The sequence below is a fragment of the Photorhabdus noenieputensis genome (assembly GCF_018448935.1).
Taxonomy (GTDB): Bacteria; Pseudomonadota; Gammaproteobacteria; order Enterobacterales; family Enterobacteriaceae; genus Photorhabdus; species Photorhabdus noenieputensis.
Map to the genome: position 1 here is coordinate 35,490 of NZ_RCWC01000014.1, position 57,671 is coordinate 93,160.

Here is a 57,671-nt window from a genome sequence, read left to right on the forward strand (position 1 = left end):
ATAGGTGAAATTATGAAAGATAACACGATGAGTTTCTCTGTAAACAAGGATCTGGATGTTCATTCAAAAAGCTTTGACGCCTTTATATCATATATGGAAAACAGCAATGATATTTGGGCTATAAAAGACAACGAACATCGATTCATCTATGCCAACGATGCAATGATTTATTACAGCGGTCTTCCTAAAGGTTTTAATATAGAAGGGAGGCTTGATGGTGAGTGTCCAGCACCGTGGTCTGAGTTTGAAAGTATTATACAAGCTAGTTGTGATGTTGTAATGACGAGTCAAAAAAACATCCCAGTATTAAACACCTTGACTTATGGTGGGAAACAAAAAATGATCCAACCATTTATGCTCAATGTTATCCCCCTAATGAAGGATGGGAAATGCATTGGGGTTGTTGGTCACGGTACAAAACTTGAAATTTATTCCATGTATCATTTTGAAAACAACATTCAGCCTGACTCATTAACTTTTGGCAAACCAACTGATTTATTTACTGATAGAGAGTTCGATATAGTATTTTTTGCATTACAATCGCTAAGCGCTAAAGACATAGCGAGAAAATTAGGTATCACCTATAGAACGGTACAAAGCAGGCTACATATCATTTATCAGAAAATAGGAATAAATTCATTAAGCCAGTTAAAAGAATATTGCAGGGGTAAGGGGTATGATAACTATGCTCCTACTCGATTTATTAACTCGAATCCCTATATACCTCTAGTATAACAATGAACCACACCGTTATCGTCATTATTCTATTAGGGTTCTGCTTGGCAGAACCTTAAACCTTGTTTCTCTTACATTCCATCCAGCATATTGCAATTATTCATTAAAAACATAATTAATAATAAAAATTTTACACAATATAGAATATTAGCATATGGAAGATAATTACAGGAAACTGCTCCTCTGTAAAATAATCCGCACCAAATAGGTACCAAAAAACTCATAAATATAATTATCCATTGTGTCGTAAAAGTGATAATCTTACATGGAAGTTATTCCAGTTTTACCGTTTAATCATGATAGGTGAAATTATGAAAGATAACACGATGAGTTTCTCTGTAAACAAAGATCTGGATGTTCATTCAAAAAGCTTTGACGCCTTCATTTCGTATATGGAAAACAGCAACGATTTTTGGGCTATAAAAGACAAGGAACATCGATTCATCTATGCCAATGATACTATGATTTATTACAGCGGTCTTCCTAAAGGTTTTAATATAGAAGGGAGGCTTGATGGTGAGTGTCCAGCACCGTGGTCTGAGTTTGAAAGTATTATACAAGCTAGTTGTGATGTTGTAATGACGAGTCAAAAAAACATCCCAGTATTAAACACCTTGACTTATGGTGGGAAACAAAAAATGATCCAACCATTTCTGACCAATGTTACACCGCTAATGAAGGATGGAGAATGCATTGGGATTGTTGGACACGGCAAAAAACTTGAAATTTACTCCATGTATCATTTTGAAAACAACATTCATCCAGAGTCATTAACTTTTGGCAAACCAACTGATTTATTTACCGACAGAGAGTTCGATATAGTATTTTTTGCGTTGCAATCACTCAGTGCTAAAGATATAGCTAAAAAATTAGGTATCACCTATAGAACGGTACAAAGCAGGCTACATGTCATTTACCAGAAAATAGGGATAAATTCATTAAACCAGTTAAAAGAATATTGCAGGGGTAAAGGATATAATAACTATGCTCCTACCCGATTTATTAACCCTAATCCCTTTATACCTCTGGCATAACAATGCACAGCATTGCTGTCGTTACTATACCATTAGGGTTCTGTCTAAACAGAATCCTATGCGCCGACCAAAACTCGCTTAACAGCACGAAAAAAGTTTTGTGGGATATCTCACATGGAAGTTATCACAGTCTTACAGTTTAATCATGATAGGTGAAATTATGAATGATAAAACTATGAGTTTCTCTGTAAACAAAGATCTGGATATTCATTCAGAAAACTTTGATGCTTTCATATCGTACATGGAAAACAGCAATGATGTTTGGGTTATAAAAGACAAGGAACATCGATTCATCTATGCCAATGATACTATGATTCATTACAGCGGTCTTCCTAAAGGTTTTAATATAGAAGGAAAGCTCGATGGTGAATGTCCAGCACCGTGGTCTGAGTTTGAAGATATTATACAAGCTAATGATAATAATGTAATGACGAGTCAAAAGACCATTCCGGTACTACACACCTTCACTTATGTCGGAAAAGAAAAAATAATCCAACCATTTCTGGTCAATGTTACACCTCTCATGAAGGATGGAGAATGCATTGGGGTTGTGTCGCACGGTAAAAAACTTGAAATTTATTCCATGTATCATTTTGAAAATAACATTCATCCAGAATCATTAACTTTTGGCAAACCAACTGATTTATTTACCGACAGAGAGTTCGATATAGTATTTTTTGCATTGCAATCGCTAAGCGCTAAAGACATAGCTAGAAAATTAGGCATCACCTATAGAACGGTACAAAGCAGGTTACAATTTATTTATCAAAAAATAGGGATAAATTCATTAAGCCAGTTAAAAGAATATTGCAGGGGGAAGGGATATGATAACTATGCTCCTACCCGATTTATTAACCATAATCCCTATATACCTTTAGCATAACAATGTACAGCATCGCTGTCGTTACTATGTCATTAGGGTTCTGCCAAGCAAAACCCTACGTCCCGCTCAAAAAATTTTGGTTTACCCGATTTTGTAATACTACACCTATCTGGCGATCCGTGAAATCAACAGAAATATAAAGAGGAATGTCAGCATAATAAAATATTAAATAATTTATGAGGAAAAAATTAATTATGACAAACATCAAGGCGTGACGTTAACTATTCTATTTTAATCTTATGATCATACCTGAAGCTTTCCAAAAGACACAAGAAAAGCTTCAGGTATTTAATCTCTTCTCATTGAATTTTTTTCGAGAAGTTTATTTTAATTCATTTAGAATATCTGCTTGGCCATATTTCAAAAGGCTCACAATTTAAAGCAATAGCAATAAGTTGTTCACCTTTAGGCCACGGACGGTGCAAAGCATTTGATAAAGTAGATGATGCAAGCCCCGCTTCTCTCGAAACAGCAGCTAACGACGTTCCCCGTTTTTTAAGCCCTGCAATAATATCAGCCGGGTGCCAGTCGTTTTTCACAATCATTCCTCATTCTCCTCTCAGTTTGGTTATTCAAGGTGCTATATTCATACTCTCTTTAGATTAATATTTTTATACCCGTCATCTTTCAAGTTGCCTCTTTGTTGGCTGCACTCACTCACCCCAGTCACATAGTTTTCTATGCTCCCGGGGATTCGCTCCCTTGCCGCCGCGATACATCTTGAAATCCATAGGGTATATATTGTTACAGCTTTTTCCCTGAGTCCGCACTGGTGCGGAATACTAAAAAATAACTGCACTAAGGCGTAAAACCCCGCTAAGTGCAGCCAAATATTCTCCGAATAGGAACATTTATATCTAACAACTAAAAGGTCATAAACGAACGTTAATTGTTAAGAAATGTTCTTTTATGGATACTAGAATGTTTAAAAAGTTTAGTTATTTTGGGAAATGTTGGAAGCGCATTAAATACATTAGCGAACATCCTAAAAAAGCGCTTCAATTACGAGGAATAACATCAATTAATATTTTATGGCCATAGAAAAATTGCTTGCGCAGCAGCAAAGCCAGTCGATAATTATCGACTGGCTGAATGACTGTTAACGCGCTTCATTCTGTGCCGTTAACCTGCCCTTAATGCGACAAAACCACCGTCCTCCCAATATTGCCACCATAAGTTCAAGAGAAGCTATTGCGGCTAAGGTTAGGATAAATAAGGTCTTGCCCGCGCCAACTAATATCCATCCTCCTATCGCAGGAAATCCAAATATCCCCACAAAATAAGCGACAACGAACCAAGTAAGGGCCGCATGACGGTTCTCAAGCGCAGAGTCGTTCACTGCCCATGTTTGAATAACGGGATACACCAATCCATAACCTATCCCCGTTAACATGGCCGCCACAATCTGAAACATAGGGTGAACCGGTATGCCTAACAGAGCCAGAATGCCCATGATTAAGAATAACATCAGCACGATGACTAACGGGATACGGGGCATCGTCGATAAACGGCGGGCTAGCAAAAGCCGCGCTACAACCACAGTCGCTGCATGTACAGCAAAGAATGTACTTGCATTTGCTTGAGTCCCTTCAACCAACGAACTCTGGAACGACATCATTCCGGAGAATACACCGCCTCCCAAACCCACCATTACAATAGGACGGATCGCACTACTGGCAGCAATCTTGGTTATTTTTTTCACCCAAGGTCTCAGTGATAACTCCTGTTGACCATGCGGCTCCTTGATCCCAAAGGTCGCCAGAAGTAGGGAGGCGAGGATGCCAATAACGCCAACAAAGAGAAATGTTATTCGGATGGGCACTCCTGCCTGTTCAACCGCCGCAGCGAGAAGGATGGGACTACCGCAAATCCCAGCCATTTGAAATGCGCTGAAACGAGTAAACCAGTGCCCCCTGTCAGCGTCAGTGACACGCTCCGACAATGCCATAGGCCCACTGATATAAAACATTCCCCAACCGAGTCCAATCAAGAACGCTGCAATACGCGGGATGTAGCTCAGTTCACCACTGAAACCACCGAAAAGAAAATAACCACAAGACATCGCCAGCGCCGCTAGAGCTGCAAGACGTGATGCTTCCAGTTGCCCAGCAAACCATCCAACCAAAGGAACACCAATCAAGGTGCCGACCAAGGCCACGCTAAGGGTCGTCCCAGTGTCAATGTCACTCCCCCCTTGTGACCGAAAATACGCGGAAATAAGAAAGGTGGCACCATATCCCCCCGCAGTGAACAGGGTTCCGAACAAAAGAAAAAGTGCCGACATTGTTCGCATGAGTCAAACTCCATATTAATTATTACAGGACGCCGAATGGCTTTGGTGCCATCGACCTCAGTTTATTCACCGCTTTTTGTAGACGGAGACAAACATACCGTATCTCGTCCTCGTCATTAAATCTGCCCAGTCCGAAACGCACACTGGCTTGAGCCTGAGCATCACTTAGCCCTATTGCCTTTAGTACATGTGACGGCGCTCTGTTAGCGGATGTGCATGCAGACCCAGAGGATAACGCAACCTCGGAAAGCTCCAGCAAAAGCGAGTCAGCATCCACGCCGTTAAAGGAGACATTTAACAGACCAGGAAGGCATTCGGTAAGATGACCGTTTATCCGAACATCAGCCACATTCTCGATAATATACGACCGAAGTAAATCCCTTAAATAACGTAACCTCATCGACTCATCAGGCAAGTTTTTAACAGACAGTTCGACGGCTCGCCCGAAGCCTACGATCCCCGGAACGTTAAGGGTTCCAGAACGTAAACCTCGCTCATGTCCCCCACCAACAATGAGAGGAGCAAGGGTTATATTCTTATTGCGTGAATCGATATAAAGCGCACCGATCCCCTTTGGCCCATATATTTTGTGCGCGGAAAATGAGGCAAGGCTGATATTCATGCGTTGTACATCAAATTTTATTTTGCCGAGCGCTTGAGTGGCGTCTGTATGAAAAGGAATATCACGTTCTTTACAGATCGCGCCTATCTCTTCAATTTTTTGTATTGAACCAATCTCATTGTTAGCAGCCATAATCGAAACGAGATAGGTGTCATCTCTTATTGCACGAGATATTAAGTCTGGGGATACGATGCCATCGCTTTGCGGTGGTAAATAGGTCACCTCCGTTCCCATTGATTCGAGCCTACCGCAACAATCAAGAACAGACTTATGCTCAATTATCGATGTGATGACATGCCCCTTTTTGCCCCGATGTTGAAGGCCCGCGATTGCAAGATTGTTCGACTCGGTAGAGCCAGAAGTGAATATAATATCGGAGTGACTCGTCGCATTTATCGATGTTGATATCACTTTTCTCGCATTATCAACAGCCTCCATCGCTTTCCACCCAAATGCATGGTGATTACTGGAAGCATTTCCATAAGCGCAGGTAAAATAGGGCATCATAGTTTGAAGCACATCAGGATCTAATGGCGTTGTAGCATTGTTATCCAAATATATCGGCCGAGTTAAGTTGTACATAATCTTCCCCCTTAACAAACAAAGATGAAATTATTTTTTTATTATCTTGACTATATCTATACCCTATGGATTTCAAGATGGATCGCGGCGGCAAGGGAGCGAATCCCCGGGAGCATAGCCAACTATGTGACCAGGGTGAGCGAGTGCAGCCAACAAAGAGGCAACTTGAAAGATGACGGGTATATCTGCTAGGCAGTAACTACATCACCTTGACTCACCTCCCCCTCTTCATTAACAAGATTAAGACGAATGGCAGTTGAAACACCGAGCATATGGCTAAGTTGTAGCCCACGCACATATGCCAAAGCTCTAGACCAAGCGCAGTCCTCAAAGAATACCTCCAGAATAGCGTCTGAACCTTTGTGATCACCTGCGGCTTTCTCAAAATATTCCTTCGTAATTGCCGCACAGGTGAGTTTCTGAGTTGGCTCTTCGTAAGAAGCATCTGATGTCGGCGGTTTGCCGTCAGCGAGGTTTTTGGACACCATCCGCCGTGTGATGATTTCGGGTATTTCTCCAGAAGCCAGGATATGGACAAGGTGCTGCCTGGCTGAATCTTCGTGAATAACACGTATTTCACTAAGCGGAATCTGATATTTTTCTGCTACGGGCAAGAAGATATTCCTGATCGAGGCGTGGAGATGACTCAAGCGGGGGTTCCGTTTTTGAGAATTAGTGAGGTTCTCTATCAGGAACTGGAGGCGGAATATCCCATGATGATCGAATGCCACGGATATCCTCGGTAATTGACCACATTCATCTTGGCTTTGCTTGGCGAACATCAGAGCAGCCTCAAAGGCTTTCAACTGAGCCTCGACAACTATCTCGCTATCCTTATTGAGATAAACTCGTGAATTCCCTGCCAGTATGCTTACGTTAGTTTCTCGCTGATTCATTTTCATCAATATCCTTTTCCTAGTGGATCGTACGTATAAGAATGACCGCAATAATCCATTAATTTTTAGATCGGGGAAGTTCTATAAAGAGTGGCCAATATAACGGATGGAAAATAAGGCGATCTTTATAATTTCACATACGCTAAATATCTTTTTCTCTTGCGACCCCGGTTATGAAATAAGTATGTCTGATATTAGGCAAGGGTATAATTCCCATAAAAGAAGTTGGATAAAGGTTAGCGTATCTTTTTTATCAAAAAATAGATCTTCGTCTTGTTTAAACATTTTTTCTTTTTGGCCTTGCAGCCGTAGCTCTGAGCCCGGCCATCGGACATCATTTAGCTCTCAGCTTACCGAGTAATTCTGTCACACCAATACAAGATTCTAGTTGCCAAGTATGGATATGTCCGAACTGTTGTTGAGATAGCTAACTAAAATCCATTACATCAAGGTAAATCTTCTCAGCAATATTATATTTAAGGAGGGGATTCGCTATTAAGCCATCGGCGAAAAGTTTCACATGTGAAAATATGGCCGCACCGACTACCTCAGGAAAACTCAAAAATTGATGTTGTAGAAGTTACCGGGTTATTACCCTTATGAAGGAGGTTTTATCCCCCCTGTCAGACTACCGGCACAATACAGTATCGCAGCTAAAGCTGGTGGTTTTAGCCTTTCATTTGGAAGAATAAAATTATTTCAGGTTTGTCATGCTCAAACATCAACCTATTACAGCTCAACTTAATTCTTTCTCTTCAAATCACAGTTGGCTCTCCGCTCAGCAAACATATTTAAATCGGCTTTGATAAACGAAAATCAGCACTTTTTACCAACCTAAATCACTTTTTAATTCATCAAGCGTGTTGGCACGGTGAACACCTATCCCATTCTCTAGATCATGAATTGCCTGTAACGTCTCGCTATTCGGTTGCAGCAACCCATCCGGTAGCCGACCTTCTGCGGCTAATCGATTAATAACCATACTTCACTTTTATATAGTCGTTGTTCCACTACCGGCAAAAGGATCAGAAATGCTCAACACATCAAAACTGCCAAGCAAATCAGTTCTTGCCTCTGTATTCTTTGAAAGGAGGGTTTTACCCCTCCTGTTTAACTAATACTTACCGATTAAGCCTGACCTTTTACTTCTTTCAGGCCATAGAAAGGAGCTCGGTTACCCAAAGCTTCTTCAATACGGATCAATTGATTGTATTTAGCAACGCGATCAGAACGGCTCATAGAACCAGTTTTGATTTGGCCTGCCGCGGTACCTACTGCCAGATCAGCAATAGTCGCATCTTCTGTTTCACCAGAACGATGAGAAATTACCGCCGTGTAACCTGCGTCTTTTGCCATTTTAATCGCTGCCAGTGTTTCTGTCAGAGAACCAATCTGGTTGAATTTGATCAGAATGGAGTTAGCAATACCTTTCTCAATACCTTCTTTCAGGATATTGGTATTGGTGACAAACAGGTCGTCGCCAACCAACTGGATTTTTTCGCCCAACACTTTTGTCTGGTAAGCAAAGCCTTCCCAGTCAGATTCATTCAATCCATCTTCGATAGAAACAATCGGGTACTTTCTGGTCAAATCTTCCAGGTAATGAGTGAACTCTTGAGAAGTGAAAGTTTTACCTTCACCTTTCAGTTCGTAGTTACCGGTTTCTGAGTTGTAGAATTCAGAAGCGGCACAATCCATAGCCAAAGTGACATCTTTGCCCAAAACATAACCGGCTTGTTCTACCGCTTCTTTAATAGCAGCCAGTGCAGCCGCGTTAGATTCCAGGTTAGGCGCATAGCCGCCTTCGTCACCAACCGCAGTGCTCATACCTTTCGCTTTCAGAACTTTAGCCAAGCTATGGAAAACCTCAGAACCGATACGAACCGCCTCTTTCAACGTTTTTGCACCAATCGGCTGAATCATAAATTCCTGGATATCAACGTTGTTATCCGCGTGTTCACCACCATTGATGATGTTCATCATCGGCAACGGCATAGAGAATTTACCCGGAGTGCCATTCAATTCAGCAATGTGCTCATACAATGGCATGCCTTTCGCTGCCGCCGCCGCTTTAGCGTTAGCCAGAGAAACCGCCAGAATCGCGTTAGCACCGAATTTGGATTTATTTTCAGTACCATCCAAGCTGATCATGATTCTGTCGATGTTAGTCTGATCTTTAGCATCCTGACCGATAACTGCCTGTGCAATTGGGCCATTCACTGCATCAACAGCTTTCAATACACCTTTACCCATAAAACGGGATTTGTCACCGTCACGCAGTTCCAACGCTTCGCGAGAACCGGTGGATGCACCAGAGGGCGCAGCCGCTAAACCCACAAAACCCCCTTCCAGATGCACTTCTGCTTCTACGGTTGGGTTACCACGGGAGTCAATGATTTCACGACCGATCACTTTAACGATTTTGGACATTAGGTTTTCCTCAGTACAAGTTACATTTCAGGTAAGTGACGGAATACTTCATGCCGCCACTCACTGCACATCTTATTTGATCTGGCCTTTCTGATATTTACCGGCGGCTTTAACAAAACCAGTAAACAATGGATGGCCATCACGAGGAGTGGAAGTAAATTCTGGGTGGAACTGACAAGCCACGAACCAAGGATGGTCTGGGATCTCAATAATTTCGACTAATTTATTGTCTACTGAACGACCCGCTACCCGAAGACCAGCATCTTCAATACGTTTCAGCAGTAAATTATTCACTTCATAACGATGACGATGACGCTCAACAATCGTATCTGCACCATACAAGGTACGCACCAAGCTATCTTTTGTCAGGTGGCACGGCTGACCACCCACACGCATCGTTCCACCAAGATCACTCTCTTCGCTGCGCACTTCTAAATTACCGTCTTCATCACGCCATTCGGTGATCAGGCCAACAACCGGGAATCGGCAATCTGGCTCAAATTCTGTTGAGCTGGCTTTTTCCAAACCCGCAACATGGCGAGAGAATTCAATCAATGCCACCTGCATGCCGAGACAGATCCCCAAATAAGGAATTTTGTTCTCACGGGCATAACGGGCTGTCATGACCTTGCCTTCTATACCACGGCCCCCGAAACCACCAGGAACCAGAATCGCATCCAGTCCCTTCAATAATTCAACACCACGAGTTTCAACATCTTGGGAATCAATCAGCTTGATATTCACCGTCAGACGATTTTTTAATCCACCGTGCTTCAATGCCTCAATCACGGATTTGTACGCATCAGGCAGTTCAACGTATTTACCCACCATCCCAATAGTGACTTCACCGGAAGGGTTAGCTTCTTCGTAAATGACCTGCTCCCATTCGGACAAATTTGCTTCCGGGCAATCGAGGCTGAATCGTTTACAAATATAATCATCTAAGCCCTGAGATTTCAATAGCCCTGGGATTTTATAAATGGAATCAACGTCTTTTAGGGAGATAACCGCTTTCTCCGGCACATTACAGAACAGTGCGATTTTTGCCCGTTCATTAGCAGGGATGACGCGATCTGAACGACAAATCAGAATATCCGGTTGAATACCAATAGAGAGCAGCTCTTTTACCGAGTGCTGAGTCGGTTTAGTTTTGACTTCGCCAGCCGCGGCCAGATAAGGAACAAGCGTCAGATGCAGATATAAAGTGTGTTCACGGCCAACTTCGACTGCCATTTGACGAATGGCTTCAAGGAATGGCAACGATTCAATATCACCGACAGTACCGCCAACTTCCACCAGCACCACATCATGACCTTCACCACCACTGATGATGCGATCTTTGATTTCATTGGTGATGTGAGGAATCACTTGAACGGTCGCCCCCAAATAGTCGCCACGGCGCTCTTTGCGCAGCACTTCGGAATAAACCCGCCCCGTCGTAAAGTTATTGCGGCGAGTCATTTTAGTGCGGATGAAACGCTCATAGTGACCTAAATCGAGATCAGTTTCAGCGCCGTCTTCGGTAACGAAGACCTCCCCATGTTGGATTGGGCTCATCGTACCTGGATCGACATTGATGTACGGGTCCAGTTTCATAATCGTGACATTGAGTCCACGGGCTTCGAGTATAGCCGCCAAAGAGGCTGCGGCAATGCCTTTACCCAGAGAGGATACGACCCCGCCGGTCACAAAAATATAATTAGTTTTCATGCTGAACCTGAAAGTTTAGGTTTAAAGATGATGGATATAACCAGGACGGGAAAGCAGTATACCCGAACCTTAAATTTGCCACAAATAATCTGAACGCAAATAAGGTATTTTTCCCGCATTTTGTTGTCCCACATTAACCCCATCTCTGCTTAAACATAGCCGATTCATTCGTTGTACGTGGATAACAACCCCTTTCATAGCATTGTCAATGTCAACATGAGCACAGACACAAACTTTATTTTCCATGAAGTCAATCGTGCCTGTTTATTCTCAATGTCGGATGATTTTATTGCTTTAATTGATTAAAAAACAGTATTATTGCTTCTATAGTAATCATTTCATCTAAATCACACTCAACCCAAAGGCCCCATTATAGGTAACAGTCGCTTATGATTTAAGGAGCGGTGCCATGATTATACTGACTCAGGAACAATTCGATAAAATTATTGATGCAGAGGACAATGCTTATATTGAAAAAATCAGGCAATGCATTTTGTCAGAACATGCCGACTTGGTTGTGCATGAGGATGAGAAAAATTTGCATAAGCGGCTTAAAGAAGCCTATCGGTATTTAATCGAAGACCTGGGCTTTAAAGATAAAAAGCTGATTAAATCATACCTTTATTTAACGGCATTTAATCTTAATTTCCACGGTGTACCAGAAATCAAAAATGCCCTTGAAGCAGGAGAAAACCCGGAACAACAATACAAAGATATCTTGAGAATAATAGATAAATTGTTGAAAAGGAGCAATTAACATGCCTTTACCTCTGTTAGTCCCGGCAGCCCTGACTGCTGCCGAATATGCGGCATCAGCCCTTGCGGGCATATTGGTTGGCGTTGGTGTGGGCCTCGGCGTTACGGAAATGACAAAAGACAAGGATGATGAAAAAGAGCAAGAGGAAGCCCGAACGGATGTAAGCAGTACAACAAGGGAAGAATGCAAGGCTTGCCCCGCCATTGAGAAAGTGAGTCCCAGTTGGGAAAGCACCAGTTCATATTCACAGGTTACCCTTGATTATCAACTCCAGATAGCCAAAACCGTTTACAAACCGGACGTAAAACTCATACAGGTATGGGAATGTCTGGGGGTCAGTTTTGATGGCTGGCGACCAAAAGCATGCCTGTTTCTGGAATCCAAAGCGAAATATGATCAGTTTTTTAGGAAGGGAAAGCCAATGGAGTGGTGGACGGGAGATCAATCTATGATAAAGCAAGCTAGTAGACAACAAGAAGTATGTACTTCATTGAATGGCATTCCACGCGCCCACTGGCATTTTATGGAACCTATGAGTGCAACTTACTATTCGAAAGAATTCTCTGGGCATCCCAACGTTAAAGTATTTCTCACCCCTTTAATTAAATAGACGAGGTAATAAATGGCTATTTTATCACTAGAAATAGAACTGTATTTTGACTGGAAAGAATCGTTGACTCCACAAATGGCACTCACTGATTTGTATAAGATAACGCAACAGATTGATCTATTCTTTGGATATCACAAGACTTGGTTTCTTCCCGGACACTCCCGTAAACAGGCATTAGAACACACCGCCTTTGATGAACAAGGGGCAACGAAAAAGGTAATAGAGGCATTTGAGAAGGATTATAAGGAAATACCACCTTTTATTGTCCAAAAAATCTGGGATGGTGAAGATGATGACCTTGCCTGTTCTATATCCTACAGAAACTACCGTAGTGACAGGTTAGGACAAACCAAAATAAGAATAGATCTCAACATTGATGAAAAAGAGTTTCAATTTTCACGGTTAATTGATTTTATTACCTTTTTGGTTTTCAGCCGTAATACCCCCTACATTATGGTGGAAACTAACGGCTATACCTTGAAACGAAATCAGGTATTTCCCGACAGGTTAAGTGCAGGTTGGATGATTTATTTACCCTTCGTTATAGACCCCTCATTGTTACCAATGGCAGATGAAATCTTGCCTATTGCCAATGATAAAGAACAATTGGGGACATTAATTATCACCAAACAAGGCATTTTTGACGGCGAAAATCAGGATGATATTGATAAAGCCAATGATATTGAAATTCAGTTGTTGAATTTGGGATTACTGCCATTAATTACTGAGGTTTAATCGCTGCTCTTATCAGGGCGGTATTTCACACCCCTTTATTTGGATAATGCGAGGTAATAAATGGCTATTTTATCGACAAAAATAAAGTTGTATTTTGACCTGAAAGAATCTTTGACTCCTCAAGTGGCACTGGCTGATTTGTATAAGATAACACAACAGATTGACCAACTCTTCGGGCGTCAAAAAAACTGGTATTTGACAGGTCATACTCGTAAGGAAGCATTGGAACACCTCGTTTTTGAAGGGGACCACCCGACGGAAAAAGCGGTTCAGGTGTTTGAAGAAAGTTACAAAGAAGATTTTCCTTTTATAGGAAAACAAATCTGGGATGGTGAAGTTGATGACCTTGCCTGTTCCCTATTTTATGAGAACTATCGTATTGATAGACTAGGGCAAACTAAAATAACAATAAGACTCAATATTGACGAAAAGGCGTTTCAATTTTCACGGTTGATTGATTTTATTACCTTTTTAGTTCTCAGCCGTAATGCTCCCTACATTATGGTGGAAACTAACGGCTATACCTTGAAACGAAATCAGGTATTCCCCGACAGGTTAAGTGCAGGTTGGATGATTTATTTACCCTTCGTTATAGACCCCTCATTGTTACCAATGGCAGATGAAATCTTGCCTATTGCCAATGATAAAGAGCAATTGGGCACATTAATCATCACCAAAAAAGGCATTTTTAACGGTGAAAATCAGGACGATATTGATAAAGCCAATGATGTTGAAATTCAGTTATTGAATTTGGGATTACTGCCATTAATCACTGAGGTTTAATGCTGCCCTTATCAGGGCAGTACTTTACCCCCCTTTATTTGGATAGTACGAGGTAATGCATGGCTATTTTATCACCAGAAATAGAGTTGTATTTTGACCGGCAAGAACCCTTAACTCCCGAAATAGTATTGGTTGATTTGTATCGAATTACTCAGCAAATCGATCACTTTTTTGTCCGTCATAAAACCTGGTTTTTGACTGGACACACTCGTAAGGAAGCATTAGAGCATCCTGTTTTTGAAGGACAGCATCCAACGAAAAAAGCAGTTCAGGTATTCGAAAAAAATTACAAAGAAAATTTTCCTTTTATGGGAAAAAGTATTTGGGATGGTGAAGATGATGATCTTGCCTGTTCCCTATTTTATGAGAGCTATCGTAGTGACAGGTTAGGACAAACTAATATAACAATAAGACTCAATATTAACGAAAAAGATTTTCAGTTTTCACGGTTGATTGATTTTATTACCTTTTTGGTTTTCAGCCGTAATACCCCCTACATTATGGTGGAAACTAACGGTTATACCTTGAAACGAAATCAGGTATTTCCCGACAGGTTAAGTGCAGGCTGGATGATTTATTTACCCTTCGTTATAGACCGCTCATTGTTACCAATGGCAGATAAAATCTTGCCTATCGCCAATGATAAAGAGCAATTGGGCACATTAATCATCACCAAAAAAGGCATTTTTGACGGTGAAAATCAGGACGATATTGATAAAGCCAATGATGTTGAAATTCAGTTGTTAAATCTGGGATTACTACCATTAATTACTGAGGTTTAACGGCGACGAGATAATTTTCTATTCTTCATCATTCTTTTGATATTTTTTCGTGAATCAGCGCCACTTTCCATTTCTGCTTTTTTCGTGCTGATAACAGCCCCCTTGGGCTGTTTGCCATCCCTTTACTCAAAAAAATAAAAATTCCAGCTTTCATGCCACTCTTTCCGATTACTGTTTCTTAACTTGTTGCCACATTTGTTCCATTTCTTCCAATGTCGCAGCTTCCAAGGTGTGGCCTTGGTTCAGGATCTGCTTTTCTACTTCTCTAAATCGATTCTCAAACTTATTACATGCTTTTTGCAACGCAATTTCCGGTTTGTATCCGAGATGGCGAGATAAATTCACAACAGCAAACAATAAATCACCAATCTCTTCTTCCAAATGCTGTTGATCAACCACCGCCTGATAAGCCTCATCCATCACTTCGTCGATCTCTTCATAAACTTTGTCCAGCACCGGCCCCAAAGTATCCCAGTCAAAGCCAACCGCAGCACAACGCTTCTGTATTTTATACGCTTTCATCAACGCAGGCAGACTTGCCGGAATGTCATCAAGGACCGAATGTAGATCTTTTTGCGCTCTTTCCTGCGCCTTACGTTTTTCCCAACCACTGATAGCCACATCACTGCTGATATCCTGCTGCTGACCGAAAATATGTGGATGGCGGCGCTCCAACTTGTCGCTAATCGCATCGCAGATATCATCAAAATCAAACAACTGTTGCTCTTTGCCCATTTCAGCATAGAACACCACCTGAAATAATAGATCGCCCAACTCTTCTTTTAGATCAGAAAAATCACCCCGTTCAATGGCATCAATGACTTCATAAGTCTCTTCTAATGTATAAGGCGCGATGGTTTTGAATGTCTGTTGTTTATCCCAAGGACATCCCTGTTGAGGATGGCGCAACTGCGCCATAATCTCTAATAACCGTTTTATACCCGTCATCTTTCAAGTTTCCTCTTTATTGGCTGCACTCGCTCACCCGGTCACATAGTTCGCTATGCTCCCGGGGATTCTCTCCCTTGCCGTCGCGATGCAGTTTGAAATCCATAGGGTATATAGCAAATGATTTCATTTTTTATCCAAATTTTCCCACGGTCAGTTGCCATGAAGACGTTTGGCTTCAATAACATCCGGTAATTGATTGATTTTCGCTAAGATCCGCCCCAGTACTTGCAGGTTATAAATCTCAATATTCATGTCAATGGTGGCAATCTGCTGTTTTATATCACTGCGGCTACTCACCCCAAGCACATTCACTTTCTCATTAGCCAAGATCGTGGTGATATCACGCAATAATCCACTGCGATCGTTCGCAACAACACGCACAATCAGTGAGTAACCACTGGAATAGCTCTCTCCCCAAACCGCATCTACTACCCTTTCCGGCGCATTTGCCTGCAACTCCGCCAGTTGTTCACAATCAACCCAATGGATAGAAATCCCTCGGCCACGAGTGATAAAGCCGACAATCTCATCGCCGGGAATGGGCTGGCAGCAACGGGCAATGTGATGCATCAAATTACCCACACCTTCTACCACAATCCGCCCGTCATCTTTAGCAGAACTACGCTGTGGGTGTGATTTACTCTCTAAATTGCGAAGCGCTTCCCGATCTGCATCCTCTGCGGTGGTTTTCTTAAGTTTGCTTTGTAAGAAATTGACCAACTGGTTAATACGGATATCACCAACCCCAATTCCCGCCAGTACTTCATCAAGTGTATGGACGTTATAACGGGCAATAAGCAGCTTTTCCGCCTCTTTTAGGCTGATATCCAAGTGTTCCAGTTCGTTATCCAACATCTGACGACCAGCGATAATGTTTTTATCCCGATCCTGTTTGCGGAACCAGTTATGGATTTTCGCCCGACCGCGGCTTGTGGTGACATATCCCAGGTTTGGATTTAACCAATCACGACTTGGGTTCGGGTGTTTCTGTGTGATGATTTCAATCTGATCGCCCATTTGCAATTGATAGCTAAATGGCACAATGCGACCACTGATTTTCGCCCCAATACAACGATGTCCCACATCGCTGTGAATATGGTAAGCAAAATCCAGCGGCGTAGAACCGGTAGGGAGATCAATAACATCGCCTTTCGGTGTAAATACATATACCCGATCATCAAACACCTGACTGCGAACTTCATCCAGCATTTCACCAGAATCAGCCATCTCTTCCTGCCATGCGATCAGTTTACGCAGCCATGCAATGCGCCCTTCATATCCGGCACGACTACCCGCCACTGCCCCCTCTTTATATTTCCAGTGGGCGGCGATTCCCAATTCTGCATCTTCATGCATCTGACGGGTACGGATCTGAATTTCCAATGTCTTACCACTTGGCCCAAGCACTACGGTATGAATGGATTGATAGCCATTCGGCTTCGGATTAGCAACATAATCATCAAATTCATCCGGCAAATGACGATAGTGAGTATGCACTATCCCCAGAGCCGCGTAACAATCCTGCAAACGCTCGACCACAATCCGCACAGCCCGAACATCAAACAGTTCATCAAATGCCAGTGATTTTTTCTGCATTTTGCGCCAAATGCTGTAGATATGTTTAGGACGCCCATATATCTCAGTAGTGACGCCCTCCTTGAACATATGCTTGCGTAATGTATTGACAAAATGATCAATATACTGCTCACGATCAATGCGGCGTTCATGCAGTAATTTCGCAATTTTTTTATATTCATCAGGATGGAGATAACGGAAGCAATAATCCTCAAGTTCCCATTTAAGTTGACCAATGCCTAGTCGGTTAGCGAGCGGCGCATAAATGTTGGAACACTCTTTCGCAGCCAGTACACGCTCATCTTCAGTCGCCTCTTTAACTTCCCGCAAATGGGCAATCCGCTCTGCCAATTTGATAATGACACAACGAAAATCTTCCACCATTGCCAGTAGCATCCGGCGAACATTATCAACCTGTACAGAGCAGATTGAGTCGTGATGAGTGGCTTTTAAGTGGCGAATGGCGTCCATTTCCATAACACCTTTCACCAGATTGGTAATCACACTACCAAACGCCTCAGTGACGGTTTGATCGTCAAGTAATTTAGCATCCACCAACGGGAACAGTAGCGCAGCACGCATACTGTCATTATCCATACTCAGCGTAGAGAGGATCTCAACCATCTCTACGCCACGCCATAACAGAAGTTCTGAATCAGGATGATTTTGCGCTTTTTCGTGACAATAACGCCAGGTTTCGGCTAATTTCTCACCCAATTGAAGATTCGCTACATTTAAACTAGCGATCCACCTGTTTACTGCAAACTCTCCCGCAGGGGTTAAATGCGCACTTCTTACCGCAACCATAATCTCTCCCGACTACTTCATAGCTTCTACCTAACCACGCTCTAACGACTAAATAGCACCATTGACTCCAGATGACCTGTATGCGGAAACATATCCAGCATCCGCACATTGATAATTTGATAGCCAGCCTCAAGCAGAATCTTACTGTCCCGCGCCAATGTTGTTGGATTACAAGAGACGTAGACTACTTTTTCCGGTGCTAACTCAACAATGTGTGACATGACTCCCGCCGCACCAGTACGCGCCGGATCTAATAAGACCTTGTTAAACCCCAATTTCGCCCAGGGTTGATGATGTATGTCAGCTTCCAGGTTCTCATGGCAGAAAGATATGTTATCCAAATTATTTAATCTGGCATTATATTGCCCATTAGCTACCAGCGTGGCAACCCCTTCGACTCCGACCACAGATTGCACTACGCGACCAATAGGTAAGGTAAAATTCCCCATTCCACAGAACAGATCGAGCACCCTGTCATTCGGTTGCAAATCGAGCCACTCTATCGCCTGAGCAACCATTTGTTGATTCACCTGATCGTTAACCTGAATAAAATCTCTTGGACTGAAAACCAGTTTCAAGCCACCTACTTGATACCAAGGTTCCGATGGTTCATTCAGTGATTCAAGTGAGGTTTCATCCGCCGCCAGATAGACAGCAACGTTATGTTGCACGGAAAATGTGCATAGTTTCTCTTTATCCTCCCATTTCAAGGGATCAAGATGGCGCAATATCATCAATGGACCATTATCTGCCAGCACCAATTCCACATGCCCCAACCGTTTAACCGCTTTCAAGTTATTCAGACACTGAGATAATGGCTGCAATAATTGTTCCAACTCAGGTCGCAAAACAGGGCACTCTTTTATAGCAACTAACTCATTGGATTGATTTTGACGAAATCCCATCACCAGTTGGCGCTGTTTTATTTGATAATGTAAACCAAGCCTTGCCCTGCGCCGATAACCATATTCGGGACCAAGAATCACCGGCTTGGCAGAAACTGTTACACCCGTTTCCCGTCTTATCAGGTGTTCGAGGACGCTAGCTTTACTCTCACGTTGTAAATCAGACGCAACATGTTGTTGCTGACAACCGCCACATACTCCAAAATGCGGACAACGGGGATTTACACGATATGGGCTGTCAGATAGACGCTTAACCAACTTTGCTTTTGCAAACTGGCGCTTCTCTTCCGTTAGTTGTACCTGTGCTTGTTCACCGGGCAATAATCCGGCGACAAAAATAGTTTTACCCTGATGGCGAGCTACGCCCTGCCCCTGGGCATCCAGATTATCAGCAGTGACTGTGATGATATGTCGATTTACTATTCGACGATTGGGGGAATAAAATTGCACCATGATTCTTACGGACTATGAATTATTAAGTTCTTATTTTCCCATAATGGACGATTATGACCAAATATAGCTTACGCATCCGCATGATGAGCCTGATCCTGATTCCAATTTTACTGGTTGGCATGTTTTTCAGTATCTCATTCCTCTGCTATCACCATCGTGAACTGAAAAACCAAATTGTTCGATCCGGGATCAGTATTGTTGAACCCCTTTCCATCGCCAGTGAAATTGGCGTAAACCTGCATAACCGTGAACGTGTCAATTCATTGATAACCCGGCTTCATCGCAGAAATTCTGAGATAGTTCGGGCGATTGCCATTTTTAACGATAATAACCAGCTATTTGATATATCAAACTATAAATACAATGCAGCTCAACTACAGATCTCGCCAGATATGCCTCTGCCAACCACCCTGACAAAAACGGAGGTTAAAAACAGTATTATCTTACGCATACCCATTATTTCAGAACACTATTTGTCCCAGAATCAGCAGCATTCTAACGACCCATCTTTACATCCGATTGGTTATATCGCCATTGATCTTGATTTACGATCAGCTCACTTACAGCAATATAAAGAAATCGTTATTTTTATATTACTGTTACTCATTTGCCTCGGTTGGGCATCGCTGTTCGCTTACTATTTGGTTCGTAAGATCACAAAACCTATCAGCGATATCGTCAGTACTGTCGATAGAATTCGCCAAGGACAATTAAACAGTCGTGTCAGTGGGAAATATTTTGGTGAATTAGATACGCTGAAAAATGGCATTAATGCAATGGCCAAATCGCTCTCCAGCTATAAAGAAGAGATGCAAAACGATATTTATCAGGCAACGTCAGATCTGCGGGCAACAATGGAACAATTCGAAATTCAGAACGTTGAGCTGGCAATAGCGAAAAAACGCGCTCAAGAAGCAGCCAGAATAAAAACTGAATTTCTGGCAAACATGTCTCATGAATTACGCACACCACTTAATGGCGTAATTGGCTTCACCCGCCAGGCACTGAAAACACCTTTAACAATACAGCAAACTGAATATCTGTATATTATTGAGCGCTCCGCTAATCATCTACTGAACATTATCAACGATATATTGGATTTTTCGCGACTTGAAGCAGATAAATTGGTATTGGAAAACATTCCATTCCTGCTACAAGATACGATTGATGAGGTCATGGTGTTACTGACACTCAGCGCCAAAAGTAAGAATATTCAGCTAACTCACCATGTTGATCCCCAAATACCGAATCTGGTCGTAGGCGATCCTACGCGCCTCCAACAAATATTCACCAATATCATCGGTAACGCGATTAAATTTACTGAACAGGGTTTTGTGGAAATAAAGATAGATCTGCTACAACAGAAGCACCACAAAATCAATTTAGAGATTACGGTCAGCGATACAGGTATTGGTATCAGCCCTGAACAACAACCTCATCTATTTCAGGCTTTTCATCAAGCAAATGCCAGCATTTCCCGCCGTTATGGCGGTACCGGCCTCGGTTTGGTCATTACACGGAAACTGATCCAAGAAATGGGCGGAAATATTAGTTTTACCAGTGAGCCGAAAAAAGGTTCTGTTTTCCGTTTTGATTTATGGCTAGGAAAAGCCGATTTCATTCTAACCAGCTCAGTTGCACCACAAAAGACGCTTATCCATCTCCCACGTTTACCGATGACCGTCATGGCCGTTGACGATAACCCAGCTAACCTCAAACTAATAGGTTCATTATTGGAAGAAACCGTGGAAAAAACCGTGCTATGTCGCAGCGGAGAAGAAGCTTTGCAGTCAGCAACCTCTCACCATTTTGATGTTATTCTGATGGATATTCATATGCCAGGTATGGATGGTATCTGTACTTCCGACCGCATCCACCAGCTACCGCAACACCGCAATACACCGATCATTGCGGTTACAGCTTATACCTGCCGACCAAAGAGCGATACAGATCAATCTCCATTTGAGGATTTCCTGACCAAACCTCTCGATGAAGATCGTCTGAGATCAGTGTTAAAACGCTACGTTAAAACACCAAAATCACAGCATATTAACTGGCCATTAGCACTACAACAGGCCATTGGAAAAGAACAGCTAGCTATGGATATGCTGCAAATGTTGGTAGATTTACTACCAACAATTAAAACAATCACAGAAAAAGTTTTGTCAGGGGAAACGGTGGAAAATTATCAACAGCAGATCCATAAACTACACGGTAGCTGCTGTTATAGCGGCGTGCCACAACTTAAAGCCCTATGCCAATTCATTGAACAACAATTACAACAAGGCGTTCAATCAACCGATATCGAACCTGAATTGTTGGAACTGACCGATGAAATTGATCATGTACTTACCGCTGCAAAAAAAGTATTGAGTAGCGGCGAGAACATTAAGTGCACACAATAAACTTACGATACTCCTCATAAGCATAATTATCTGTCATGCCACTGATGTAATCCTGAATAAGACGAGCGCGATAATAGAATTCGATTAGGTCTTTTTCAGCTTGGTCAGTGGCAACAATTTTCTCTACTGCTTCACCATAAGCGAGACGATGCTTGGTGGAAAGCTTGTGTAGCAGCCGGGTTTCCATAAAATAATCTTTATGGAAATTATTCTGGTTCAGTTCCACAAAATCCTGACGGGACATCTTCAATAACGGATAATAAAAATCCAATAACCCATTGATGATTCTGTATCCCTGCAACTCTAATTTTTCAATCTCTGGATGATTAAACACTCTCTTACAAGCAATGTTTTTCAATGTTCTAAGTAATCGATGCTCCTCACTCTTATCTTCAAGTAGCGCTTGATTAAATGAACCCGCAAAAACAGCTGGTAGATGATCAATAAAACGACGAGCTGTGTAAGGCACAAGTTTGCCGGTAATATAAACCCGCAGATACATAAAAAATTGGTCCTGCTGACTTCGACGTAATTCGTTACCGTGAATTCCCTTGTGCGCCTTTCTAACCGTTACGTCGAATAGATCCCCGGTCCGATGACCGCCATTTTCTTGCCACTCCTGTTCCAAATATCCCATCAGAGTATCGACACTGAAAATCGCTTTTTCAACAGCATCATCCAAATCAGCAATGCAATAAGAGATATCATCTGCGGCTTCCATAATATAAGTCAGAGGGAAGCGACAAAATTCACCCATTTTAAGCTCACGGCGTAATTCGCGAACAAAATGCGCTTCCGACCAATAAAAACCCGGTTTTTTCATCAAGTAATTAAATTGATTCGGTGTTTCTTCAAGACGAAAAGCAGGACAGGTATATTTTAGAATACAGCCAACCTGGGCATAAGTCAGATTGAGTTTTAATAAGCTATGCACCATACGGATAGCTTGGGCATTCCCTTCAAACTGGCATAGATCTTTACGCAACTGGCGACGAAAGCGATCTTTTTTCACATCACCACACAAACGCAATGCCGGGATTTCACATCGATCTTCCCGCTTAATATTTTCCAGGGAAAAATTAAGATCGAGTTTTCTGGCAAACCAATCTTTAATTGCCGCTTCACCAAAATGACCAAATGGTGGATTACCAATATCGTGCATTAAACAAGCCATTTCAATCAAACTTTCAAATGATAATAGCCGTTTATCCAACCCGTAATCGGCCAGCAAATTACTCGTTCTCAATTCATTAATAATCGTTTTCGAAATATGGCGTCCAACTTGTTGCACTTCCAATGAATGCGTCAAGCGACTGCGGACAGCGGCATTATTTTCTAGTGGAAAAACCTGGGTTTTCTGCTGTAAACGACGAATAGCCGCTGAATTCATAATCCGCCCACGATCGCTTTCAAACTGGCGAATAACCTGCTCTTCATCATTAGAATCAATATTATACTGACGATATTTACGCTGATAGTTAAGCTTCTGACTAAAGTCTATCCCGGACATTTATCCTCCGACTTGTGAGGTAGCACTGTTTTACATCACAGATTATCTGCTTGTTCTAAATTAAATGTTAAACTCAAACACGAGATGATTTTATATGATTAATTAATCAACAGCGAGTATGACATCATGAAAGTAGGCGTGATAGGTGCTATGGAACAAGAAGTGACTTTACTGCGCGATCAAATTGAAGATTGCCAAACACTGTCACGAGGTGGTTGCGAAATTTATACCGGTAAGCTCAACGGCGTGGAGATCGCACTGTTAAAATCCGGTATTGGTAAAGTTTCTGCCGCAATTGGTACGACTTTGCTGCTTGAACACTGTCAGCCTGATGTGATTATTAACACCGGATCGGCAGGCGGCCTTGATCCGAAGCTACAAATCGGTGATATCGTGGTATCCAGCGAAGTTCGCTATCATGACGCTGATGTCACTGCTTTCGGTTATGAACCCGGTCAAATGGCACAATGCCCCCCGGCTTTTGTGGCGGATGACCAGTTAATTGCCCTGGCGGAAGAGTGTATTCATTCACTGAATCTGAACGCAGTGCGTGGGCTGATTTGCAGTGGTGATGCATTTATTAATGGCGCGGAACCTCTGGCGCGTATCCGGGCGACGTTCCCACAAGTGACGGCGGTAGAAATGGAAGCAGCAGCGATTGGGCATGTCTGCCACCAATACAATACTCCGTTTGTCGTTGTACGCGCTATCTCTGATGTGGCAGATAAAGAATCTCATATCAGCTTTGATGAATTTCTTGCCGTGGCAGCCCGTCAATCTACATTGATGGTCAATGCAATGCTGACAACTCTGAGTAAAGATAAATAATATATTACTGACGCGCCCTGATTAATATTTTCGGGCGTGTTTGCGAGCAACCTATTTAATGTTTTAAAGAACATAGTCTTAAAGAACATAATTTTAAAGAGCATACCTAATGAAATGGATAAAAAGCGCGAGTTCAATTGGGTTATCGTTTTTACTGTTTCTCAGTAGTTTCAGCCATTTTCTGTATGCCACTCCCTTACGAGTCATCAGTTTATCTCCGTCAACCACTGAATTAGCCTACGCCGCAGGATTAGGCGACAATCTGATTGCCGCTAGCGCCTATTCTGATTATCCCCCTCAAGCCCGTAAACTTGAGCAAGTAGCCAACTGGCAAGGCATCAATCTGGAACGCATTATTACCCTTAAACCTGATCTGATTCTGGCATGGCGTGGCGGTAATCCCCAACGTCCACTGGAACAACTTGCTACTTTTGGCATTAAAATCTTTTATTCCGATCCCACAACCACCGAACAGATAGCACAGGATTTAGAACGGCTAGCTGAATATAGCTCTCACCCAGAGCAAGCAAAAAAATCTGCGACTGAACTGCGTCAACGATTTGCCAATTTGCAACAAAAATATGCCGCTACAACCCCCAAACCAGTCTTTTTACAATTCGGTACTTATCCTCTGTTCACCGCTTCAAGGCATACACTGCAAAGTGAAGTGCTTTCAATCTGTGGCGGCAGAAATATTTTTGCCAACAGCCCTGTCCCCTGGCCCCAAGTCAGTCGGGAACAAGTACTCATCAGGAAACCTGAGATAATTGTTATCAGTGGCGGACAAAAACAGGTCAAATTAATTGAAAACTTCTGGCATCCACAATTGCGTGCCAAAGTAATTACATTAAATGAAGATTGGTTTCACCGCGCGGGACCGCGCATCATTCTGGCAGCCGAACAGCTATGCCAGCAATTGAACGATAATGGTTCCTGATCAATCAGAATCATTCAAAAGATGGCAGGAATATCCCGCAAACAGGTCATATTATATTCACAAACCTATCGCGGGAAATCGACTGAAATCAGATACTGAAAGAAGAACCACAACCACAGGTTGTCTTCGCATTAGGGTTGGTGACGATAAAACGTGAACCTTCCAGACCTTCGGTATAATCAACACAACCGCCAACTAAATATTGTAGGCTCATCGGATCAACAACCAGCTCCACCCCCTGTTTCTCAATGGTCATATCACCTTCATTTATTTGATCATCAAAGGTAAAACCATACTGAAAACCGCTGCAACCGCCACCGGTGATATAAACCCGTAAACGCAAGTTTGGGTTTTCTTCATCCGAAACTAAGATTTTCACTTTGTTAGCCGCGGCATCCGTAAACTGCAAAGGTAATGCGATATCATCGCTCATCATTTTTACTCCAGCTAAAACTCGGCAAAAATGTTCAGGAGACTACAAAATTTGCCAATTATTAATAGTTCGAATTATCCAATACCTGATTGGTTGGTTCAAGTTTTGTCATTTTGGTAACACACCAACCGCCAAAAAATTATCACACCTTTGGCTTACTATTGGCCTATTACGATAGCCTCATATAGATAGTAAGCCGCCACTATAGTTAAACCCTTAGTCAATCAATTAACGGTAAGAAGGAAAAAGTGTTGATTAATCATCATGATTAGTTACTTTATTGAATATTTTTCAAAGTAATCACACGGAGTTCCTATGCGAAAAATGTTGCCACTTATGCTTATCGTCACCTTAGCAGGCTGTGCCGTTCATAGCAAACAAGCCGATATTGACAGCGATACCTCGAAAAAAATTAATGAAATTATAGAAAACCAAGTAAAACCGGGAAACAAAGATAATCCAGGCGAAATAATAAAAAACGTCTCTTATCAATTTCTGGGCACGCCTTATGCCGCAAACAAACTTATTGGCTCCCCTACTGAACCTGAAAAATTAGTTATAGACTTCAACGGGCTAGACTGCTTTACTTTCCTTGATTATGTAGAATCGCTAAGGAAATCCAACGACCAAAACGATTTTGTAAAAAATCTCATCCAAACAAGATATATCGATGGAAAGATTAGCTTTTTGCAAAGAAAACACTTCTTTACCGATTGGTCAACCAGAGAAAAATTAAATGCCAAAGATGTAACGGATGAAATAAGTTCTTCTTACATAAAAATCACAAAAAGCCTGAATAAAAAGGCTGATGGCAGCGAATATATCCCCGGACTGGGTGTTACCCAAAGAGATATCAAATATATTCCAGGGGATAAAGTTAACGATGATGTTATTAAGAACCTAAGAACAGGCGATTATATAGGAATATATACCCATCTTGCCGGGCTGGATGTCACACATACCGGGATTTTTATTATGACAGATCATGGCCCAATGCTGAGAAATGCATCCTCACTTGCCGCGAATAAAAAAGTTGTCGATTCACCATTTCTTGATTACGTAAAGAATAAACCCGGAATTATCGTTCTAAGAGCATTATAATCCGAGGTGCAAACGACCAACCCACTTAAAAATAGATTCAGGAGCCTTTCATGAGCCAATCCGACATCCTCTATTCTCAGGCAAAACAACTTATTCCCGGCGGCGTCAACTCTCCGGTACGAGCATTTAATGGTGTTGGCGGTACTCCGCTGTTTATCAAACATGCTGATGGCGCTTATCTCTATGATGTTGATGGTAAAGCCTATATCGATTATGTCGGTTCCTGGGGGCCAATGGTGCTGGGACACAACCACAGCGCTATCCGTAATGCCGTTATCAAAGCCGCAGAGCAAGGATTGAGTTTTGGCGCTCCCACCGCCACCGAAGTGGAAATGGCGCAATTGGTGACTGAACTGGTACCATCGATGGATATGGTGCGCATGGTTAACTCAGGCACAGAGGCGACCATGAGTGCTATTCGTCTGGCCCGTGGCTATACCAACCGCGATAAGATCATCAAATTCGAAGGTTGCTATCACGGCCATGCTGATTGCCTGCTGGTGAAAGCCGGTTCTGGCGCGTTGACCATCGGCCAACCCAACTCGCCAGGCGTCCCGGTTGATTTCGTCAAACATACGCTAACTTGTACCTATAACGATTTGAGTTCAGTTCGAGAAGCGTTTGAAAAATATCCCGAAGAGATCGCCTGTATTATTGTCGAACCGGTTGCGGGTAATATGAACTGCGTACCGCCACAACCAGAATTCCTGCCCGGTCTACGCGCGTTGTGTGATGAGTTCGGCGCTCTGTTGATTATCGATGAAGTGATGACCGGTTTCCGCGTCGCTCTCTCCGGCGCACAATCTTATTACGGTGTCGAACCCGATATAACTTGCCTTGGCAAAATCATTGGCGGCGGTATGCCCGTTGGCGCTTTCGGTGGACGTTATGAAGTGATGGAGAAATTAGCGCCAATTGGTCCTGTCTATCAAGCGGGAACCCTATCCGGCAATCCGATTGCAATGGCTGCCGGTCTTGCTTGTCTGAAAGAAGTGTCTCAACCCGGTGTACATCAACGTTTAACCGAGCTAACAGATAATCTGGCGGCTGGCCTGACGAAAGCAGCAAAAGCAGCCGGTATTCCTCTGGTGGTTAACCATGTCGGCGGTATGTTCGGCATTTTCTTTACTGATGCAGAAACCGTCACTTGCTATCAGGATGTGATGAATTGCGATATTGAGCGTTTTAAACATTTCTTCCACCTGATGCTTGATGAAGGAGTTTATTTAGCGCCTTCTGCATTTGAAGCAGGTTTTATGTCTATTGCTCACACGGATGAAGATATTCAGCGTACTGTTGATGCGGCCACTCGCTGCTTCGCCAAGCTGAAATAATTTCTTTATTTTCAAATAATAGCGCCGTATTTTTACGGCGCTTATTCTTTTAAGAGACGGTCTATTTCAACTGAGAGTAGGCAACAAAGACATCACCAGAACAATTTTTGCTTATGCTAAGGGAAGAAGAATTTATATACTTCGCACATTTATAAAGAAAACCCCGAAGACTCCACCGACAGAAATCAAACTGGCATTACAAAGATTAGAGGAAATGACAGATGAAAGTTAAGGGTATTCCATTTTCAGAAGTGAAGGCGCAAGCCCTCTCATCCCCCAAAGCTCAGACCGCTTATGAAGCTGCTAAACAGGAAGAAGAACTCTACGAGCTCATTCAAAACATGAAACAGAAAGCAGGTATTAATAGTTCGCAGTTAGCCGAACGACTAGGAATTACTCCACCGGCAGTAGCTAAGGTTGAAAAAAACCCAATGAAAGCAAGTATTGCAACACTTGAACGCTATGCAGCAGCCTGTGGAGTAAATCTCAAAATTACTATCGCATAATACGTTAATCCCAATACCTGATATCTTAATCAAACTTTATGGTAAAGAATGACGGGTATATACAGCGGCATATTCGTATTCAGATGTCACGATTGGCCTCATCCCTGAGGCCAATCTTTTCATATCTCAGAAAAATTTAATCATAAAACTGACTGATACTCTCTTTTTCTTGGCCGGATACGATGACGTTTAACAGTCGTTCATAATATATAGCCATCTTATCAATGACTGCTTCTGTATACAGTTCCGGATTGTAATTGAGTTCACACTTGATATTCTGTGGCAAATATAAGAAATTCATCCCAAGTGATTCAAAGGGAATTATTTCGGTATCTATCACTTCCACATCAAGGTTTGGCAATGATAATTTTTCATCTTTAGACACATCGATAAAATCATAGAAATTTTGTGCATCCAAATAGTTAAACAGAACGTTAAATATACCCTCCCTCGCCTTTTCTCCCACCGCGTCAATCACGACAGACATGTGGATATTAGAATTCTCTATAGCACGATGAATAGATTGACTAACCTGCTTAATGATTCCTTGTAGGCTCATTTCCTTACTGATATTGGATTTTACTATCAAGTCACCCAGGAATAATCCTATTGTTTGATGGCTTTCGATGCGAGTTCGGTCAGCTTTTGGTGAGGTAACAATATGCTGTGATTCACCGGAGTGCATAAAAAGACAAGTGTGGAACAAAGCCATAAATAACATATAAGGTGTGAGCTTATGAGCTTCACAATATTGCAAAACAGCTTTATCCAGCGAATCAGGTATTTTGATATCACGGGCATGAGACCGATATTTTGAAGCCAAATGTTTTCTGAAAGAAACTGGAAAATCGCGTTCTGGATTAACATCAGAAAATTGTTGTTGCCAGAATTTAATTTGTTTTTTAGCTACCTCAGTCGCATGGATTTCTTGCAAGTCATAAACATAACCAGAATATTGCATGGCAACGGGTGGCAATGTGTTTTCTTGCCCCTGAGAATAAGCAGTATATAACTGTTTAAACTCATTCATAATGATATTAACAGACCAGCCATCGGAAATAATATGGTGTATATCAATCAATAATACCGTGATTGTCTCCGAAACAGGTAGTAAGAATGTCTTAATTAACGGACCATTATAAACATCAAAAGGTGTTCTTAATTTCTCTTCCCAGAGCTTGTTAATTTCAATAATAATTTGGTCTCTCTCGATTCCTCTTGGTAATGCTTCGATAACTTGAAGATTGATTTTCATACTGTTATCAGGCTGCATGAAAATCTGCTCATTTTCTTTATAAAACTTAAAACGTAAACTTTCATGTCGCGCTAAGATGGTATTTAAACTTTTTTCCAACACACTGTGATTCAATTCTCCTTCCATCAGCAAAGTAACGGGCACGTGAAAACTGTCCTCCAACAACGCTTCTTGAACAAAATACCAATACATTTTCTGACAATAAGAAATAGGCATTTTTCCATCAAATGTATTGTGATCAGATATATTGTGTGTTGTCTTCGGTGCGGATATTTCGTGCTTATGACTGTGACGAATTACACTTGCAATCTGTGCAATGGTTGGATTTGCAAACAACTCATACATACTGAAATCATTGGTTAACGTATCTCTTATAGCAGCGGTTATTTTAACTGCTAAGAGTGAGTGACCACCCAGTGAGAAGAAATTATCATAAATACCAATTTGATTGATTTTTAGATGTTCTTGCCATAACTGACAGAGTTTTTCCTCGATTTCATCTCTCGGTGCGATATAAGCCTGACGACGTAAGTCATTTTCATTCGGAATAGGTAACGCTTTTTTATCCACTTTATTGTTCAAATTCAGTGGAATACGTTCCAATGGGATATAGAGACTGGGTACCATATAATCCGGCAGTTGTTTTTTTAAGGCGGATTCCAGTAGCTCTGCGAGTTCTCCACTAATAGCCGAAAGTTGCGGATAATTAGCTAAATGTGTTTGGCTGTAATCTGAACGCGCCTGCACTTGAGGTAATTCGCCACGGCTGAAAATCACATCCAGTAAATCAGGCTGCTGCTGTGACCATGTAAGTTCACACTGGTAGCCGCTCTGTTCCGCATATTGAAGTAAGGATTCGAGGGCCAAAACTTGCTCTGCGGCTTCTGGAGAAAAACCGCCGGCATCTTTTGGTAGAGAAACAATCTGATCAGATGGCCAATGGCGTAGCCCTTCCGCTAAATCAAAATCATCTTTAATACGGGCATTAGGAATACCTGAGACACCAAATGTATCGAATTTCCCTGTCTCCAACACATTACAGAGATCTTCAATAGAATTAAAATCACACCAAGTTAGGGGTAAATCGCAACATAATTCCGCATTTTTATCGCACTTATGTAATATCACTTCATAACGATAGCGCAGCATTTCATTGTCGCCAACACCACGTTTAACCAAAATATCAACTCGGCCAATTTCAGGGTAACGCGTCGGCAATTGTGCAAAATAGGTTGGACTCAATAAAAACTCTTTTTCTTTCTGTAGACGCTGTTGAATACGGTTTGCCAACGTACCCACCGAAATACGTTGCCCATTCAGGCGATTTTTCTCAATGGCTGTTACATGTGCAGTTAACAAATCTAAGTTACGGATATCTCCTAGCAGAATTTTTCCTCCGGTTTTAACCGCAGGCAATAACTGGGTAATGACTTTTTCCAGATATTGAATGTTGGGGAAGTATTGAACAACGGAATGCATCACAACGGTATCGAACTGATCAGGCGTGATGGTGCCTAAATTCAGTGCATCCCCCCTGATTAGTTTCACATGTGACCAGCCACGCTGTTGCAACATTTTCTGGTGACGTGCCAATACCTCCGCTGAAATATCCGTGGCCAATACTGATTCGCACCGTTCAGCATAGCGATACAACAATAAGCCCAACCCACAGCCGATTTCCAATAAGCGGCCGGGGCGCAGGGATTCAATCCGCTGCATGACGCCCGTCCGCCATTCTTCCATTTGGTCCAATGCAATCGGCTGTTCGGTATAATTATTTATCCAACCATTAAAATCACTATCGCCATCGCTCTTATCAGTAGTATCGGTAACAATATTTTCTGTTATCTCCCGCCGATACTGACCATCAAAGATCTCTGTCCAGCTTTCAATGTAATCACCATTAAAATCGGCTGCTTTCTCCGCCAGCCAATTGGTACTCGGGCAAACATAAGCAATGAGTTTCCTGTCCTCATTGTCGTGACCATCAACGATCACGGCTGCATTACTTAAAATCTCCTGCCCCGCCAGCACCGACTCGATTTCCCCCAATTCAATGCGATGGCTGCGAATTTTGACCTGCGAATCCCGGCGGCCAATGAACTCCAACTCACTTTCCGGCGTCCAGCGTACTAAATCACCAGTACAGTAAAGTCGGTCTGCCGGGTTAGTACTGAAAGGATCTCGGATAAACTGTTTTTCCGTGATATCCGGTGCATTCCGGTAACCACGCGCCAGTTGAATGCCGCCGATATGCAGTTCCCCAATAGCCCCAAGAGGCAGCAGATTACCGTCGGCATTCAAGATTCGCATCACGGTATTCGGCAACGGTTTTCCAATCGTCACTCGCTTATTTGCTGTTAATAAGGCGGAGGTCACAATCGAAGTACACTCTGTTGGGCCATAAACGTTAAACAGCTTTCTGCCCTGCGACCACTGCGCGGCGATATGCGGTGCCACAGCTTCTCCTGCCAGCAACAAGGTTGAAACTGTGCGCCATTTATTGAAATCCAAATGAGGCAACAGCGCCGGCGGGAGTACGGCATGGGTAATGTGGTGTTTTTCAACCATCTCATCCAACCATTCAGGCGAGCGGCGATGTGTTTCTGAAATCAAATACAATGTAGCGCCATAGGCCAAGGTCATTGCCATTTCCAACACTGCGGCGTCGAAGCTCCAGGAAGCAAACTGCAACCCGCGAACATCAGCATCCGCACCAAATAGCGTGGCTTGTGCTTGCGCCAGATTCACCCACCCCTTGTGCTCCAGCATCGCACCTTTTGGTCGGCCGGTAGAGCCAGAGGTATAAATGACATAGGCCAAATGATTTTCTGTCAGGGGCACTGGACGATGAACGATATTGCCTGTAGGCAGGTTTTGCACATGTGACTGTACCGTTTCGGCATCCAGACAGATAACTCGTTGCTGACTGATAGGTAATTTATCAACCAGCGGTGTTTCGGTCAGGATAAATTCAGCCCCGCTGTGCGCCAGCATGTATTGCAAGCGCGCTTGCGGATAACTGGCATCCAAAGGCACATAAGCACCACCAGCTTTGAGGATGCCTAGCAGTGCAACCACCGTTTGCAACGACCGGGGAAGGCAAATTGCAACCAAGGTATCCGGCTGGATACCTTGCTCAATCAGGTAATGCGCCAATTGATTGGCCCGAGCATTAACCGCCTGATAACTTAAGGTTTCCTCACCAAAAACCAGCGCGGTTTTTTCAGGATTCAGTGCCACCTGTTCTTCAAACAGCTCATGGAAGCAACGCCCTTGTGAGTAATGGTTCTGTGGCCCATTTAATTCATGCAGCAAAGTATGCTTTTCAGCTTCTGCCAATAATGGCAGTTCATGAATGGAGGGCGCTTTATTGACTGAATCATCTGTCATTACCTCAACAATGCCAGAAAGCAAGGTTTCGTAATTGGCGATAAATCTTTCAATAGTACGACTATCGAACAGACTGGTATTTGAAATCCATACTATAGATAATTCGCCTGTCTGCTCTTCTTCAAAAACATGAATTTCCAAATCAAACCGGGTTGTTCTAAATAAATTATCTCCGAGTTCAATCATATCATCCTGTCCCAGTATTGCGTCACGTCGGTTATTCTGTACTGCAAACATGATTTGGAAGATGGGATTATGGTTTAGGTTCCGTTCCGGGCTGAGCTTTTCCACCAACATCTCAAACGGCAAATCTTGATGTTCATAAGCATCTAGAATGGTACGGCTGTTTTGTTTTAATAATTCACTGAACGTCGGCTGACCGGATAAATCTGTTCTGATAGCCAATGAATTAACAAAAAAACCGATCAGAGGTTCAATATCAGGATGTTGTCTGCCGGCAATGACTGTTCCAACCAGAATATCTTTTTCATTGCTATAGCGGCTCAGTAATACGGTAAGAGCCGTTTCCAGGAACATAAATAGTGTCACGTTATGTTTGGTGCATAATGCTCTGATTGCTTGGGTAAGATGTGCTGAAATACGCTGTAGATGAAGCCGTCCTTCGATATTTTGTTTCTCTGGCCGTGGATTATCCAGCGGCACACGGTGGACAGGTGAAATTCCGGCTAACTGATGCTGCCAATATGTCAGTTGTTTTTTCAGCACATCACCTTGCAACCAGCCCTGTTGCCACTGGGCATAATCGGCATATTGAATTCTCAGCGGCGATAGCGGATTTGCCTTACCCTGACAATAAGCTTTGTATAGCGTGAAAAATTCATGGAGAAATATTGCCATCGACCAGCCATCGAAGGCGATATGATGTATCGTATAAATAATAAGATAATCATCTTCTGCCAATTTTATTAACCTAATGCGCAGCATCAAATCTGTATTAAGATTGAAAATTAGATTTTCTTCTTCCTTACTAATTTGTTTTACCTGATCGTTTTTCTCAGTTTCAGACAACGCAGATAAATCATAATGTGTAATCGGTAAATCGAAATCCGTGGCAATAAATTGCCGCGGTTCGTTATTGATGATTTTAAACTGGGTACGCAAGACTTCATGGCGTTCAAGTAATGCCTTAATGGCTGCCTTAAACGCCTCTATGTTAATGGATTCCCGCAGTTTGAAATCCCCCATACAGTTATATTGGCGACTGCCTCCATCCAGTTGATCAATAAACCATAGTCGTTGTTGGGCAAATGAAAGCGGATAATGTTCTGCTTTACCATCACGCTGAATATCTTGCAAAAAGTGATGCGTTTGAGTTTGCTCTTCTGCATCGAGCTGGTTCAGAAAATCCATCAACTCCTGTTTATGCTGTTTCCATTCACTGAGCAAAGCGGGTGGAATACTGCTGCGGCTAGTCTCGTATTGTAAACGATTATCAGTAACGAACAGAGTAATTCCCTGCTCTAAAGACTCATTGATAATTCGCGCGGCATTTATCATATATCACCTTTCAATAGTTCTTGCGCTGTTTCTTTCCCGGCCTGGAAATGTTTTCTTTTTTCTTTGATAAGATGAATCGTGACCACCTGTGATAGCTGCTCAAGTGTCGGGTGTTCAAAAACACTTCTCAACGGAACTTCTATTTCTAATTCGTTGCGTATTGAACTAATAAGGCGCGTTGCTTGAAGTGAATGTCCACCCAAGGTGAAAAAATTGTCATAGATGCCGACTTGGCTGACATTCAATAACCGCTTCCATAATTGACCGATCTTAATTTCTATTTCATTTCTTGGCGCTACATAATTTTGTCGGCGTAAATCGTCTTCATTTGGGATCGGTAACGCTTTTTTGTCCACTTTGTTATTTAATGTGAGCGGCATTCGTTCCAGTGGAATATAGAGACCTGGAACCATATATTCTGGCAATTGTTGTTTCAGTGCGGATTCGAGTAATTCTGACAGTTCCCCACTAATAGCCGAAATTTGCGGATAATTAGCTAAATGGGTTTGATTATAGTCAGTACGTGCTTGTACAGGTGGTAGCTCTCCACGACTAAAAATTACATCCAGCAAATCAGGTTGCTGTTGTGACCACGTGACGCCGCATTGATAACCATATTGTTCAGCGTATTGCAGTAAAGATTCGAATTCCTGAACCTGTTGTAACGTCTGTGGGGAGAAACTGCCGGCATTTTCTGGTGGCATTATCATCTGGTTAGCTGACCAATGACGTAGCCCTTCTGCCAAAGTGAGGTCATCTTTAATTCTGGCGTTGGGGATACCTGAAACACCCAATATATCCTCCGTGCCTATCTGTAACAAATTACGCAGACTTTCAAAAGAATCGAAATTATGCCAATTTGAAAACAATTCATTACAAAATTCGGTATTTTCATTCCTTTTGTGCAATATGACATCGTAACGATAACGCAACATCTCATTGTCGCCGATGCCACGTTTAACCAGAATATCAACCCGGCCAATTTCAGGGTAACGCTCCGGTAATTGGGCAAAATAAGTCGGACTGAGTAAAAACTCGGGTTCTTGTTGTAAACGCCGCTGAATACGGTTCGCCAGCGTCCCCACCTGAATACGCTGCCCGTTAAGATGACTTTGCTCTATCGCTGTAGCATGGGCGGTTAATAGATCTAAATTGCGGATATCTCCGAGCAAAATTTTCCCACCCGCTTCAACCGCCGGTATTAACTGTTCAAGTACTTTTTCCAGATATTGAACATTGGGGAAATATTGGACCACAGAGTTAATCACGACCGTATCAAATTCATCGGCGCTCAATGTTCCTAAGTTAAGCGCATCGCCTCTTCTGAGCTGCACATGTGACCAGCCACGTTGTTGCAGGATGTGTTGATGCCGATTTAAAACCTCAGCCGAAATATCGGTAGCCACCACTGATTCGCACCATTCAGCATAGCGATACAACAATAATCCGGTACCACAACCAATTTCCAGTAAGCGATGAGGATGCAGGGCTTTAATCCTGTGCATGATTCCTGCTAACCATTCCTCCATTTGCTCAAGGACAATCGGCTGTTCACTATAGCTGTTCATCCAGCCGCCGAAATCACTGTCTGATGCGACTACATCACCTTTCTGAGCGCTCCCTTTTTGAGTACTAGCCGTTGTAGATTGACGGTACTGCTCATCAAAAATTTCTGTCCAGTTCTCAACGCTGCTTGCGTTAAATTCAACCGCTTTCTCACCTAACCACCCTGTACTTGGGCAAACATACGCAATGAGTTTTTTATCTTCATCTTGACCATAAGCGATCACAACCGCGCTACTTAAAGCATCATGCCCGGACAAAACGGTCTCGATTTCACCCAACTCGATGCGGTGACTACGGATCTTAACCTGAGAGTCAACCCGGCCGATAAATTCCAATTGACCATCCGGTGTCCAGCGTACTAAATCGCCAGTTCGATAAAGCCTGTTTTCTCCGCCATCCGTTGAGTGTGGACTGAATGGATCACAGATAAACTGCCTTGCTGTGATTTCCGGTGAGTTTCGGTAACCGCGTGCTAACTGAACGCCGCCAATATACAGTTCCCCGATAACGCCCATCGGAGCCAAATTACCTTCCGAATCAAGAATACGCATCACAACGTTAGGCAACGGTTTTCCAATCGTAATCTTCTCGTCAGTCAGTAAAGCTGTGGTGACAATGGATGTACATTCTGTCGGGCCATATACGTTAAACAGGTTTCTATTCTGTGACCAACGAGCAGCAATCTGTGGTGGCACTGCTTCCCCCGCCAAAAGTAAAGTTGAGACAGAACGCCATTGGTTAAAATTCAGATGCGGAAGCAGTGCTGGTGGTAGTACCGCATGGGTTATCTGATGTTTTTCAACCACTTCATCCAGCAATTCAGGGGAACGACGTTGGGTTTCGGAAATCAAATACAGTGTTGCGCCATAGGCCAATGTCATAGACATCTCTAAGATCATGGCGTCAAAACTCCAGGAGGCAAATTGCAACCCCCGGCAATGTGAGTCAATGCCAAATAAATCTGCTTGTGAGCATGCCAGATTAACCCACCCTTTATGTTCCAGCATCGCCCCTTTCGGTTTACCGGTAGAGCCGGAAGTATAAATCACATAAGCCAGATGATTTTCCGTGAGCGGAAATGGACGCTCAGTAATATTATCCGTAGGCATATGTTGTAGCTGAGACTGTACTGTCTCTGTATCCAGGCAAATAACTTTCTGCTGGCTGATTGGCAGTTTTTCAACCAGGTGAGTTTCGGTCAGGATGAATTCGACTTCACTGTGATCCAGCATATATTGGAGGCGAGCCTTCGGATAACTGGGGTCTAACGGTACATAAGCGCCACCTGCTTTAAGAATACCCAATAATGCCACAACAGCTTGCAATGACCTTGGTATGCAAAGTGCAACCAACGTGTCCGGTATGATCCCCTGTTCAAGCAGATAATAAGCCAATTGGTTAGCTTGTTCATTTAATGACTGATAGCTCAGGGTGTCATCGCCAAAAATCAGTGCATTTTTTTCAGGATGTTGTGATACCCGATCTTCGAAGAGTTCATGGAAACATTTCCCGGTCGGATAAGGAATTTGTGGCCCGCTCCATTCATGCAATAAGGTATTCCGTTCAGCATCCGCCAATAATGGAAGGTCATGAACGGACGGCTCGCTGATACCAGCATGATGTTGCATCACATCAACAATATTGGTCAGCAAAATTCCGTAATTGGCGATTAATCTGCTAATGGTCGCATTTCTAAACAGGCTGGTGTCAGAGATCCATCCAATGGATAACTCACCTTCGTCTTCTTCATAGATATGGACTTCCAAATCAAATCGGGTGGTCAGCAGGGAACGCTCTGTCGATGTAACAATGCTATCCTGTTCCAGCGTTGTATCCCGTTGATTATTCTGTACTGCAAACATGATCTGGAAAATAGGATTATAATTTAAATGCCGTTCTGGACTGATTTTCTCCACCAACATCTCAAAAGGCAGGTCTTGATGTGCATAAGCATCCAGGATCGTGCGGCTATTTTGTTTCAATAGTTCACTGAATGTAGGCTGACCGGATAAATCCGTTCTTATCACCAGTGAATTGACGAAAAATCCAATCAAAGACTCCGTGTCACGGTGTCTTCGTCCTGCCAGCGGCATGCCAACCAGAATATCCTTTTCACTACTGTAACGACTCAACAACACAGCAAAAGCCGTTTCCAGAAACATAAATAACGTCACTTCATGTTTGGCGCACAGTGCTCGTATTTCTTGGGTCAACGCTTTTGAAATACGTTGTGGATGAACATTCCCTTCAAAATTTTGTTTTTCTGGCCGAGGATTATCCAGCGGGAAACGGTGAAGCGGTGAAATACCTGATAATTGGTTTTGCCAGTAATCCAATTGTTTTTCCAGAATATCCCCTTGCAGCCAATCCCGTTGCCATTGGGAATAATCGGTATATTGAACGGGTAATGGCGGCAGAGGATTACCCTCGCCTTGGCAATAAGCTCGATATAATGTCAGCAGCTCACTGATAAAGATTGCCAGCGACCAACCATCACAGGCGATATGATGAATCGTATAGAGAATGAAATAATCATCATCTGCTAATTTTAGCAACCGAATACGCAGCATCAGGTCAGTGCTGAGATTAACAGCTTGTTTCCACTCTTGCTCGCCGAGTTGTTTAAGCTGTTGTTGCTGCTCAAATTCTGCAAGTGTGGACAGATCATGGATGGTAATCGGCAAATCATAAGAAGTAGCGATAACCTGCCGAGGCTCATTATCAATAATTTTGAAATAAGTACGCAGCGATTCATGGCGTTCAAGCAATGTTGCTATAGCCGCCTCAAAAGCGTTGAGATTAAGCGACTCTCTCAACCTGAAATCACCGGTGCAGTTATATTGCGGACTGCCTTCGGTGAGTTGATCGATTAACCACAAACGCTGTTGAGCAAATGAAAGTGGGTAATGTTCCGCACGCTCATAACGCGGAATACCTTGCAGTCGGTGAGTATCGGTATCCTCTTCTGAATCGATTTGCTTTAGAAAATCAATCAGTTCTTGTTTATGTTGCTTCCATTCACTCAGCAGTTCCGGAGGAATGCTGTCTCGGCTGGTTTTATATTTCAGTTTGTTATCAATAACAAACAGAGTAATCCCTTGATTTAAAGCTTCATTGATAATTTGTGCCGCATTTTTCATATATCACCTTCCAATAGTTCCTGTGTTGTCTCTTGCCCAGCCTGGAAATGCTTTCTTTTTTCCTTAACCTGATGAATCGTGGCGATGCGTGCTAATCGCTCAAGTGTTGGATGTTCAAAGACACCGCTCAACGGTATTTCAATGTTTAGATCATTGCGTATTAAGCTGATAAGGCGGGTTGCCTGAAGAGAGTGGCCACCCAGTACGAAAAAGTTGTCATAAATGCTGACTTGATTCACTCCCAATACTTCTTGCCATAACTGGCTAATTTTTCTCTCCACTTCATTTCTTGGCGCAACATAATTTTGTTGGCGGAAATCATTTTCATTTGGAATAGGCAACGCTTTTTTGTCCACTTTGTTATTTAACGAGAGTGGCATTCGTTCTAGCGGAATATAAAGGCTTGGAACCATGTATTCTGGTAATTGTTTTTTCAGTGCTGATTCAAGTAGCTCTGAAAGTTCAGCTTTAATAGCAGAGGATTGAGAAGGGTTGTCGGTATTAAATTTCAGCCCTTTTTTATCCAGCCAATCTTTGGTTGGACAAACATAGGCAATTAATCTCTTATCGTTCCCATAAGTAATAACCGCGGCACTGCTTAAGGCGTCATGCCCGACCAGTGCTGTTTCGATTTCTCCCAATTCAATCCTAAATCCTCTAATCTTGACTTGAGAATCAATCCGGTCAATAAATTCCACACTACCATCAGACAACCAACGGGCTAAATCTCCCGTTCGGTATAAACGTTGGGATTGGGATTTATCCGCCAAATCAGTCATAAATTTCGTTGCGTTTGTTTCAGGAGAATTCAAATACCCACGCGCCAGTTGGATGCCGCCAATACATAATTCCCCGGCGACACCAATAGGCACCAGATTGCCTGATGGATCAAGAATACGGATAACGGTATTAGGCAATGGTTTCCCAATCGTAATTTTGTCATCCGTTAATAAGCCGGAAGTCACAATGGCAGTACACTCTGTCGGGCCATATACGTTAAACAGTTTTCGATTCTGTGACCAACGAACAGCGATCTGTGGTGGTACCGCTTCCCCCGCTAACAGCAAGGTTGAAACGGAACGCCACTTGTTAAAGTCCAGATAAGGCAGCAAAGCAGGAGGTAATACAGCATGGGTAATCTGGTGTTTATCAACTAACTCATCCAAATATTCAGGGCTATGCTGTTGGGTTTCTGAAATTAAATAAAGTGCGGCTCCATACGCCAGTGTCATCGATATTTCTAAGATCATGGCATCAAAACTCCAGGAAGCGAACTGCAATCCCCGGCTATATGAATCAACACCAAATAAACCCGCCTGTGAAAGCGCCAGATTTACCCACCCCTTATGTTCCAACAAAACCCCTTTCGGTTTACCCGTAGAACCAGAGGTATAAATGACGTAAGCCAGATTATTTTCCGTTATTGGGAATGGGCGTTCAGCGATATTATCCGTAGGCATATGCTGCAATTGTGATTGTATTATCTCAGTATCCAAACAGACGACTTTCTGCTGGCTGATTGGGAGTTTTTCTATCAGATTTGTTTCAGTCAGAATGAACTCAGCTTCGCTGTGTTCTAACATATATTGAAGACGAGGTTTCGGATAGCTGGGATCTAACGGCAAATAAGCACCGCCTGCTTTAATAATTCCCAGTAGCGCGACTACAGCGCATATTGAACGAGGAATACAGAGCGCGACCAATGTTTCTGGTTTGATCTTTTGTTCTATCAAATAATGAGCGAGCTGGTTAGCTTGTTTATTTAGTTCCTGATAGCTTAATGAATTGCCGTCAAAAATAACGGCTGTGTTTTCAGGATGCCGGGCAGCTTGTTCCTCAAACAATTCATGAAAACAGCCGCCATGCTGGCTATGATTCTGTGGGCCATTCCATTCATGTAATAAAGTGTGTATTTCAGCCTCTGCTAATAGTGGAATATCATGGACAGAAGGTTCCCTGTGTATTAGATCGGAACCAATACATGGCTTCATTATATTAACAATATTAGCAAGCAAGATTTCATAATTGGCGAGTAATCTTTCAATAGTAATATTGTTAAATAAGCTGCTGTCATAAACCCATAACAGGGATAATCCTCCCCCCTCTTCTTCATAAATATGAATTTCCAAATCAAATCGGACTTTCAAAAGCAGACGTTCTTCAAACTCAATATTATTATCCTGCGCCAGTACCGTATCACACTGAGTATTCTCCAGAGTAAAAGCGATTTGGAATATCGGGTTATAATTTAAGTTTCGTCCCGGACTCATTTTTTCTACCAGCATTTGAAATGGCAGATCTTGATGTGCATAAGCATCCAAGATAGTACGACTGTTCTGCTTTAATAACTCACTGAAAGTGGGCTGGCCGGATAAATCCGTCCTGATCACCAGAGAATTAACAAAAAAACCAATCAAAGGCTCAATATCATGATGTCTTCTCCCTGCAAGTGGTGTTCCGACCAGAATGTCTTTTTCATTACTGTAACGACTCAGCAATACAGTAAAGGCTGTCTCCAGAAACATGAATAGTGTGACTTCATGTTGGTGACATAATGCTCTTATTTCTTGTGTTAAATCCTTTGAAATATGTTGTTCATTAAGCTGCCCCTCAAAACTCTGTTTCTCTGGTCGTGGGTTATCCAGTGGAAGACGGTGAAGTGGAGAAATACCTGATAACTGGGTTTGCCAATAATCCAGTTGTTTTTTCAGAATATCACCTTGCAGCCAATTTCGTTGCCATTGAGCATAATCGGTATATTGGATTTTAAGTGGCAGTAATGGGGCTATTTCTCCTTTATGATACGCGCGATATAAGGTAATCAGTTCATTGATAAAGATCTCTATTGACCAACTATCACAGGCAATATGGTGAATGGTATAAATAATCACATAATCATTTTCGGCCAGTTTTATCAAGCGAATACGCAACATCAAATCAGTACTGAGGTTAAAAACCAAGTTATCTTCTTCTTTACTGAATCTTTTGATTTGAGCTTCTTGCTCGGTTTCAGAGAATGCAGTCAAATCATGTCGTGTAATGGGTAAATCATAGCAATGTGCTATGACTTGCCGTGGCTCATTATCAATAATTTTAATATGGGTACGTAACGCCTCATGACGCTCAAGTAACGTTTTTACCGCAGCCTTAAAAGCGTCAAAATTCAGTTGTTCCCGTAATCTCAAATATCCGGGACAATTATATTGAGGACTACCTTCGGTAAGTTGATCGATAAACCACAGGCGTTGTTGAGCAAATGAGAGTGGATAATGTTCTGCATTGCCATCACGTTGGATATTCTGTAATTGATATGTTTGAATTTCTTCTTCTGCATCGATCTGGCTCAGGAAGTTAATCAACTCTTGTTTATAGTTTTTCCATTCATTGAATAATTCCGCTGGAATACTATCACGGCTAGTTTCGTATTGTAATCGGTTATCAGCAACAAATAGAGTAATTCCTTGATTTAAAGCCTCATTCACAATTTGCACTGCATTTTTCATATATTTCCTTGAAAATATAATATCAAATTATTTATATAAGTGATTATTTATGATGTCCGTAATTTCAAAATAACAAATTTCTAATCATGTTAGCATATGGGCATCGAAAATCATTAGCTATGTTGTTTGATTTTATTATCAAAAACAGTGAGAAAATATGAAGGTTTTTTTAATAGATGAACAATATAAAAACCACACCTAAGTTAATAACCATTTAAAAAGATAATAGGAATATTCTATTTATTAATTAACTATTTACCTGATATTAATATCAATCTGCATCTAAAAAACATTAATCACAAAAACAACTGATATTCTCTTTTTCCTGACTGGACATAATGGCATTCATTAATCGCTCATAATATCGGAGTAAACTATCAATAGCTTCTTTGGAATAGAGTTATGGATTATATGTAAATTCAAATGTTATATTTTTGGGCTTGTTGATATAAATCGCCCTAAGTGATTCGAAAGGAGAAGGTCTTACGAATTGCATCCAAGGATTTTCTAGAACAAAAGGTCAAGCCTGCAATAGTCCAATTTCTTGCAAAATAGCATCCACGTTGGAGCGCCATGCTGCCGCGCCAGCCAAAGAGTTGAACGAAAGAATAGTCAGGCCGAAGAACCGGAAACAGGCTCAAGATGAAGCTGATAAATCAGCATCGGCAAGCACATAATCCCCATCTGCATCAAGCCCTCTCACACAAATGTCCTGTAATGCAGGGCTTTTTTAATAACAACTCCTAAGCTGCCTATATTTATAGCTTGTTTTCGAAAATAAGGATTTCAATATTAGATATTCAATCTCAAATTTGTATCAACTAGATCAATCAACGATTTTGGTACACCAAAATCAGCGGCTACCTTACTCCAAGCAGAGACTTTTTCTATGGTTTCCTCAATAATCCCATTGACCATTTTTTTGGTGAATAGTGGGCTTAGTTTCTCCAATGAATAAAAATCTTGCCGAGTGAAGTTGTCTCTTTTACCATTTAAACTCATCCAGTGACTGCTAACCCATCTACTGTCAGGCTTGTAACTGTAGGCTAAATCGTAAGCCGGGGCCAAATCCCATTTTTTGCCTTTTAATATAAACGCGAAGTTTTTAGCGTGATCATCATGATTTCTAGCAATGATATTAAAGCACATTCTTCTTAGTAGCTGTTCAGCAGCCTTAGCCGATAGTTTTAGCTGCCTAGCAACAAAGAAAAGTTCTGCGTAGGAGAAGGAGCCTGGTTTTTTATAGTCAACGTGAGCAAGTCCATTTAATGTTTGGACATGGATTTTTTTATTCCCCAGACGATCAAAACGCTGTGTGATAAAGTGACGCCTATTGCCTTCATGGAGTAATCGGCAAGGCATCATGTCTATACCGCAGTCTTTTGCCATCAAATGGTATACATATTCCATTGTTCCAAAGCCTAGTGGATCACCAAAGGTTTCCTGATTTTTGTTGTGCTCACTGACACCATCAAATTTCATAAGATAGTGAATAAAACCGTCAGGAACTTTAACTTGACCAGAGCGAACCTGAGTAAAATCCTCATTAAAGGCTAATACAGCTTTGGGTCTGGCTCCGCCAGCACTCATACCCACGGAAAGTAATGACATCATGGCCTCGCGATCTTCCTGACCATTATTAATCAACTCAGCAGTAAAATTTCCACGGGAGTTAAGAATTTCTTGGGCAATAGAAACCAATGAACCTATTTCTACTTGTTTTGAGGAAGTAAGATTTCTCATTTTGGTTGCTGGTGCGTATTCAAGAGCGCCCATCCCCCTTTTCCCAGTATATTGAAGTCGCTGCAAAGGTGTAATGTCGTTAGGAGATTTACCTTGAGCTGCAACCCATGCATTGAGTACAGCGTTGCCAAAATCATCTGGCAATGAGTCTGCAATCAATCCAGGTAGCCCTTTAAACGTGTGGTAGTCCAGTTCTGGAAAACTGTAGATTTTATTTGACAAAGGCATTTTCAACGGAGACAGTTCGATCCCTTTAGCGATAAAGCTGGGGTCGTACTGAAATAAGCCCAAGTTTTTACTAGGGTCAAAACTCATCGCACCAACTTCATGTTGATTGTAAATTACGTTGATAACTTCCATTACCATTCTGGCGTATCCTCTTCAATATGGTTTTTTCTAAGACCAGATGCCCGTTGTCGTTTTTTTCCCTGAAGTTTAGCGAGTTGAATAGGAGATATACTTTGTTTGGGAAGAAAAAGATCTAATTGTTCGGTTAAGTTTAATGCTGCCATAATGGCAACAAAAATCTCTAATTGGACTTTACCTTTTTCAGCATTCAGTACAGTTTTTCTTGTGACGCCTAAAAGCTCAGCAATTTCAGCTTGAGTCAGATCATTGTTTAGTCGAGCTTGTTTCAAGCGTTCTCCCAACTCTTCTGCAATTGCTGAAGCTGTTTTTTCATGTAACATCATAACGCTCCCATAATGACACATTAAAGCCGTTATTATCTATAATGAGCAATTATAAGCACATTACATATCAATCACAACCTTATATGCTAATGTCCTATTAAAAGGACATTATAGACTTTAACAGCAGTAATATCCTATATATGGAACATTATGAGATGAGTTGATATCGGTAGAAACTGAATGCACGCGTCATTGGATTAACCCGATGGAATGGCAATTGATTTGGGTAAACATAGCGGGGCCGTTCTTCATCGATCAATGTCAGCGTGACATGTGTTAATTTCTTGCTGGTCCGGTTAAAAGCCAGAAATATCCCCTCTTTCTGCATATCTAGCGACACATAATCGTCACCAGAATCTCCTCTAGGCTTACTCTTATAAGGAATTAAACCTTCATTAAAAATTTCCTGATAGGTTTTCCCTAAACTATTAATTAACGCTTCAATATTAACCGCCACTATTTATATAACCTCTTTATTTATATCTGACCTATAGCATATAAACATGGATAATGGTTTATTAATCGCTATCCAATAAAGGTAGAAAACTGAAAAAAATATTCCAGAGAACGTCTATACAACTTGTTCAAATGCTAATACATCTACTCGCAAATCAGTTAAATATGAAAAATGAATATTTGTATTAGGGTATTGTTCGCTTAGTTTGAGTGTATAAGCATCAAATCCACCCATAAGCCCTATTACCGGCACTTTTTTTGGACCACCGCTGGAATCAGGCTCCCCCATGAGTGTTCTAACGGTTGTTTTATCCATTGAGTTTAAAAATGGAGGAGGCATATCGCCGTTATATGAATCATTATTATCATAAACATTGATTAATACAAACTCCACTGAATGAAGTCTCCTTGAAACATTGTGAAAAGTTAGCCTCAGACCGGGTTCTGGTTTACAGAAAAACTCCTCATCTCCTTCAAAGAAATATTCAAATTTATTAGCTGGAATAATCTCCTTTTCAATTAGTTGCTCCGCTGTTTGTCCCAAGTTATCAATTAACTCTTTAATGTTGATTACCATTATTTTCATAACCTCTATTCTTGATTAAACTAAGACTATATTCCCCACTCAAAAACCGCCCCTCTAACACGCAAATCAGCTAAATATAATCACGGAAATCTTTTTCCTAATTTACCGAATCCCTTTTATTTTTTGAAGCCAGGTTTGCCGTTTTTAGCTCGCCATTCTTTTATAACTTTAAGCACACCTCCAGGACTATCTTCAACTCCATTTTCTGGGTAAAAAATTAGTCCATTTCGTCTGGGGTGCTCGGTAATTATCTCAATATGTTTTACTAAACTGTGATATTCGTTCTCAGTTTTACATTCACCATCGAAGATTTTATTCAGCAGAGCTAAAAATTCAGCTTCTGTATAATCTTCCAATTTATTTTTCAAATTCATCCCACTTTATCCCCTTTATTAGCATGTATTTTTATATGCCGCTTCGGTGTCAATATGCGCAGATTATCTATGTTATAAACCTCACCACCTTCATTTATTGGTTTAACATGATGAATCTCAAATACTTCCCTACCTCCAACCTGCTCTTCAGGAATTGTATATGGAGAATAACCTTTAGGTACATTTATCGCATTTGCTCTTGTGAATTGTTTAGATAATTCCGGATCATTACCAACTTCTTTCCAAAACGCATTTCTGAAATTATCAAAGTTATTAAACTTTCTCCCACGCAACTTATCTGCTATCTGACTGGGAATTGGTGCTCCCATACCTTGCCCTGCGCGACTTAACCAGTTTCCTTCGATTTTTTGTCCCCGACCAGTTACCACTCCCGGTTGATTCCGAGGAGTATTAAACATCACATAGATCGGCTCCATGCCTGAATCGGCTGGGAATACCAGAATATAATCACGAAAATCCTTCTCTTCCGGCATCAGTAACGATTCAATATCGCTGCCCACTTTATCTGAAACAAATAATAAGAAATTACTCCTCGCTAAAAATTCAAGTGATTATTCCATTTTGGTTAAGCCAACTCATCTTCAATTTAACTTCTCAAACTACTGATTGATGAATTGACTCTTAAGCAAAACCTCCTCTTTATATTAACTACCAACGTACTTCTGAGGTGGGTAAGAATGTCACTGATATAACTTGCTCCAATAGATCATAATCAAACTTCATACTGGTCGGAATACGAAAATCCAGCAATGTATATAACTCAGTCCAGCCAATGTCTTTTTTGAGCCTTTTTCTCGGTGGAAGAAATTTTTCTGGTTTACCAAATTGTTCATGAACCCACTGTCGGCACATCAATGGAATTAATGGTGAAGGCAGCTCATTAGTAAACTGGTATAAAGAATTCTTCTCGTCAAACAAAGTTAATGTAATTTCTTTTAATCGCTTTCCTTCCCGATGGAAAGACAGAAAGACGCCTGCTTTAACCATATCCAAGCACACTACACTATCACCGGCAAAACCACTTGGTTTCGTTTTATAAGGGATTAACCCTTCACCAAAAATTTCCTGATAAGGTTTACCCAAACTGTTTATTAATGCCTCTACATTGACTGTCATTATTTTTATAGCCCCTTCTCTGATATATCTTCGACTTAGGTTTTCAAATTTTTTACAGGAAAAAATTATATTTCCCTCTCAAAAACCAATCCTCGAACACGCAAATCTTTTAAATATAGGACACGAATATTTGTATCAGGGTATACAAATTGAAGTTTGCGAATATAACAATCATGTCCGCCGACAACACCAATAACAGGAATTTTTGTTTCCTCTGAGGTAACATCAGATTTGCCTAGCAAAGCTCTAACAGCAACTTTATCCATTGATAGAGTAAACGGAGGAGGTATTTCCCCACGATACATTTCACCATTTCCAAAACGTCTAGTAGTATTAATCAGTGTAAATTCAACTGACTTCAATTTTCTCGATTTATCATCGAATACTAAGATAAGACCAGCCTCAGGTTCATAATTAAACGTATCAGATCCTTCAAAAAGATACTCAAATTTCCCAGCCGAAATAAGTTGTTTTTCAATCAACATATCGACTGTTTGTCCTAAATTATTTATGATTGCAACAACATCAGCCATTATTTATATAACCCTTATTCCTAGTTAAACCAATTCATCTACAATTTGTTTTTAAAACTACTCACAAATGAATTGGCTTTCAAAAAGAACCTCACATCTGTTACTAGCTACCAACGCACTTCTGATGTGGGTAAGAATGCCACTACTTTAACACGTTCTAATAAATCGTAATTAATTTGCATACTAGTTGGAATATGAAAGTCTAGCAGCGTATATAACTCCGTCCAGCCAATATCTCTCTTTAATATTTTCTGTGGAGGAAGTGATTTTTCAGGACTTCCAAAATGCTCATGAACCCATTGCCTAGACATCATCGGAACTAATGGTGAAGGTAACTCATTTGGAAACCGGTATTGTGGTTTCTTCTCGTCAATTAAAGTAAGCTCTATAGCAAATAAAACCTTACTAACCCTTTTAAAGGACAAGTAAACACCTTCTTTAGTCATATTTAAAGATATATCAGGATCTCCAGCAAACCCTGTTGGTTTGGTTTTATAAGGAATTAATCCTTCATTAAAAATTTCCTGATAGGTTCTTCCTAAATTGTTTATTAATACTTCTACATTAACTGTCATTTATACAACCCCTGTTCTTGGTTTAGTTTATGCATCTTCTGGCGAGCATTTTCAAGCTGTACTTCTGTTGCACCATAACTTTTCAATCTCGGTTTTATGGCATCAAAGTTCCTATCTAATGCCGCACGTAAATCTTGAGCATCTCTTTCAATTTGTTCTGACGAATTTCGTCCTCCGTAGGTTTGACTGAGCTTTTGATGCACTTCTTCCGGAATAATAATTGCTGATACATTTTTAGAATCAGAATTTAATTCAGAAGGTAATAAATTAGGATATAACGCTTTCAACCTTACCTTAACCGCAGCAGCCGAAGGCATATGATCTGCATGTGTTCCATTTCTTGGTCGCCCCGCAAAATTTCTATACAAATCTACTTCCAACAATTTCACCGGCGGTTTACTCAAATACACATACACCGGCGGCATATTCGGGATGGGGAGGATCAGAATATAATCACGAAAATCCTTCTCTTCCGGCATCGGTAACGATTCAATATCGCTGCCCACTTTCTCCGGGATCGGCAACACGGTTATTTGCGACGGAATAAACGGCTGTTCTTCATTACCGGTATGGGCTGGAACCTTGAATTCCTGTTCGTTCGGCGTCCATAAAATTATCGGCCGGTATTCTCCCGGTTCCCAAAACTCGTAATTACCGGTGGTCCGATTCAGCGTCATCATGCGAACCGGCACTTTATCCAAGCCGCCTTCCGGGCTGACGTGATATCCCTGAACCGTCATCCTGCCGCTTTTTTCATCTCTGATCCAGCGAAAACGTACACGAGTTGGTGCTTTACCGTACTGTTCCGCTATCTGTCTCAGGCGATACGGATCTAAGTAATCCTCCTCACCTTCATTCAGCTTAGGTGAATAAAACAGCCCCATTAACCCAACTGTCACCGGATTCGGTGCCGCCAGCCAACGTCCTGCACTGATGGCACCGCCACCAATGTAACGCATCACCAGCGTTTCCCCTTCCGCTACCGCGCTACGAGCAGTGGCGGCCACGGCGGTAGCGGCTACTTCGGCTTTATCTTCACCACTACGGAACCACCGTTTATACCAAGGTAATTTTTTATCCTGCGGTTTATCCGGTTCAGGCGGCTGTTTCTCACCTTGCGGAGGCGGTTCTGGTTTTTGTGGCGTCACCGGAGTGGGAGATGACGGAACCTGATATATCGCCATTCTGCCGAAGTTATCCGCCGGTTCGGCTTCGGTTCCGGCATCGGTACAACCTTTACCCCGTAAGCAGGATTTCGCAAACACCGGTATCGGAGGCTCTTTAGTCACAGGAGGTGCGGGCTGAACGTTTCTCGCTTCCTCCACCGGCGACGAGAAATTCTGGGCCGCCATATTAACAGGGGCTGTAGCCCGATTATTGGGCTGCTCCTGCTTCTCATAGCTGTCCATCTCCGAATTGATAAATCTAGCCCGACAGGGGCAAGTACTCACACTGTCCAATGTGCCAGCCAATTTACGTCCCATATCAAACACATCTGATACACCACCGACAATCGTATAACTACCGGGATGTTTGCCACAGGTGACCTTATCTCCTTCACGAGCGGTTGCCCGTCCATTAAATGTCATGGTGTGGTCACCAGTAATAATCTGTCCGCCACAGGTTGTCTTATCACCAACAAGCAAGAAATATCCTATTGCCATTATTCATCTCTCCATTGATTTACAGTATGGAGAGTGGATCTAATTGAAATTATCGTCATATCATTATCACCATGAGTTAATACGAATGATTAATAATTCATCATATTTCGCTTAGAAAACATATAGGAATATTCTGAAAATTGCTTATTTTATTGCCCCAAACAGGTGTAAAACATCATGTTTTGAAACAATTTATAAACAATTACATAACATAAGCAGATAATCACCGCCATTGCGATGATCATATATACCTATGGATTTCAAGATGGATCGCGACGGCAAAGGAGCGAATCCCCCGGAGCATAGGGAACTATGTGACCGGGGTGAGTGAGTGCAGCCAACAAAGAGGCAACTTGAAAGATAATGGGTATAAAGTCGAAAAGATAATGGTTCGGTATGTTTGGAAAGCCGTTAAACTCAGAAAATAAAAACGCTGACCATAAAGATCAGCGCTTTGTTATTTATCTCATCAAATATTTATTATTGACCAAACATCTCTCGCAACCAGCCCGGTGCTTCTTCTTGCTGTTGAACCGGTGCTGACACTGCGGTTTGCTGGCACAAACTCTGTGGATCATAAGTCCAAACCGGTAATGTTCGCCAACCACTGCCACTACAGCTAAAGCTGCCATCCTGATTAACCGCCATATCGACAATGCCTTCCGGTGGAATGTTATTCAACATCAGCGGCGTCTGATTTTCCAGATAACGGCGATACACATTCAATGCCCCTGTAGCACCGGTCAGATTGGTCGGGTCGTTGTTATCGCGGCCAACCCATGCGATTACCACCTCTTTACCATCGATTCCGGCAAACCAGCTATCACGCAGATCATTGGTAGTGCCCGTTTTACCCGCCAGATTATAACGACCAAACTTAGCGTTCAGAGAACGAGAAGTTCCATTCGCCACCACCTGCTGCATACCATATAGCGTCAGATAAGCCGCCTGAGCCGGTACAGCCCGTTCAGCCTGTGGGTAACTCTGATATATCACGGTACCATCCTCCGCGATGACAGAACGTAATGCGGAAAGCGTCGCACGGTTGCCGCCACTCGCCATTGTCTGGTATTCCTGCGCTACTTCTAACGGCGTCAAGCTAAGAGAACCCAGTAACATGGCTGGAACCTGTTGAATCACTTCCTCCGGTACGCCAAGCCGGATCAGTGTGTTGCTGACATGATCAAGACCAACCGCCAATCCAAGGTTCACCGTAGGAATATTCAATGAATTTGCCAGCCCATCTATCAACAGGACACGCCCACGGAAACGACGGTCATAATTTCTCGGTTCCCAAACCTTGCTGTTCGGCTGTTTTACCGCAAGAGGTTCATCCGACAGCCAGGTATTCAATCGGTATTGATCAGGCTCACTCAAGGCCGCCAAATAAGTCGAAGGTTTTGCCAATGAACCAATCGAACGACGCGCCATCATTGCTCGGTTAAATCCAGCATACTGCGGTTGAGAACCACCAACCATCGCCCTGATTTCACCACTGATGCGATCGACAATCACCATTGCCCCTTCAAGGTCGGCAATTTTGCGGGTTTTTCTCAGGTTAGCAATTCCCTCTTCTACCGCGCTTTCAGCCGCATCCTGAGATACCGGGTCCAAAGTAGTGAAGATTTTTACGCCGGACAGATCATTTACTCTATCCCCCAGTTTGTCCTGCAACTCCTTACGAACTAGCTGCATAAACGCCGGTTGTGGGGTAATAACACCACCTTTCGGTTTTACCCCCAGTGGACGAGCACTTAATAACTTATAAAGATCTTCATCAATAATTTGCTGGTTTTGTAACAGCTTGAGCACCACATTACGACGCTGGAGAGTGAGTTTAGGATTACGCCACGGATTATAGAGTGAAGCGCCTTTCACCATACCAACCAGCAACGCCTGTTGATCTAAACTCAATTCATCCACGGGACGACCAAAATAGTAGAGGCTCGCCAACGGAAATCCTCGGATCTCCCCGTCACCACTTCGGCCTAAATAAACTTCGTTCAGATACAGTTCGAGAATTCGATCTTTGCTGTAACGATAATCCATCAGCACAGCCATATAGGCTTCATTGGCTTTGCGCACCAAAGTACGTTCATTGGTCAGGAACAGATTTCTCACCAATTGCTGCGTCAGGGTACTTCCCCCCTGAACCGTCCGCCCGGCAGTCAAGTTAGCCAGTGCTGCACGCCCAATGGAAAGAATACGGATGCCATCATGTTGATAGAAATGGCGATCTTCTGTCGCCAGCAAGGTGTTAACCAATAACTCCGGGAAACCAGAACGTGGCACAAATAGCCGCTGCTCCCCATTGGGAGACTGCAACATAGTAATCAGCTTCGGATCAAGACGGAAAAAACCAAACTGACGCTGGTTTTCCAGATTTTCGATCCCTGCCAGACGGTTATCGCTGAAAGTTAGCAAAGCGTGGATCTGCCCCTCTTTGCTGTCTGGGAAATCAAACGGACGACGCAACATTTCAATGGTTTCACCTCTGACAGAAAACTCTCCGGGACGGGTAATTTTCGTCACCTGGCGATACTGCATCCCTTCCAGCAGATGTACCATCTCTTTCTTGCTGTAGCTCATGCCCGGTTCAAGATTGACCATTCGTCCATAGACTGCCGCCGGTAACTCCCAGACTTTCCCATCAATACGATCACGGATTTTGGCATCCAGATAGACACCATAAGCCACCAGTAATACGGCAAAAATAATAAATATCTTGAATAACAACCAGAACCAACGCCACTTTTTCTTAGGTGGGCGAGAATACATTCCTTTCGTTGTCATGGGTTGATCCTCTTCATCATCGTAGTCATCATCTTCATAGCCATTATCATCATCATCCAACAGATATCGTCTTTTTAATGGCCGTTTACGGCGGGATACCAATTTTTCACCTTTACGTCCGATTGGTTGACGATCTTCACCAGACATTCCAAAATTCTCCAAAACCGCTCAGGTGCTATTAATGGGTTTTCATATTTTTTAATGAATTTATTCACTGCAAAAACAAAGGCTAAATTCTATTACGAATATTTTTTTGTCCGCCGAGTCGGTACCGTATTTGCCGGATCATCCGGCCATAAATGTTTTGGGTAACGCCCTTTCATCTCTTTTTGTACTTCACGATAGGAGCCTTGCCAAAAAGCAGCCAGATCTTGCGTGATCTGCAATGGCCTTTGGGCTGGTGATAATAGTTCAAGCACCAGTGTTATTCGCCCTTTTGCCAGAGAGGGGCTTCGCTGTTCACCATACATTTCCTGCATCCGAACAGATAATACCGGTGGTTTATCACCGAAATAACGGATTGCTATCCGACTGCCGGTAGGGACAGTGTAATAAATAGGCAGTTCATTATCCAGACACTGTTGTTGTTGCCAATCCAGCAAATTTTCCAGCGCCGGCAACAAATCAATCTGTTTCAGCCCTTTCAAATCACGCACACCAGTGAGGAACGGCGTCAACCAATCATCAAGAGAAGCCATTAATGCATCATTATCGACTGCCGGCCACTGCATTTCAGGTAACCATTTGGCCGCACATTGGATACGGATGCACAACTGAACTGCCGCAGGTGACCAGTTCAGCTCATGTAACCCCTCTCTGCGTAACCAGTTTAGCAGAGCCTGTTGTAATTGCTCATCGGAAGGCTTTGTCAATCGTTGAGCTTTTACTGTCAGGCTGCCACATTGTAGCCGCTTCCAAGCCTGTAACGTCCCTTTGTTATCATCCCATTCAACAACACTCTGCTCGCTGAATAAATTCGGTTGTTGCTGTACCAGTGGTTCAATATCCAAAGGACAAGCCAGCAAAATACGCGCATCAGGATTTCTGCTGTTTTGTAATAATGAAGGAGCCACCAGCCATGATTCGCCAGATAACTTTTCTTCATCATCGATTATCGTTCCCAGACCATTTGCCAATTGGAAACGCCCTCCCTTATCCCGATTTTTGGCTATTCTGTCAGGGAAACCTTGGGCTAATAACGGTGCAGCAAGTCCGCTGTCTGGCTCACCAAAATGATTGCCCATATTCCTAGCTAACTGCTTTGCCCGCCGTAACCAATGAGTTTGTCGCTGCTCAACCCAATAAGTGATATCCGGCTGACCACCACGGGGCGGTTCCTCCAGAATCGCGGTCAGCATAGCGGCGGTTGCCAGCATGTCGGCCCCTTGTTCCAATCCTGCACACAACATCGCGGCCAGGCGCGGATCACTGCCGGATTCCGCCATTTTTCTGCCTCTGGACGTTAACTGACCGTTGTTATTGACTGCACCTAACTGTAATAACAATGAGTTAGCTACCGCCAGAGCTGCCGCTGGGGGAATATTCAGCCAGTGCAATTGGGAGATATCATGGCACCCCCACTGCAATAAGGAGAGCCATAAGCTACTGAGATCAGCATTCAGAATTTCAGGCTCACTATGTTCTGCCGCTCTTTCTGCCTGTTCTTGACTGAATAGGTGCCAACAAATTCCGGCTTCCAATCGGCCTGCTCGACCCGCTCGTTGTGTCATAGAAGCCTGACTGATGCGTTGAGTGATCAGGCGAGTCAGCCCATTTTTAGGTTCAAAACACGTTGTGCGTTCAAGGCCGCTATCAACCACCAACCGGATACCTTCAATCGTTAAGCTGGTTTCTGCAATGTTAGTCGCCAGAACAACTTTACGGCGTCCAGATGGTGAAGGTTCGATCGCTTTTTGTTGCTCAGCCAATGACAACGCACCGTATAACGGGCACAAATCGATATCCTCGGCAACTCTCCCGCTAAGCAGTCCAAACACCCGTTGAATTTCCCCGCTACCCGGCAAAAACAACAGCATAGATCCTTGTTCCTGTTGGAGTAACCGCAATACAACGGTAGTTACGTTCTGTTCAAGAGGTTGATGAGCTGGCAAATGACAATAATGTCTGGTGACAGGAAAGCTTCTCCCTTGAGAAGTAATCACTGGCGCATCAGGTAATAAAGAACAGAGCCGCTGATTATCCAAGGTAGCTGACATGATCAAAATTCGCAGATCATCCCGCAGAGCTGCCTGTACATCCAGCAACAACGCCAGCGCCAAATCGGCCTGCAAACTGCGCTCATGGAATTCATCCAAAATCACCAAAGAAACCCCTGTCAGCATGGGATCTTGCTGCAACATACGGGTCAAAATGCCTTCCGTTACCACTTCAAGGCGAGTGGTTGTACTCACTTTCGTTTCTGAACGCATCCGGTACCCCACCGTCTGCCCGATATTTTCATTCAGTTGAGCGGCAAGGCGATTAGCAACACTGCGAGCGGCAATCCGCCGTGGTTCTAACATTATGATACGCCAAGAGAAATCAGCTTTTTTCAGAATTTCCAATGGCAAAACTGTCGATTTCCCGGCACCCGCCGGAGCATGAAGCAGGACCTGTTGTGAACTCTTCAACGCGCTCAGGACAGGTTCGACAACCTCATATACAGGCAATAAAGACACAAACACCCCATACAAAGAAAGTTAACTTTCAACCGTCGGCATTGTAGCATTGCCTGCTTCAATCTTATGCCATCAGTCATCAAGGAGTTTTTATGGAATTCCATCCACCCTTACTACCTGCCACGCTAATTCGTCGTTATAAACGTTTCCTGGCTGATGTCATCACACCGGAAGGTGAAACACTGACCATCCATTGTGCCAATACGGGCGCAATGACTGGCTGTGCGGCACCGGGAGATACGGTTTGGTATTCCACCTCCGATAATCCAAAACGTAAATACCCAAACAGTTGGGAATTGACAGAAACACCGGCTGGTCACTGGATTTGCGTCAATACGCTCAGAGCAAATGATTTAGTCGCTGAGGCCATTGCACAAAATGCTATTCCAGAATTTTCTAAATATAAAAAAATCAGTCGGGAAGTGAAATATGGCGCAGAGAACAGCCGGATAGATCTGCTATTACAGGCAGAACAGCAAGTTAATTGCTACATTGAAGTGAAATCAGTGACGCTTCTCCAGGAAAATTGTGGCTATTTCCCTGATGCTGTCACGACCCGCGGGCAAAAACACCTGCGGGAATTGCAACACATAGCAGAACAAGGGCAAAGGGCGGTTTTATTTTTTGCGGTCTTACATTCTGGCATCAGGCAGGTCGCGGCGGCGGCACATATTGATCATAATTATTCATCTCTTTTGGAACAAGCGCAAAATTCTGGGGTCGAAGTTATCTGTTACCAGGCCAACATGACAGGAAAAGGGATGATTTTAGGCGATAAGTTAACTTTTGTACTAAAATGATTAATTTATCGATTTACCTAATATTTGCAGCCAAGTTGTACAAGGTGTAAAGGCATGCAATACATTTGCTTCCACACCATTGTGAAACTAATGGCAGGAACAATTGCCAACCCATGCTCCATCTGCTATTTATAGCGGCCTGTTTTTTTCCCCGCTAGGGGTTTGTTTGATAGTGCGTGTGTAGGAGAAGTATTATGCAAGAAGGGCAAAAACGTAAAACCTCGTCCTTAAGCATTCTCGCCATCGCTGGGGTAGAACCTTACCAAGAAAAGCCAGGTGAAGAATACATGAACGATGCCCAGTTGGCGCATTTCAAGCTAATTCTTGAAGCATGGCGCAATCAACTCAGGGATGAAGTAGATCGTACTGTATCTCATATGCAAGATGAGGCAGCGAACTTCCCTGATCCAGTTGACCGTGCGGCGCAGGAAGAAGAATTCAGTCTTGAATTACGTAACCGCGATCGTGAGCGTAAATTGATTAAGAAGATCGAGAAAACCCTGAAAAAAGTCGAAGATGACGATTTCGGTTTTTGTGAATCCTGTGGCATTGAGATCGGCATCCGTCGTTTGGAAGCCCGTCCAACCGCAGACTTGTGTATTGATTGTAAAACTCTGGCCGAAATCCGTGAAAAACAGATGGCTGGCTAATTAATGGTGTTCCAAATA

Annotated in this window: 44 protein-coding genes and 1 pseudogene; 17 read left to right on the top strand and 28 right to left on the bottom strand. The window is 42.5% G+C overall.

Translation table 11 applies throughout. The features are described from left to right. The first annotated feature begins 12 nt into the window (after positions 1–12). The 3 genes from EAE91_RS11410 (at position 13) to EAE91_RS11420 (ending at position 2,652) form a co-directional block, all read left to right on the top strand. On the top strand, positions 13–735 hold the full coding sequence (locus tag EAE91_RS11410; protein WP_214088668.1) for a helix-turn-helix transcriptional regulator: 723 nt from the start codon (positions 13–15) through the stop codon (positions 733–735). Between the two features lie 311 nt (positions 736–1,046). Beyond that, positions 1,047–1,769 carry a helix-turn-helix transcriptional regulator gene (locus tag EAE91_RS11415; RefSeq protein ID WP_214088611.1) on the top strand — a complete coding sequence of 241 codons (723 nt, stop codon included), beginning with the start codon at positions 1,047–1,049 and terminating at the stop codon, positions 1,767–1,769. Between the two features lie 160 nt (positions 1,770–1,929). Further along, entirely contained in the window at positions 1,930–2,652 is a 723-nt protein-coding gene (locus EAE91_RS11420) for a helix-turn-helix transcriptional regulator (protein WP_214088612.1), read from the top strand. Between the two features lie 332 nt (positions 2,653–2,984). Here the strand turns inward: EAE91_RS11420 and EAE91_RS11425 are convergent, their stop codons facing one another. The 7 genes from EAE91_RS11425 to pyrG form a co-directional block, all read right to left on the bottom strand. After that, positions 2,985–3,197 (bottom strand): helix-turn-helix domain-containing protein, encoded by a 213-nt coding sequence (locus tag EAE91_RS11425; protein ID WP_118986784.1) that lies wholly within the window; start codon positions 3,195–3,197, stop codon positions 2,985–2,987. A 554-nt stretch (positions 3,198–3,751) separates the two neighbouring features. Beyond that, positions 3,752–4,945, bottom strand: coding sequence for an MFS transporter (locus tag EAE91_RS11430; protein WP_214088613.1), 1,194 nt, complete (start codon positions 4,943–4,945; stop codon positions 3,752–3,754). A gap of 22 nt (positions 4,946–4,967) precedes the next feature. After that, positions 4,968–6,149: a cysteine desulfurase family protein gene (locus tag EAE91_RS11435; protein WP_214088614.1), complete on the bottom strand. Its 1,182-nt coding sequence runs from the start codon at positions 6,147–6,149 to the stop codon at positions 4,968–4,970. Positions 6,150–6,337: 188 nt separating this feature from the next. Further along, complete coding sequence (locus EAE91_RS11440) at positions 6,338–7,045, bottom strand: hypothetical protein (protein ID WP_214088669.1); 708 nt, start codon at positions 7,043–7,045, stop codon at positions 6,338–6,340. An 826-nt stretch (positions 7,046–7,871) separates the two neighbouring features. Continuing rightward, on the bottom strand, positions 7,872–8,027 hold the full coding sequence (locus EAE91_RS11445) for a type II toxin-antitoxin system RelB/DinJ family antitoxin (protein ID WP_052739485.1): 156 nt from the start codon (positions 8,025–8,027) through the stop codon (positions 7,872–7,874). 146 nt (positions 8,028–8,173) lie between these two features. Continuing rightward, positions 8,174–9,475 (bottom strand): phosphopyruvate hydratase, encoded by a 1,302-nt coding sequence (gene eno / locus EAE91_RS11450; protein ID WP_214088615.1) that lies wholly within the window; start codon positions 9,473–9,475, stop codon positions 8,174–8,176. Between the two features lie 72 nt (positions 9,476–9,547). Further along, a complete protein-coding gene (gene pyrG / locus EAE91_RS11455) occupies positions 9,548–11,185 on the bottom strand; it encodes a glutamine hydrolyzing CTP synthase (RefSeq protein ID WP_214088616.1) in 1,638 nt (545 codons plus the stop codon). A 409-nt stretch (positions 11,186–11,594) separates the two neighbouring features. Between pyrG and EAE91_RS11460 the strand changes: the two genes are divergently transcribed. Genes EAE91_RS11460 through EAE91_RS11480 form a run of 5 tightly spaced genes read left to right on the top strand, consistent with a single transcriptional unit; the run spans position 11,595 to position 14,852 of the window. Next, positions 11,595–11,942: a hypothetical protein gene (locus tag EAE91_RS11460; protein ID WP_214088617.1), complete on the top strand. Its 348-nt coding sequence runs from the start codon at positions 11,595–11,597 to the stop codon at positions 11,940–11,942. 1 nt (position 11,943) lies between these two features. Then, positions 11,944–12,552, top strand: a complete 609-nt coding sequence (locus tag EAE91_RS11465; protein WP_214088618.1) for a restriction endonuclease fold toxin 5 domain-containing protein — start codon at positions 11,944–11,946, stop codon at positions 12,550–12,552. 12 nt (positions 12,553–12,564) lie between these two features. After that, positions 12,565–13,287, top strand: coding sequence for an Imm52 family immunity protein (locus EAE91_RS11470; RefSeq protein ID WP_214088619.1), 723 nt, complete (start codon positions 12,565–12,567; stop codon positions 13,285–13,287). 60 nt (positions 13,288–13,347) lie between these two features. Beyond that, positions 13,348–14,070: an Imm52 family immunity protein gene (locus tag EAE91_RS11475; protein WP_214088620.1), complete on the top strand. Its 723-nt coding sequence runs from the start codon at positions 13,348–13,350 to the stop codon at positions 14,068–14,070. A gap of 59 nt (positions 14,071–14,129) precedes the next feature. Further along, positions 14,130–14,852, top strand: a complete 723-nt coding sequence (locus tag EAE91_RS11480; protein WP_214088621.1) for an Imm52 family immunity protein — start codon at positions 14,130–14,132, stop codon at positions 14,850–14,852. Between the two features lie 28 nt (positions 14,853–14,880). Here EAE91_RS11480 and EAE91_RS24590 read toward each other — a convergent pair whose 3' ends face one another. From EAE91_RS24590 to rlmD, 4 genes are all read right to left on the bottom strand, one after another. Then, positions 14,881–15,006 (bottom strand): hypothetical protein, encoded by a 126-nt coding sequence (locus tag EAE91_RS24590; protein WP_280520279.1) that lies wholly within the window; start codon positions 15,004–15,006, stop codon positions 14,881–14,883. A gap of 14 nt (positions 15,007–15,020) precedes the next feature. Next, positions 15,021–15,800 carry a nucleoside triphosphate pyrophosphohydrolase gene (gene mazG, locus EAE91_RS11485; RefSeq protein ID WP_214088622.1) on the bottom strand — a complete coding sequence of 260 codons (780 nt, stop codon included), beginning with the start codon at positions 15,798–15,800 and terminating at the stop codon, positions 15,021–15,023. A gap of 153 nt (positions 15,801–15,953) precedes the next feature. Beyond that, positions 15,954–18,185 carry a GTP diphosphokinase gene (gene relA, locus EAE91_RS11490; protein WP_214088623.1) on the bottom strand — a complete coding sequence of 744 codons (2,232 nt, stop codon included), beginning with the start codon at positions 18,183–18,185 and terminating at the stop codon, positions 15,954–15,956. 41 nt (positions 18,186–18,226) lie between these two features. After that, the gene (rlmD, locus tag EAE91_RS11495; RefSeq protein WP_214088624.1) at positions 18,227–19,543 is read right to left on the bottom strand and encodes a 23S rRNA (uracil(1939)-C(5))-methyltransferase RlmD; all 1,317 of its coding nucleotides are present in this window, start codon (positions 19,541–19,543) and stop codon (positions 18,227–18,229) included. Positions 19,544–19,596: 53 nt separating this feature from the next. On the opposite strand from rlmD, the gene EAE91_RS11500 reads away from it, so the two are divergent. After that, positions 19,597–21,948: an ATP-binding protein gene (locus EAE91_RS11500; RefSeq protein ID WP_214088625.1), complete on the top strand. Its 2,352-nt coding sequence runs from the start codon at positions 19,597–19,599 to the stop codon at positions 21,946–21,948. Here the strand turns inward: EAE91_RS11500 and dgt are convergent. Further along, complete coding sequence (dgt, locus tag EAE91_RS11505) at positions 21,932–23,458, bottom strand: dGTPase (RefSeq protein ID WP_214088626.1); 1,527 nt, start codon at positions 23,456–23,458, stop codon at positions 21,932–21,934. The genes EAE91_RS11500 and dgt overlap by 17 nt on opposite strands. 126 nt (positions 23,459–23,584) lie before the next feature. Here dgt and mtnN point away from each other — a divergent pair, with 126 nt between their 5' ends. Both mtnN and btuF read left to right on the top strand, forming a co-directional pair. Further along, a complete protein-coding gene (mtnN, locus tag EAE91_RS11510) occupies positions 23,585–24,286 on the top strand; it encodes a 5'-methylthioadenosine/S-adenosylhomocysteine nucleosidase (protein ID WP_214088627.1) in 702 nt (233 codons plus the stop codon). Between the two features lie 109 nt (positions 24,287–24,395). Further along, positions 24,396–25,223 (top strand): vitamin B12 ABC transporter substrate-binding protein BtuF, encoded by an 828-nt coding sequence (btuF, locus tag EAE91_RS11515; protein WP_244868796.1) that lies wholly within the window; start codon positions 24,396–24,398, stop codon positions 25,221–25,223. 88 nt (positions 25,224–25,311) lie between these two features. Here the strand turns inward: btuF and erpA are convergent, their stop codons facing one another. Beyond that, on the bottom strand, positions 25,312–25,656 hold the full coding sequence (erpA, locus tag EAE91_RS11520) for an iron-sulfur cluster insertion protein ErpA (RefSeq protein WP_036781943.1): 345 nt from the start codon (positions 25,654–25,656) through the stop codon (positions 25,312–25,314). 315 nt (positions 25,657–25,971) lie between these two features. On the opposite strand from erpA, the gene EAE91_RS11525 reads away from it, so the two are divergent. From EAE91_RS11525 to EAE91_RS11540, 4 genes and pseudogenes are all read left to right on the top strand, one after another. Next, the gene (locus tag EAE91_RS11525) at positions 25,972–26,757 is read left to right on the top strand and encodes a DUF1460 domain-containing protein (RefSeq protein ID WP_214088628.1); all 786 of its coding nucleotides are present in this window, start codon (positions 25,972–25,974) and stop codon (positions 26,755–26,757) included. Positions 26,758–26,807: 50 nt separating this feature from the next. Beyond that, a complete protein-coding gene (hemL, locus tag EAE91_RS11530; protein ID WP_214088629.1) occupies positions 26,808–28,091 on the top strand; it encodes a glutamate-1-semialdehyde 2,1-aminomutase in 1,284 nt (427 codons plus the stop codon). 46 nt (positions 28,092–28,137) lie between these two features. Further along, positions 28,138–28,323, top strand: a pseudogene (locus EAE91_RS11535) (type II toxin-antitoxin system RelE/ParE family toxin); the annotation flags it as partial. Continuing rightward, positions 28,313–28,597 (top strand): helix-turn-helix domain-containing protein, encoded by a 285-nt coding sequence (locus EAE91_RS11540; RefSeq protein ID WP_214088630.1) that lies wholly within the window; start codon positions 28,313–28,315, stop codon positions 28,595–28,597. The pseudogene EAE91_RS11535 and the gene EAE91_RS11540, both read left to right, overlap by 11 nt. Positions 28,598–28,733: 136 nt before the next feature. On the opposite strand, the gene EAE91_RS11545 is transcribed toward EAE91_RS11540, so the two are convergent. The 15 genes from EAE91_RS11545 to hrpB form a co-directional block, all read right to left on the bottom strand. Next, positions 28,734–34,763: a non-ribosomal peptide synthetase gene (locus tag EAE91_RS11545; protein ID WP_214088631.1), complete on the bottom strand. Its 6,030-nt coding sequence runs from the start codon at positions 34,761–34,763 to the stop codon at positions 28,734–28,736. Continuing rightward, positions 34,760–39,469 (bottom strand): non-ribosomal peptide synthetase, encoded by a 4,710-nt coding sequence (locus EAE91_RS11550; RefSeq protein WP_244868797.1) that lies wholly within the window; start codon positions 39,467–39,469, stop codon positions 34,760–34,762. Before EAE91_RS11550 ends, EAE91_RS11545 begins: the two co-directional genes overlap by 4 nt. Then, positions 39,466–42,972, bottom strand: a complete 3,507-nt coding sequence (locus tag EAE91_RS11555; RefSeq protein ID WP_214088632.1) for a non-ribosomal peptide synthetase — start codon at positions 42,970–42,972, stop codon at positions 39,466–39,468. The genes EAE91_RS11550 and EAE91_RS11555 overlap by 4 nt, the downstream gene beginning before the upstream one ends. A 792-nt stretch (positions 42,973–43,764) precedes the next feature. Then, positions 43,765–45,081, bottom strand: a complete 1,317-nt coding sequence (locus EAE91_RS11560) for a type II toxin-antitoxin system HipA family toxin (protein ID WP_214088633.1) — start codon at positions 45,079–45,081, stop codon at positions 43,765–43,767. Next, on the bottom strand, positions 45,075–45,404 hold the full coding sequence (locus tag EAE91_RS11565; protein ID WP_041379940.1) for a helix-turn-helix transcriptional regulator: 330 nt from the start codon (positions 45,402–45,404) through the stop codon (positions 45,075–45,077). The genes EAE91_RS11560 and EAE91_RS11565 overlap by 7 nt, the downstream gene beginning before the upstream one ends. Before the next feature lie 151 nt (positions 45,405–45,555). Further along, on the bottom strand, positions 45,556–45,864 hold the full coding sequence (locus tag EAE91_RS11570) for a DUF6392 family protein (protein WP_214088634.1): 309 nt from the start codon (positions 45,862–45,864) through the stop codon (positions 45,556–45,558). Positions 45,865–45,978: 114 nt separating this feature from the next. Beyond that, entirely contained in the window at positions 45,979–46,449 is a 471-nt protein-coding gene (locus tag EAE91_RS11575; protein ID WP_244868798.1) for a DUF6392 family protein, read from the bottom strand. Positions 46,450–46,565: 116 nt separating this feature from the next. Next, entirely contained in the window at positions 46,566–46,823 is a 258-nt protein-coding gene (locus EAE91_RS11580; protein WP_214088635.1) for a bacteriocin immunity protein, read from the bottom strand. Then, complete coding sequence (locus EAE91_RS11585; protein WP_065822746.1) at positions 46,820–47,344, bottom strand: S-type pyocin domain-containing protein; 525 nt, start codon at positions 47,342–47,344, stop codon at positions 46,820–46,822. The genes EAE91_RS11580 and EAE91_RS11585 overlap by 4 nt, the downstream gene beginning before the upstream one ends. Positions 47,345–47,492: 148 nt before the next feature. Then, entirely contained in the window at positions 47,493–47,960 is a 468-nt protein-coding gene (locus EAE91_RS11590; protein ID WP_214088636.1) for a DUF6392 family protein, read from the bottom strand. A gap of 65 nt (positions 47,961–48,025) precedes the next feature. Beyond that, complete coding sequence (locus EAE91_RS11595; protein WP_214088637.1) at positions 48,026–48,493, bottom strand: DUF6392 family protein; 468 nt, start codon at positions 48,491–48,493, stop codon at positions 48,026–48,028. Positions 48,494–48,600: 107 nt separating this feature from the next. Continuing rightward, the gene (locus EAE91_RS11600; RefSeq protein ID WP_214088638.1) at positions 48,601–49,068 is read right to left on the bottom strand and encodes a DUF6392 family protein; all 468 of its coding nucleotides are present in this window, start codon (positions 49,066–49,068) and stop codon (positions 48,601–48,603) included. Then, positions 49,065–50,732 (bottom strand): S-type pyocin domain-containing protein, encoded by a 1,668-nt coding sequence (locus EAE91_RS11605; RefSeq protein WP_214088639.1) that lies wholly within the window; start codon positions 50,730–50,732, stop codon positions 49,065–49,067. Before EAE91_RS11605 ends, EAE91_RS11600 begins: the two co-directional genes overlap by 4 nt. A gap of 480 nt (positions 50,733–51,212) precedes the next feature. Next, positions 51,213–53,672, bottom strand: a complete 2,460-nt coding sequence (gene mrcB / locus EAE91_RS11610) for a bifunctional glycosyl transferase/transpeptidase (protein WP_214088640.1) — start codon at positions 53,670–53,672, stop codon at positions 51,213–51,215. A 92-nt stretch (positions 53,673–53,764) separates the two neighbouring features. Further along, complete coding sequence (gene hrpB, locus EAE91_RS11615; RefSeq protein ID WP_214088641.1) at positions 53,765–56,203, bottom strand: ATP-dependent helicase HrpB; 2,439 nt, start codon at positions 56,201–56,203, stop codon at positions 53,765–53,767. 92 nt (positions 56,204–56,295) lie between these two features. Between hrpB and sfsA the strand changes: the two genes are divergently transcribed. Further along, positions 56,296–57,003 carry a DNA/RNA nuclease SfsA gene (gene sfsA, locus EAE91_RS11620; protein WP_214088642.1) on the top strand — a complete coding sequence of 236 codons (708 nt, stop codon included), beginning with the start codon at positions 56,296–56,298 and terminating at the stop codon, positions 57,001–57,003. Positions 57,004–57,197: 194 nt separating this feature from the next. Further along, positions 57,198–57,653 carry an RNA polymerase-binding protein DksA gene (gene dksA / locus EAE91_RS11625; protein ID WP_011145244.1) on the top strand — a complete coding sequence of 152 codons (456 nt, stop codon included), beginning with the start codon at positions 57,198–57,200 and terminating at the stop codon, positions 57,651–57,653. The last annotated feature ends 18 nt before the right edge of the window (positions 57,654–57,671 follow it).

What these genes read in the sequence shown, in the direction of transcription:
- EAE91_RS11430 (WP_214088613.1), bottom strand. Translation starts at nt 4,945, where the DNA reads ATGCGAACAATGTCGGCACTTTTTCTTTTGTTCGGAACCCTGTTCACT.
- EAE91_RS11600 (WP_214088638.1), bottom strand. Translation starts at nt 49,068, where the DNA reads ATGACAGTTAATGTAGAAGTATTAATAAACAATTTAGGAAGAACCTAT.
- EAE91_RS24590 (WP_280520279.1), bottom strand. Translation starts at nt 15,006, where the DNA reads ATGAAAGCTGGAATTTTTATTTTTTTGAGTAAAGGGATGGCAAACAGC.
- eno (WP_214088615.1), bottom strand. Translation starts at nt 9,475, where the DNA reads ATGTCCAAAATCGTTAAAGTGATCGGTCGTGAAATCATTGACTCCCGT.
- dksA (WP_011145244.1), top strand. Translation starts at nt 57,198, where the DNA reads ATGCAAGAAGGGCAAAAACGTAAAACCTCGTCCTTAAGCATTCTCGCC.
- mtnN (WP_214088627.1), top strand. Translation starts at nt 23,585, where the DNA reads ATGAAAGTAGGCGTGATAGGTGCTATGGAACAAGAAGTGACTTTACTG.
- EAE91_RS11420 (WP_214088612.1), top strand. Translation starts at nt 1,930, where the DNA reads ATGAATGATAAAACTATGAGTTTCTCTGTAAACAAAGATCTGGATATT.
- mazG (WP_214088622.1), bottom strand. Translation starts at nt 15,800, where the DNA reads ATGACGGGTATAAAACGGTTATTAGAGATTATGGCGCAGTTGCGCCAT.
- EAE91_RS11540 (WP_214088630.1), top strand. Translation starts at nt 28,313, where the DNA reads ATGAAAGTTAAGGGTATTCCATTTTCAGAAGTGAAGGCGCAAGCCCTC.
- EAE91_RS11555 (WP_214088632.1), bottom strand. Translation starts at nt 42,972, where the DNA reads ATGAAAAATGCAGTGCAAATTGTGAATGAGGCTTTAAATCAAGGAATT.
- EAE91_RS11410 (WP_214088668.1), top strand. Translation starts at nt 13, where the DNA reads ATGAAAGATAACACGATGAGTTTCTCTGTAAACAAGGATCTGGATGTT.
- EAE91_RS11590 (WP_214088636.1), bottom strand. Translation starts at nt 47,960, where the DNA reads ATGACAGTCAATGTAGAGGCATTAATAAACAGTTTGGGTAAACCTTAT.
- EAE91_RS11595 (WP_214088637.1), bottom strand. Translation starts at nt 48,493, where the DNA reads ATGGCTGATGTTGTTGCAATCATAAATAATTTAGGACAAACAGTCGAT.
- dgt (WP_214088626.1), bottom strand. Translation starts at nt 23,458, where the DNA reads ATGTCCGGGATAGACTTTAGTCAGAAGCTTAACTATCAGCGTAAATAT.
- EAE91_RS11480 (WP_214088621.1), top strand. Translation starts at nt 14,130, where the DNA reads ATGGCTATTTTATCACCAGAAATAGAGTTGTATTTTGACCGGCAAGAA.
- EAE91_RS11440 (WP_214088669.1), bottom strand. Translation starts at nt 7,045, where the DNA reads ATGAATCAGCGAGAAACTAACGTAAGCATACTGGCAGGGAATTCACGA.
- relA (WP_214088623.1), bottom strand. Translation starts at nt 18,185, where the DNA reads ATGGTTGCGGTAAGAAGTGCGCATTTAACCCCTGCGGGAGAGTTTGCA.
- EAE91_RS11580 (WP_214088635.1), bottom strand. Translation starts at nt 46,823, where the DNA reads ATGAATTTGAAAAATAAATTGGAAGATTATACAGAAGCTGAATTTTTA.
- EAE91_RS11470 (WP_214088619.1), top strand. Translation starts at nt 12,565, where the DNA reads ATGGCTATTTTATCACTAGAAATAGAACTGTATTTTGACTGGAAAGAA.
- EAE91_RS11465 (WP_214088618.1), top strand. Translation starts at nt 11,944, where the DNA reads ATGCCTTTACCTCTGTTAGTCCCGGCAGCCCTGACTGCTGCCGAATAT.
- erpA (WP_036781943.1), bottom strand. Translation starts at nt 25,656, where the DNA reads ATGAGCGATGATATCGCATTACCTTTGCAGTTTACGGATGCCGCGGCT.
- EAE91_RS11565 (WP_041379940.1), bottom strand. Translation starts at nt 45,404, where the DNA reads ATGTTACATGAAAAAACAGCTTCAGCAATTGCAGAAGAGTTGGGAGAA.
- EAE91_RS11435 (WP_214088614.1), bottom strand. Translation starts at nt 6,149, where the DNA reads ATGTACAACTTAACTCGGCCGATATATTTGGATAACAATGCTACAACG.
- EAE91_RS11575 (WP_244868798.1), bottom strand. Translation starts at nt 46,449, where the DNA reads ATGAAAATAATGGTAATCAACATTAAAGAGTTAATTGATAACTTGGGA.
- EAE91_RS11475 (WP_214088620.1), top strand. Translation starts at nt 13,348, where the DNA reads ATGGCTATTTTATCGACAAAAATAAAGTTGTATTTTGACCTGAAAGAA.
- EAE91_RS11550 (WP_244868797.1), bottom strand. Translation starts at nt 39,469, where the DNA reads ATGAAAAATGCGGCACAAATTATCAATGAAGCTTTAAATCAAGGGATT.
- sfsA (WP_214088642.1), top strand. Translation starts at nt 56,296, where the DNA reads ATGGAATTCCATCCACCCTTACTACCTGCCACGCTAATTCGTCGTTAT.
- EAE91_RS11500 (WP_214088625.1), top strand. Translation starts at nt 19,597, where the DNA reads ATGACCAAATATAGCTTACGCATCCGCATGATGAGCCTGATCCTGATT.
- EAE91_RS11415 (WP_214088611.1), top strand. Translation starts at nt 1,047, where the DNA reads ATGAAAGATAACACGATGAGTTTCTCTGTAAACAAAGATCTGGATGTT.
- hemL (WP_214088629.1), top strand. Translation starts at nt 26,808, where the DNA reads ATGAGCCAATCCGACATCCTCTATTCTCAGGCAAAACAACTTATTCCC.
- EAE91_RS11605 (WP_214088639.1), bottom strand. Translation starts at nt 50,732, where the DNA reads ATGGCAATAGGATATTTCTTGCTTGTTGGTGATAAGACAACCTGTGGC.
- btuF (WP_244868796.1), top strand. Translation starts at nt 24,396, where the DNA reads ATGAAATGGATAAAAAGCGCGAGTTCAATTGGGTTATCGTTTTTACTG.
- EAE91_RS11525 (WP_214088628.1), top strand. Translation starts at nt 25,972, where the DNA reads ATGCGAAAAATGTTGCCACTTATGCTTATCGTCACCTTAGCAGGCTGT.
- EAE91_RS11425 (WP_118986784.1), bottom strand. Translation starts at nt 3,197, where the DNA reads ATGATTGTGAAAAACGACTGGCACCCGGCTGATATTATTGCAGGGCTT.
- EAE91_RS11560 (WP_214088633.1), bottom strand. Translation starts at nt 45,081, where the DNA reads ATGGTAATGGAAGTTATCAACGTAATTTACAATCAACATGAAGTTGGT.
- rlmD (WP_214088624.1), bottom strand. Translation starts at nt 19,543, where the DNA reads ATGGTGCAATTTTATTCCCCCAATCGTCGAATAGTAAATCGACATATC.
- EAE91_RS11445 (WP_052739485.1), bottom strand. Translation starts at nt 8,027, where the DNA reads ATGGTTATTAATCGATTAGCCGCAGAAGGTCGGCTACCGGATGGGTTG.
- EAE91_RS11545 (WP_214088631.1), bottom strand. Translation starts at nt 34,763, where the DNA reads ATGATAAATGCCGCGCGAATTATCAATGAGTCTTTAGAGCAGGGAATT.
- mrcB (WP_214088640.1), bottom strand. Translation starts at nt 53,672, where the DNA reads ATGTCTGGTGAAGATCGTCAACCAATCGGACGTAAAGGTGAAAAATTG.
- EAE91_RS11460 (WP_214088617.1), top strand. Translation starts at nt 11,595, where the DNA reads ATGATTATACTGACTCAGGAACAATTCGATAAAATTATTGATGCAGAG.
- pyrG (WP_214088616.1), bottom strand. Translation starts at nt 11,185, where the DNA reads ATGAAAACTAATTATATTTTTGTGACCGGCGGGGTCGTATCCTCTCTG.